General features: G+C 53.4%; 48 protein-coding genes and 1 tRNA gene. 27 read left to right on the forward strand and 22 right to left on the reverse strand.

Annotation, left to right across the window (positions count from 1 at the left end; all coding sequences use genetic code 11):
- The first annotated feature begins 224 nt into the window (after positions 1–224).
- A complete protein-coding gene (mrdA, locus tag RT340_RS03770; protein WP_313374193.1) occupies positions 225–2102 on the forward strand; it encodes a penicillin-binding protein 2 in 1878 nt (625 codons plus the stop codon).
- Positions 2103–2203: 101 nt separating this feature from the next.
- On the opposite strand, the gene RT340_RS03775 is transcribed toward mrdA, so the two are convergent.
- The 5 genes from RT340_RS03775 to RT340_RS03795 form a co-directional block, all read right to left on the reverse strand.
- Entirely contained in the window at positions 2204–2914 is a 711-nt protein-coding gene (locus RT340_RS03775) for a GGDEF domain-containing protein (protein WP_080748190.1), read from the reverse strand.
- Entirely contained in the window at positions 2911–3297 is a 387-nt protein-coding gene (locus RT340_RS03780) for a DUF1987 domain-containing protein (protein ID WP_160833659.1), read from the reverse strand. The genes RT340_RS03775 and RT340_RS03780 overlap by 4 nt, the downstream gene beginning before the upstream one ends.
- Positions 3298–3304: 7 nt before the next feature.
- Entirely contained in the window at positions 3305–3856 is a 552-nt protein-coding gene (locus tag RT340_RS03785; RefSeq protein WP_097118104.1) for a SiaB family protein kinase, read from the reverse strand.
- Between the two features lie 10 nt (positions 3857–3866).
- Entirely contained in the window at positions 3867–5090 is a 1224-nt protein-coding gene (locus tag RT340_RS03790) for a SpoIIE family protein phosphatase (protein WP_313374201.1), read from the reverse strand.
- A 102-nt stretch (positions 5091–5192) separates the two neighbouring features.
- Positions 5193–6515, reverse strand: a complete 1323-nt coding sequence (locus tag RT340_RS03795) for a methyl-accepting chemotaxis protein (RefSeq protein ID WP_211728575.1) — start codon at positions 6513–6515, stop codon at positions 5193–5195.
- Positions 6516–6709: 194 nt separating this feature from the next.
- Here RT340_RS03795 and RT340_RS03800 point away from each other — a divergent pair.
- The 4 genes from RT340_RS03800 to RT340_RS03815 all read left to right on the forward strand — a co-directional run bounded on the left by RT340_RS03800 (position 6710) and on the right by RT340_RS03815 (position 8190).
- Positions 6710–6785, forward strand: a tRNA-Phe gene (locus RT340_RS03800).
- 512 nt (positions 6786–7297) lie between these two features.
- Positions 7298–7465, forward strand: a complete 168-nt coding sequence (locus RT340_RS03805) for a YhfL family protein (RefSeq protein ID WP_071845640.1) — start codon at positions 7298–7300, stop codon at positions 7463–7465.
- Between the two features lie 358 nt (positions 7466–7823).
- Entirely contained in the window at positions 7824–8036 is a 213-nt protein-coding gene (locus RT340_RS03810) for a cold-shock protein (protein ID WP_097118187.1), read from the forward strand.
- A 22-nt stretch (positions 8037–8058) separates the two neighbouring features.
- On the forward strand, positions 8059–8190 hold the full coding sequence (locus RT340_RS03815) for a hypothetical protein (protein ID WP_370523022.1): 132 nt from the start codon (positions 8059–8061) through the stop codon (positions 8188–8190).
- Positions 8191–8252: 62 nt separating this feature from the next.
- On the opposite strand, the gene RT340_RS03820 is transcribed toward RT340_RS03815, so the two are convergent.
- The 10 genes from RT340_RS03820 to RT340_RS03865 all read right to left on the reverse strand — a co-directional run bounded on the left by RT340_RS03820 (position 8253) and on the right by RT340_RS03865 (position 19762).
- Positions 8253–10295 carry a pyridoxamine 5'-phosphate oxidase family protein gene (locus RT340_RS03820; protein WP_313374207.1) on the reverse strand — a complete coding sequence of 681 codons (2043 nt, stop codon included), beginning with the start codon at positions 10293–10295 and terminating at the stop codon, positions 8253–8255.
- A 10-nt stretch (positions 10296–10305) separates the two neighbouring features.
- The gene (locus RT340_RS03825) at positions 10306–10923 is read right to left on the reverse strand and encodes a glutathione S-transferase family protein (RefSeq protein WP_160833122.1); all 618 of its coding nucleotides are present in this window, start codon (positions 10921–10923) and stop codon (positions 10306–10308) included.
- A gap of 342 nt (positions 10924–11265) precedes the next feature.
- Positions 11266–11766 carry a fimbrial protein gene (locus RT340_RS03830; protein ID WP_211728577.1) on the reverse strand — a complete coding sequence of 167 codons (501 nt, stop codon included), beginning with the start codon at positions 11764–11766 and terminating at the stop codon, positions 11266–11268.
- On the reverse strand, positions 11759–12358 hold the full coding sequence (locus RT340_RS03835) for a fimbrial protein (protein ID WP_313374210.1): 600 nt from the start codon (positions 12356–12358) through the stop codon (positions 11759–11761). The genes RT340_RS03830 and RT340_RS03835 overlap by 8 nt, the downstream gene beginning before the upstream one ends.
- Before the next feature lie 33 nt (positions 12359–12391).
- Positions 12392–13162 carry a fimbria/pilus periplasmic chaperone gene (locus RT340_RS03840; protein WP_313374212.1) on the reverse strand — a complete coding sequence of 257 codons (771 nt, stop codon included), beginning with the start codon at positions 13160–13162 and terminating at the stop codon, positions 12392–12394.
- Between the two features lie 51 nt (positions 13163–13213).
- Positions 13214–15727: an outer membrane usher protein gene (locus RT340_RS03845; RefSeq protein WP_313374214.1), complete on the reverse strand. Its 2514-nt coding sequence runs from the start codon at positions 15725–15727 to the stop codon at positions 13214–13216.
- A 14-nt stretch (positions 15728–15741) separates the two neighbouring features.
- Positions 15742–16290 (reverse strand): fimbrial protein, encoded by a 549-nt coding sequence (locus RT340_RS03850; RefSeq protein WP_141399012.1) that lies wholly within the window; start codon positions 16288–16290, stop codon positions 15742–15744.
- Positions 16291–16366: 76 nt separating this feature from the next.
- Positions 16367–16906 (reverse strand): fimbrial protein, encoded by a 540-nt coding sequence (locus RT340_RS03855; protein ID WP_034823335.1) that lies wholly within the window; start codon positions 16904–16906, stop codon positions 16367–16369.
- Positions 16907–17440: 534 nt separating this feature from the next.
- The gene (locus tag RT340_RS03860) at positions 17441–18835 is read right to left on the reverse strand and encodes an MFS transporter (protein ID WP_313374219.1); all 1395 of its coding nucleotides are present in this window, start codon (positions 18833–18835) and stop codon (positions 17441–17443) included.
- Between the two features lie 153 nt (positions 18836–18988).
- Positions 18989–19762, reverse strand: a complete 774-nt coding sequence (locus RT340_RS03865) for a hypothetical protein (RefSeq protein ID WP_211728580.1) — start codon at positions 19760–19762, stop codon at positions 18989–18991.
- Between the two features lie 430 nt (positions 19763–20192).
- On the opposite strand from RT340_RS03865, the gene RT340_RS03870 reads away from it, so the two are divergent.
- The 12 genes from RT340_RS03870 (at position 20193) to fabF (ending at position 31770) form a co-directional block, all read left to right on the forward strand.
- Positions 20193–21155, forward strand: a complete 963-nt coding sequence (locus tag RT340_RS03870; protein ID WP_313374222.1) for a LysR family transcriptional regulator — start codon at positions 20193–20195, stop codon at positions 21153–21155.
- Positions 21156–21567: 412 nt separating this feature from the next.
- Positions 21568–23022 carry an NAD(P)/FAD-dependent oxidoreductase gene (locus tag RT340_RS03875; protein WP_313374224.1) on the forward strand — a complete coding sequence of 485 codons (1455 nt, stop codon included), beginning with the start codon at positions 21568–21570 and terminating at the stop codon, positions 23020–23022.
- A complete protein-coding gene (locus RT340_RS03880) occupies positions 23019–23501 on the forward strand; it encodes a CMD domain-containing protein (RefSeq protein ID WP_097118093.1) in 483 nt (160 codons plus the stop codon). Before RT340_RS03875 ends, RT340_RS03880 begins: the two co-directional genes overlap by 4 nt.
- Positions 23498–24064 carry a peroxidase-related enzyme gene (locus RT340_RS03885; protein WP_045814738.1) on the forward strand — a complete coding sequence of 189 codons (567 nt, stop codon included), beginning with the start codon at positions 23498–23500 and terminating at the stop codon, positions 24062–24064. Before RT340_RS03880 ends, RT340_RS03885 begins: the two co-directional genes overlap by 4 nt.
- A 12-nt stretch (positions 24065–24076) precedes the next feature.
- On the forward strand, positions 24077–24814 hold the full coding sequence (locus RT340_RS03890; protein WP_097118092.1) for an amino acid ABC transporter ATP-binding protein: 738 nt from the start codon (positions 24077–24079) through the stop codon (positions 24812–24814).
- A gap of 20 nt (positions 24815–24834) precedes the next feature.
- Positions 24835–25650: a transporter substrate-binding domain-containing protein gene (locus RT340_RS03895; RefSeq protein ID WP_097118091.1), complete on the forward strand. Its 816-nt coding sequence runs from the start codon at positions 24835–24837 to the stop codon at positions 25648–25650.
- 79 nt (positions 25651–25729) lie between these two features.
- The gene (locus RT340_RS03900) at positions 25730–26419 is read left to right on the forward strand and encodes an amino acid ABC transporter permease (protein WP_313374271.1); all 690 of its coding nucleotides are present in this window, start codon (positions 25730–25732) and stop codon (positions 26417–26419) included.
- A 16-nt stretch (positions 26420–26435) separates the two neighbouring features.
- Positions 26436–27128, forward strand: coding sequence for an amino acid ABC transporter permease (locus tag RT340_RS03905; protein ID WP_034823323.1), 693 nt, complete (start codon positions 26436–26438; stop codon positions 27126–27128).
- 224 nt (positions 27129–27352) lie between these two features.
- Positions 27353–27895 carry a winged helix-turn-helix transcriptional regulator gene (locus RT340_RS03910; protein ID WP_034823322.1) on the forward strand — a complete coding sequence of 181 codons (543 nt, stop codon included), beginning with the start codon at positions 27353–27355 and terminating at the stop codon, positions 27893–27895.
- A complete protein-coding gene (locus tag RT340_RS03915) occupies positions 27892–28932 on the forward strand; it encodes an HlyD family secretion protein (RefSeq protein ID WP_211728584.1) in 1041 nt (346 codons plus the stop codon). The genes RT340_RS03910 and RT340_RS03915 overlap by 4 nt, the downstream gene beginning before the upstream one ends.
- The gene (locus tag RT340_RS03920; RefSeq protein WP_313374243.1) at positions 28929–30485 is read left to right on the forward strand and encodes a DHA2 family efflux MFS transporter permease subunit; all 1557 of its coding nucleotides are present in this window, start codon (positions 28929–28931) and stop codon (positions 30483–30485) included. Before RT340_RS03915 ends, RT340_RS03920 begins: the two co-directional genes overlap by 4 nt.
- Positions 30486–30495: 10 nt before the next feature.
- Entirely contained in the window at positions 30496–31770 is a 1275-nt protein-coding gene (gene fabF, locus RT340_RS03925) for a beta-ketoacyl-ACP synthase II (RefSeq protein ID WP_313374245.1), read from the forward strand.
- A gap of 66 nt (positions 31771–31836) precedes the next feature.
- Here fabF and uxuA read toward each other — a convergent pair whose 3' ends face one another.
- A complete protein-coding gene (uxuA, locus tag RT340_RS03930; RefSeq protein ID WP_034823371.1) occupies positions 31837–32901 on the reverse strand; it encodes a mannonate dehydratase in 1065 nt (354 codons plus the stop codon).
- A gap of 394 nt (positions 32902–33295) precedes the next feature.
- Here uxuA and RT340_RS03935 point away from each other — a divergent pair, with 394 nt between their 5' ends.
- Positions 33296–34243, forward strand: a complete 948-nt coding sequence (locus RT340_RS03935) for a sensor domain-containing diguanylate cyclase (protein WP_313374247.1) — start codon at positions 33296–33298, stop codon at positions 34241–34243.
- A gap of 102 nt (positions 34244–34345) precedes the next feature.
- Here RT340_RS03935 and RT340_RS03940 read toward each other — a convergent pair whose 3' ends face one another.
- Entirely contained in the window at positions 34346–36214 is a 1869-nt protein-coding gene (locus RT340_RS03940; RefSeq protein ID WP_409566100.1) for an amidohydrolase, read from the reverse strand.
- A gap of 19 nt (positions 36215–36233) precedes the next feature.
- Positions 36234–36794 (reverse strand): antibiotic biosynthesis monooxygenase, encoded by a 561-nt coding sequence (locus RT340_RS03945; protein WP_313374254.1) that lies wholly within the window; start codon positions 36792–36794, stop codon positions 36234–36236.
- A 129-nt stretch (positions 36795–36923) separates the two neighbouring features.
- On the opposite strand from RT340_RS03945, the gene RT340_RS03950 reads away from it, so the two are divergent.
- Entirely contained in the window at positions 36924–37832 is a 909-nt protein-coding gene (locus RT340_RS03950) for a LysR family transcriptional regulator (RefSeq protein ID WP_058959305.1), read from the forward strand.
- A 6-nt stretch (positions 37833–37838) separates the two neighbouring features.
- On the opposite strand, the gene RT340_RS03955 is transcribed toward RT340_RS03950, so the two are convergent.
- Positions 37839–39428, reverse strand: coding sequence for an MFS transporter (locus RT340_RS03955; protein WP_097118085.1), 1590 nt, complete (start codon positions 39426–39428; stop codon positions 37839–37841).
- 217 nt (positions 39429–39645) lie between these two features.
- Between RT340_RS03955 and RT340_RS03960 the strand changes: the two genes are divergently transcribed.
- Complete coding sequence (locus tag RT340_RS03960) at positions 39646–40470, forward strand: alpha/beta fold hydrolase (RefSeq protein WP_160833023.1); 825 nt, start codon at positions 39646–39648, stop codon at positions 40468–40470.
- Positions 40471–40596: 126 nt separating this feature from the next.
- On the opposite strand, the gene treF is transcribed toward RT340_RS03960, so the two are convergent.
- The gene (treF, locus tag RT340_RS03965; protein WP_097118083.1) at positions 40597–42252 is read right to left on the reverse strand and encodes an alpha,alpha-trehalase TreF; all 1656 of its coding nucleotides are present in this window, start codon (positions 42250–42252) and stop codon (positions 40597–40599) included.
- 317 nt (positions 42253–42569) lie between these two features.
- Positions 42570–43424, reverse strand: coding sequence for an SDR family oxidoreductase (locus RT340_RS03970; protein WP_313374259.1), 855 nt, complete (start codon positions 43422–43424; stop codon positions 42570–42572).
- Between the two features lie 101 nt (positions 43425–43525).
- Between RT340_RS03970 and RT340_RS03975 the strand changes: the two genes are divergently transcribed.
- Positions 43526–43891, forward strand: a complete 366-nt coding sequence (locus RT340_RS03975) for a winged helix-turn-helix transcriptional regulator (protein ID WP_097118081.1) — start codon at positions 43526–43528, stop codon at positions 43889–43891.
- A gap of 90 nt (positions 43892–43981) precedes the next feature.
- On the opposite strand, the gene yghX is transcribed toward RT340_RS03975, so the two are convergent.
- Positions 43982–44872, reverse strand: coding sequence for a YghX family hydrolase (gene yghX / locus RT340_RS03980; protein ID WP_313374261.1), 891 nt, complete (start codon positions 44870–44872; stop codon positions 43982–43984).
- A gap of 569 nt (positions 44873–45441) precedes the next feature.
- Here yghX and RT340_RS03985 point away from each other — a divergent pair.
- The 6 genes from RT340_RS03985 to RT340_RS04010 all read left to right on the forward strand — a co-directional run bounded on the left by RT340_RS03985 (position 45442) and on the right by RT340_RS04010 (position 50725).
- Complete coding sequence (locus RT340_RS03985) at positions 45442–46857, forward strand: cytochrome ubiquinol oxidase subunit I (RefSeq protein ID WP_313374263.1); 1416 nt, start codon at positions 45442–45444, stop codon at positions 46855–46857.
- A gap of 2 nt (positions 46858–46859) precedes the next feature.
- A complete protein-coding gene (gene cydB / locus RT340_RS03990; RefSeq protein ID WP_058959314.1) occupies positions 46860–47864 on the forward strand; it encodes a cytochrome d ubiquinol oxidase subunit II in 1005 nt (334 codons plus the stop codon).
- Between the two features lies 1 nt (position 47865).
- Positions 47866–48030: a DUF2474 domain-containing protein gene (locus RT340_RS03995; RefSeq protein ID WP_313374279.1), complete on the forward strand. Its 165-nt coding sequence runs from the start codon at positions 47866–47868 to the stop codon at positions 48028–48030.
- A 256-nt stretch (positions 48031–48286) separates the two neighbouring features.
- Entirely contained in the window at positions 48287–49153 is an 867-nt protein-coding gene (locus RT340_RS04000; RefSeq protein WP_097118076.1) for a helix-turn-helix domain-containing protein, read from the forward strand.
- A gap of 184 nt (positions 49154–49337) precedes the next feature.
- Entirely contained in the window at positions 49338–49547 is a 210-nt protein-coding gene (locus RT340_RS04005) for a hypothetical protein (protein ID WP_313374267.1), read from the forward strand.
- Between the two features lie 395 nt (positions 49548–49942).
- The gene (locus RT340_RS04010; protein WP_255253265.1) at positions 49943–50725 is read left to right on the forward strand and encodes a siderophore-interacting protein; all 783 of its coding nucleotides are present in this window, start codon (positions 49943–49945) and stop codon (positions 50723–50725) included.
- Positions 50726–50910 lie beyond the last annotated feature (185 nt).

A 50910-nucleotide genomic window follows, 5' to 3' on the forward strand; every position in this document is an offset into this window, starting at 1 on the left:
TCGTCATGGGTGGCGACCTTGTTCTTCTTCGCGCGAAATGAACCCTGCCATTTATCACCACCTCGTTACTCACCGCTCGGAATCATCGATACCACTCAGGGCGACCTGAACCTCTCCTCGTAAACATCTGACACACTTTTACCCAGGCTTGTGCATCTTCGTGCTGGCTCTAAAGCCATCTCTGCTTATCATTAGCGTGATAACAAAGAGACTAAGCCCCCCTGATGAATTTCCGTAATTTCGAAGCTGAAGAAAAACTGTTTGTCCGCCGTGCGCTTGCCGCTTTTGCTCTGGTCGTCATCTGTTTCATTATCCTTGGCGTTAACCTGTATCGTCTGCAGGTGGATCAGCACAGCTATTACCAGACGCGGTCCAACGAAAACGACATCAAAATGATCCCCATCGCGCCGACGCGAGGGTTGATCTACGATCGCAACGGTATTCCGCTGGTGCGTAACGTCACCTGGTACGACATCCTCGTGACGCCTTACAAAATCGACAATATGCAGGAAACGCTGAAGCAGCTGACGCCCATTGTCGACCTGACGCCGGAAGAAATTGAAACCTTCGAGCACGAACTCAAACAGAACAGCCGCTATAAGCCGGTCGAGCTAAAAGCAGAACTCACCGATGAGCAGGTGGCGCGCTTCTCCGTCAATCAGTTCCGTTTCACCGGCGTGGCCATCGACACCTATGAGGACCGCGAGTATCCCTATGGCGCCGATTTAGCTCATGTGGTGGGCTATGTTTCCAAAATCAACGATAACGATTTCAAACGCTTGAATGCCGAAGGCGTCGGCGAAAACTATGCTGCTGACCACAACATCGGTAAGCAGGGCATTGAAGGCTATTACGAGTCCATTTTGCACGGCAAAACCGGTTATCAGAAAGTGGAAGTGGATAACCACGGTCGCATTGTGCGCGTGCTGAAAGAAGTGCCGCCGGTTGCCGGCCAGAACGTCTATCTGACGCTGGATTTACATCTGCAGCAGTACGTTGAGAGCCAGCTCGCCGGCCAGCGTGCGGCGGCGCTGATTGAAGATCCGCGCGATGGCAGCGTGCTGGCGATGGTATCTGCGCCGAGCTATGACCCGAATCCGTTTGTAAAAGGCATCAGCTACAAAGCCTACAAAACGTTGCTGCAGGACAAAAATCTGCCGCTGATCAACCGTGTCACGCAAGGCCTGTATCCACCGGCCTCGACAGTTAAACCCTATATGGCGATGTCCGCGCTGCTGACCAAGGTGATCACCCCAAGCTTTACTATTTATGGCGCGCCGACCTGGACCCTGCCAGGCACCGATCGTAAATATCGTGACTGGAAAAAGTCGGGGCATGGCACGCTGGATGTCACCAAGGCGATTGAGGAGTCGGCGGACAGCTTCTTCTATCAGGTGGCGTTTATGATGGGCATCGATCGTATTCACACCATGCTGAGCCAGTTTGGCTACGGTAAACCCACCGGCATCGATCTTAATGAAGAGTATTCAGGATTGCTGCCTAGTCGTGAGTGGAAGCAGAAAGTGCATAAACACGCATGGTATCAGGGCGATACGGTGTCGGTGGGAATTGGGCAGGGTTACTGGATTGCGACGCCGATTCAGATGGTGAAAGCGCTGGTGGCACTGCTCAACAATGGCCGGGTGATTAATCCGCACCTGCTGGAGAAATCGCAGCGCGGCACCGAGCAGCAGTTGTATCAGCCGAAAGACCCGCAGCCGCAGATTGGCGATCCAAAATCACCGTATTGGTCGCTGGTGCGTCACGCGATGTTCGGCATGGCCAATGCACCGAATGGCACCGGTTATAAATATTTCCACACCGCGCCTTACGGCATTGCGGCGAAGTCGGGGACGTCTCAGGTGTTCAGTCTGAAGCAGAACCAGGTCTACAACGCGAAAATGATCCCGACGCGCCTGCGTGACCACATCTTCTATACCGCGTTCGCACCGTTTAATGATCCGAAAGTCGCAGTGGCGTTGATTCTGGAAAACGGGGGAAGTGAAGGGGTGACGGCAGCACCGTTGATGCGCAATATTCTCGATCACATCTTCCTGCCGCCACCGTCTGAGCCGCCGGTAGAAACGGCGCAGAAAAATTAATTTGCGCGAGATCGCACCCAACGTCGCGGTGCGATTTATCGCGCGATCCTGAGCGGTAATGCTGATCTCTGCGCTATAAATGCTGTCGCGACAAGGCTCTTCTAGCGGAAGAAAACCCGGTTGCGACCGTGGTTTTTCGCATCATATAGCGCGGCATCAGCATTGTTATACAGGGTTTCGAAATCAGAACCCGGTTTGCCGTAGCTCACGCCGAGGCTGGCCGTCACTAACTGACCCGGCAGCACCGCCAGTGGCGAGGCGTTCAGGGAGGCGTGAATCGCGCCCGCGACAATCACCGCGTCCGATAAACGGTAGTGCGGCAGCAGCACGGTAAACTCTTCACCGCCAATACGGCCAATGCTGGCATCTTCCGGACAGTGCGTCTGAATACGCGACACCAGGCCGCAAATCACCTTATCGCCCATCGGATGTCCGAACTCATCGTTGATCTTCTTGAAGTGGTCGATATCGAGAATGATCAGCGCCGCCGGGCCATTGCTCAACGTATTCGTAATACGCTGAATGATGGCACCGCGGTTCCAGACAGCGGTGAGGGGGTCGTGGCTGGCTTTGTATTCCAGCTCCTGAGCCAGTTGATGCAGCTGCTCATTGACGCGGTTCAGCTCGCGTTCAGCACGGTCACTGCGCGAGATCATGCGATAGGTCTCGCGCATCAGGCGCTGATAGTGGCGATTAACGTTCAGCAACGCATTACGATAATCATCTGCACTGAGCGAGGTCTGAGCCGCAACATCCTGAGCGCGCGTTAGCACCTCGCTCTCTTCGCGAAACAGCTCATTCAGGTCCATCATGAGGCCATTTCCGCTCGCAGATTCACCTGCAGATCGGTAAAGTCCAGCGCCAGTTCCTGGCCGAACTCTTCAGACACATCATCTTCTTCATCAAAGAACCAGTTGAGTTCAACCTTCTGGCCTTTCTGCGCCAGCTGATTGAACAGATCAAACAGGCTGAACAGCATTTTGGTGCTGGAGCTGTTGAAATAGCGCAGGGCGATACTGGCTTCGATCTGGCCGCTTTGTGCGGGCTGCCAGCTTTCCAGCGCATCCAGCAACGGACGGTAGAAGGCGGCGGCGTTTTCCGGCCAGGATTCTCCGCGCAGGGAAAACTGACCGCTTTCGAAGTCAAAATTGACCTCGGGCGTGCTTTCTGTGGCAGCAATAACAAGGTTTTGCATAAACAATTCAATCCTGGTGAATGGTGGCTTTGAGCCAAAACGTGGCGTAACCACTGGACTCCAGCGGACGCAGTTCATACTCCAGCGGTTCACTGACATCACGGGCAAGTGTCAGTAATCCTATGTTGGCCCCTTTGCTTGTGGCAGGGCTCTCAGCTCGCAGACCTACGCGGTATGCTTGTTTGATCTCTTCATTGCTCATGGTACGCAGCAAATCCAGCCAGTAACGCAGCTGCTCACAGGCGACTTCATCAACCTGATTGCTGCTTTCCAGCACGTAGGTGTCGCCATCTACGCGCAGCGTAACGGTGCCGAAGCGAAAATCCTGCTCGGCGTGGTTCATGACGCGGCTATCCTGCGAATAACGCAGGATATTCTGTACGATTTCAACAAAGCTGGAGAACAAGCGGCGGCGCACTTTCACCGGCGCCTGCTGATTCTCCAGAAAGACCTTAATCACCTCGCCCATGGCGGTGATGTTCTGCGGCGAGAAGAAGCCAGTATAGTGCAGTGCAACGCTTTCTGGCGGTACGCGGCTAAGGGTTGAACCTGAGTTCATAAGGTGCTCATTAATAACGGAAGCCAAACCAGGTGACGTCATCGCGTCGCGGCTGGTTGCCTTGCCAGTTGAGAAATTCCCGCTCAAAGGTCGCTGACAACTCGTCCATCGGCAGGGTTTGATATTGTGTTACCAGCGTCTGAATGCGCTTTTTGCCAAACATAATATGGCGTTCACCGCCGGGCTGATCGGTCACGCCATCGGTCATCACCAACAACATATCGCCGGGATGCAGCGTGCGTTGATGTTCCGGCCAGATGTAATCCTGCGGCGTATCGGTGTAACCCACACCGACGCGATCGGCCTTGAGCGATTCCGCTTCGCCAGCGGCCGGATGTAACAGCGCATGCATGCGTGCGCTGGCCCAGCTGAGTTGATGTTGGCGAGTATCAAGGCGTAGCGCGATAGCATCACAGCCGTCATTGGAGAGCGACGTTTGCTGCGTGGCATTGAGCTGCCCAAGGGTTTGTTTAATATGACGATTCAGTGATTGCAGCAGATCGGACGGTGCCCGACGGTTTTTCTGCAGCGCGTTTTCCAGCGCGGATTGCAGGATCACCGTCATAAAGGCACCCGGAATGCCATGGCCGGTGCAGTCGGCAATCAATGCCAGCCAGCCGTGTTCATCCTGATGGAATGCATAATAGTCGCCGCCCACGCCATCGCGCGGCTGCCAGTGCAGGCACCAGTCATTGAGCTGCTGGGCCATTTGCTGTTTTGAGCGATCAAGCATCGCGTCCTGAATCACGCGCGCATAATCGATACTCTGCAAAATTTGTTGGTGCTGCTGCGCCTGCAAATCGGAGACGGTGCGGATCAAATCGATCCCCAAGCCGATGCCGATATAGCGGCCCTGTTCGGTCAAAATAAATCCGTCGGTGACCGATTTATCCCCGGTTGCCACCACCTGATGCGCCACCTGATCCAACTCGGTATCGGCATCAATCACCAGCGGCTCTTTGTCCATAAAAGCGATGCAGCTTTTGCGGTCATAGAGTTCGCGGAAGAACGGGCGCGTCATCTGTGACAGGAAGATATGGCGGTTGATCATGCCAAACGGCGTGCCGTTCTCGATCACTGGCAAACCGATCAAATCTTTGTGTTCAGTAAACAGAGCCATGACCGCTGTGTTGTCCATGGCTGGACTGACAAACGGCACCTCAATGCACAGCGAACGCGCACGGGAACGGCTCGACAGGGAGTTTAATCCTGCGCGTAAATCAGGCAGCTGCATAAGAATTATTCTGGCATTGATTAGGATTTATCCTAGATTACTGCACTGCCATGACAGTTTTATGTCACAGCAGTGCAATAGAAGAAGAGAAAGCAGGAAAAATTACTCTTCTTTCAAGGCCTCAGCCACATGACTGATGGCGCGCACCAATTCGCTGGAGCTGCCGCGAATCTCAGAGATCACGCCACCCGCTTCTTTGGCTAACACGACGCCATGATCGGCACGTTTCAGGTTCGATTCGATGCCTTTTAACGCTTTTTCGGCGAGAGTGTGGTTATGTTGCACCATATTCTCGATCTCGGTGGTGGCGCGGTTGATGTTTGCCGCCAGCGTGCGCACCTCGTTAGCCACCACAGCAAAGCTGCGACCGTGCTGGCCAGCACGTGCGGCTTCCACTGCTGCATTGAGTGCCAGCAGATTGGTCTGATCGGCGATGCGGCGAATGCTCTCGACAATCGCACCAATGCGGTCTGAGGATTCGCTGAGGTTACTGATATCGCCGGAAATACCGTGCAGTTCGCCCGCCAGCTCATTGATGGTTTGCACACTGTTTTCAATTACCGTGGCACCGAGGCGCGTGCTTTCGCTGGTTTGCAGCGCCGTTTGATACGCCTGTTGTGCCGCCTCGCGCTCCAGATGGTTCTTCTCCACCTGTGCAGTCACATCGGTGGCGAATTTCACCACTTTGTACAGTTCGCCGGCTTCGTTAAACACCGGGTTATAGGTGGCACGTAGCCACACGGTGCGACCCAGCTTGTTCACGCGCTCAAACTGACCGGAGATAAATTCACCCTGATTCAGCTTGTGCCAGAAGCGGCGATACTCGTCACTGTTGCGCATCTGCGGCGGGCAGAACTGACTGTGATGGACGCCAATCACCTCATCGCTGCGATAACCCATGGTTTTGAGGAAATTGTCATTGGTCATCAGCACTTCGCCTTTGAGGTTAAAAGCGATGACCGCCATCGAACGTTCAATGGCGGTGGTCATGGCGCGCTGCTCTTGCGCATCAATAATCCGTGCGGTGATGTCGCTCGCCAGCTTAACGATTTTAATCACCCGGCCGCTGCGATCCTGCACCGGCACATAGTTAGCCTCCAGCCAGATGGGACGGCTGTGCTTGGCAACGCGCAGGAATTTATCGCTGAAGCCTTCGCCCCGGTTCAGGCGGCGCCAGAAATCGCGATACTGCGGGGATTGGACTAAATCAGCCGTACAGAACATGCTGTGATGCTGGCCGGCAATCTCCTTCAGCGTGTATCCCATGCGCTCCAGAAACAGTTCATTGGCGGCGAGAATGTGGCCTTCCGGCGTAAACTCAACCATTGCAATCGCCTCCTGCAACGAGCTGAGCGTGGCGCTGCTGCGAGCGCGCTTCTGCCACGCCAGGCGTGACATTATTCCCGATGTAATAGTGCTAAACATGGTGGACCTTATAATTGGAATTTGTCGTCACATCGGTTATCGGCGGGTGCGGTTAAAAATTCACCACTAAAGTTGGTAGTTGCAGAAATTTTTTACCGGATGGTCTGAAGGTTGCTGTAAAAGCCAGCAGTCAGCGGATTTTTGCTGAAAAGCGTTTGACGGTGCGGCCTGAGTAGGGTTTAATGCGCCCCGTTGCCCGGATAGCTCAGTCGGTAGAGCAGGGGATTGAAAATCCCCGTGTCCGTGGTTCGATTCCGCGTCCGGGCACCAACATTCTGAAAACCCAGCCTTTATGGCTGGGTTTTTGCTATTGTGGGGTGGTGAAATCGTTAGCTCCACTTCACATCATGCTCGTGCTCTAAAAAACTGATAGCCACGTCATCAGCATTGTTTAAGGTAAGACTTCCCTGTATCACCACTCTTTATCCTGTATTCATATAAAAATGACCAAGTTCTAATCGACGTGATAACCCTATGATCGATCCATTGTTAATATGGATGAGTTAGGTGTTTAGTCTATATCAGGCGTATTATTTTAAGGCATATCTGACGCTTTTATTATTGTCAGGTTTTGACTACAAATTTTTCAGATAATGTGTCCATTGAAAAGGGATTATGAATATTGTGTTTGATAGTGGGATTAATCGATAATTTCCGGCTTAGGAGCCTTGAGCTCTTAACTTCACACTCTAATGATTATTAAAGGTTTTATTAATTCCTGTTAATACTCACGAGATGAAATTAATCAGTTAAAAACACTTTTAACAAATGGACGCGTTATTATGAATAAGCTCATTAAGTTTTCAATTGCCGCTGCGGTAGTGACTCTGCTGTCTGGGTGTACTGGAAGCGTGTACAACAAAGAAAAGAACTGTGATTACGATTATCTGCTTCATCCGGCTGTTTCTATCTCGAAAATTATTGGCGGTTGTGGGCCAGTAGATAAATAGTCTGCATGATGATCAGCGGCCAGTTATGCCAGTTAACTGGCCGCAACACCTTTAAATCCCTGAAAAATCTGAAAGAAAAAAATATCATGTTGTTTTAAAAGGGGTTTATTTTATTTTAAGAGTATTAATCATAAGGATGGAAAGTTTATTTTTCTTTTGTCTTGCAATGTTGCATTAGACATGCGTAAATGAACTTCAGTCTGATATGCAGACAGTTTCAAAGTTAGTTCACAGTTTATCTCTCATCTACGTCAGTGCCGAAAACAAGCCCTTTCTCTTTGAGTTTTATCTCAGTCCTGATTTTTCTCTGCGATTCAGTTTACTCAGCCTCACGGCAAAAAAAGAAAAGGTATTAATTATGTCTAATAAAATTCTCGGTACTGTAAAATGGTTCAATTCTGAAAAAGGTTTCGGTTTTATTACCCCTGAAAATGGCGGCAAAGATGTCTTCGTACATTTCTCTGCTATCACCGGTAGTGATTTCCGCTCCCTTGAAGAGGGGCAGCATGTTGAATTCTCCGTACAAGATGGACCGAAAGGCCCTTCAGCAATCAATGTTACAGGTCTCTAATATTAATTTGTTCACCTATTTTATGAGATGTCCTCAGTGTCAGGGCTCTCAATACCGTAAGTCAGTATTTGATGTCAGCCCCAAAAATCCTCACGGTGCGACCTGCATTTTCTGCAAGTCCTCGATGATTGAGCTTAAAAATATTGCTGCATAAACGCAGGTTTGCACTACTTTTCGTGTAACGTCCTCACGCTGTATCTGAACGACAATCCCGCGTTATAACTCGAGCTGAATCGGCTCGATATCGCCATTCTGCTGTGCCGGCTGCGCGCAGCAGATTAATATCTCCCCCTCTGCCACGCTGGCACTCGGCGCAGTCGGGTAGGTTACCGCTCCCTTTAGAATCCGCGTTTTGCACGATCCGCAATGTCCTTCACGACAGCTGTACTCCGGGCTAAGACCGCATGCTTCGGCCAGTTCCAGCAGCGATCCGCTATTCGGCATCCAGCGCGCCTCTTTGGCTGAGTTCATAAACATCACGGGTATGGATTGCGTCGAAATCGGAAGTAAGGTTTGTTCTGTTTGCTGCGCATCCATGCGGCGCTGCAGCGAGGACGGGTCAAAGGCTTCGGCGTGTATACGGCTATCCGCGATATTGTAGCTGCGCAGCCCGTCATATAACGCCTGCGTAAATTGCGGCGGGCCGCACAGGTAAAAGTCGTAGTCGTTAAAGGGCAGCACCTGTGAAAGCAGCGCCATATCGATGCGCCCAGCGACATCGTAATCGAATCCTGATTCTGCCTCCTCTGGCTGGCTCAACACGCGCACCATTTTGCATGCGCCCTGTGAGGCCGCCAGCAACGCATCCAGTTCACGGACAAAAGGGCGTTCCGCTTTGTTGCGCGCGGACTGGATAAAGTAAGTGGGGCGCATGCGCTGTTTGCTGCGTCCTTCATAAACCAGATGGCGCAGCATCGCCAGCATCGGGGTGATGCCGACGCCCGCCGCAATTAAAACCGCTGGGCGTGTCTCTTGCGCATTGATAGTGAAATCACCGGCTGGCGCTCGCGTTTCAAGACTGTCGCCAACCTGTAGATGATCGTGCAGATAGCGCGAGACCACACCATCGCGCTTGACGCTGATGCGGTAAAAACCGTCCGACGGCGCAACCGACAGGGTGTAGTGACGAATCAGCGGTTTGTCTGTACCGGGCAACTGCACGCGAATCGGCAGGTGTTGTCCTGCCTGATGTGGCAGCAAACCGGCGCCATCATCCGGCATCAGATGAAACGAGCGAATCGACGCGCTCTCATCCACAATCTTCGTCACCCTAAACGGCCGCCAGCGTCGCGCCAGTTCGCTGGCACGCAGGCGTTCGGCAGCCGATTGCCAGTCACCCGTCATTTCTGACACCGGTGAGATACCGCCTGCTTTCGTTTCCCAGCGCAAGGCGAGGGCGGCATGACGACGCACGATGCGGCGCGGGCGGAATGTCCACAACCGTTCGGCGCCCTGGAATGCAGCGATCTCCGGCGAGTCGAGGATCACGCTGGCATCGCCGGTCATCTGCAGCGTATCGCCGCTGCGGTAATCCATAAACAGCAGCCCGGCTTTGCCGTTTTGCTGGATGTTGCCGAGCGTGGAGAAAAACAGGTTGCCGTTAAAATCGGGAATGGTCAGCAGGCCATCTTCATCGACTCTAACAAAGCCGGGTTTGCCGCCGCGATGCGAGGCATCAACCTGATGCTCGGCATAAGTCGCAACGTAAAACGTATCGGCGGTGGCGATGGTGTTGCGGGCCGCCTCATCGAGCGTGCTGAGCACTTCAACCTCACCTATAGCAGGCTCATTAGGCGAACGAGCAAAGCGGAAATCGCGCAGCTGAATATAGCGCGGACAGTTGCCGAAACTCTGCTCCACCTGTACCCGAAAGCCACCGCCAATCGCGCTCAACACGCCGTTCATGCGGTTACGGCGACGGGTGTGCAACTCAATGCCGAGCAGGCCAACCGGAGCGCCATCAGTGAACCCGGCAGCAGCCGGATCGCGGGCATCCGGCTGGGCGGCAATATCCAGCGTGGTGGCATTGGGCGAGAAAATAAAACCGGGCTGGCCTTCCAGCAGCGTAACCCAGGCATCGCCTCGCGGGTCCACGCTGCCTACCACGATAAACGGCAATTGCGCGTAGAAGTCGCGGTGCTGGTCGGGCATATAATCGCGAATCACACGCTGACCGACCTCCGCCATGCGTTCGGCCACGCCCGCTTGCTGCTGCAGGGCTATTTCACCTGCATGCCATACCGGAAGTTTCTCGCCCATGATAGTTAACTCACGCGATGCTGCGCAGACCGGCAGCGGTTTGCGGGAAGGGAACAAAGCCCGGCAACGCTTCAATACGGCGTAACAGCGCATTGACCGCTGGATAGCCAGAGAGATCCACATTGCCTTCCGGCGCGCCGATCAGGTAGCTGTACTGTGCGATATCCGCGATGGTTGGGCGATCGCCGACCAGCCATTCACGCCCGGTAAGATGTTGATCCATCAGCGCCAAAATGGTGTGCGCACGGGCGATCACTTCGTCAGGGTTGAACGGGCGGCCAAAAACGGTAATCAAGCGTGCCGCACAAGGGCCATAAGCCAGTTCGCCTGCCGCCACCGATAACCAGCGCTGTACCTGCGCCGCGCCCAGCGCATCTTCGGGCAGCCACTCACTGCGGCCTGATTTTTTCGCCAGATAAACCAGAATGGCGTTGGAGTCGGAGATATACACGCCGTCATCTTCCAGCACCGGCACCTGGCCGAATGGGTTGATGGCGAGAAACGCCGGGGATTTGTGTTCACCGTTAGCGAGATCAACATCAATCACCTCGTGTGGCAGGTCGAGCAGGGACAGGAACAGACGTGCACGGTGCGCATGACCAGAAAGCGGGAAGTGGTAGAGTTTCATCATCAGTGTCCTTTAGTGGTGGCCGGGATGATCCCGAACCCTGTCTAAAGGTTGGCACAGCCTGTGGCGCGGCAGAATAGCCGGGTTTGCGAAGTCATTATTGCGAAAAATGGAAGAATGGCGGGCAGTGTTGATGCTGCTTTGAAATTGACTGGTGTTTGCCATTGCTAATCCATGTGACGGCATCGCGTGCAATAGGCTTGCGAAGCTTCACTGCTAAGCCGTTTACGGAATGCGATGCCTTCACACGGAAACTTAATTACATTTATGGCCATTCCTCTGGATATTTTTCAATGAAATTGAAAAGATTAAAAAACTTCATTAACCATACACATGTACCATCTACTGATATTCAACCGTCAGCATTGCTGTCGCAGAGAATGATCCCAGGCTAATCCCACCCGTACTGTTTCTCACTAAGACAGCCGTTAAATTAGGCTGATCAGGATAGGTAAAGTTGAACCAATCGTTGACTGGCACCTTAACGCCATCATATTTAAGCTCAATGGCCAGGTTATTTTTGTTAGTACTCAATAGGGTTGAGTTAAACGCAGCTCCCGTGCCTGAAAACTGCATTTTTAGCAGTTTTGATACCGTAGCAGGGCATTCAAGTGTGTACGATAGCGTTCTTTCATAATTTTTCCCGTTAATCGTCGAAGCGAGAATACCTTTACCAAAATCGACAGCAATGTCGTTTCCTTTGTTGAGATCACAGGGCGGCGCGAGGACTTTAACTTTAACGCTGGCTCCTACAGAAAAAGCATATCCAGACTTAGTCGGAGCCAGGCTCATTAAGCATATGGCAGCACAAGTGTATGCAAGTGGAGAGACCAGACTATTCATAGCTCAACCTGAAATTTATGTTGGCAGAGTAGTTTCCTGCTCTTAATTCGCCTCGAGTGCGTTCCGCAGTAATGTAATAAACGACCTGACTATCATCAGGTTGCAATAACACTGGTTTGCCTCGTTGGCCAATAATAATATTATTGAATGATGCGTCCTTTAAACGTAATCCGATGCCCTTAACCCCCTGGGCCTGAAAAAGCTGTGGATTAGCCGCATCCTCTACGCCAGTGAAAGAAAACGACACAGCCGGTTGATGCGCGCTCCAGGCAACATTATCTCTCTCCCGTTGAGGGTCTGATGCATTACGTAAACAATCATGTAATTTTAGCGACACAGGAATTAATGGGCCCTGGTCACCGACATTATGGAAGTTTGCTGTCGTAATGTTACCTAAATCAATCGACTGGTCGGCTGAATGCATATCCAGATAGCATGCACTTTCAGTTAACGTCCCATAAACGCGCAATACACCAAAGTGGCTCTCAATTGTGCCATTTTTAAACACTGCTAATGCCAGCGGTGAAAATAATAATGCCATGATGGAAACGCATATGTGCAATGCCATGCATTTTTGAGTGGATTTCTTCATAAACGGATTTATTCTCATATTCATTGTGCCAAATTATCCATTGTGTTGCGGATCCACATGACATTCGTTTCCCTTACAACTGAATATCAGCGATGGCTGGCCACCGTAATCATTCACGTAAACTAAAACCGGGCTCTTACCCAAAGATGATGCACTTCCCCCCAGTGGAGCCTGACTGAAAGGAGGGATCATAATGGATTCAAAACCTTTAATAACGTTGCCTTCTTTCTTGGCGCTTGCACCAATCAGGGTAATGTAATAAGGAGTGGGATTTTTAACTGTATATTGGTCACCCGATTTTATTAATGTCATTTTTTCCTGAAAAGGCGTTGCATGCTGAGCCGCAGCGGCTTCGGCTAAATCTGCCGGACGATAGAAAAACTTGATCCGTGTTTGTAATGCAATCTGCAGGACATTAGGTTTGTCACTTTTAGGTGGGATCTCTCTTAAATTAAAGTAAAAGAGCGATTCACGATCGTTAGGAAGTTTTTTAAATGCCTCAGATGAGGTTAAAGCCTGAACTTTGACCTGGCTTTCTTCTTTCGGTTCGATACGTTGAATCGGAGGAACGACGATAAAAGGACTGTTATTTTCAAGTTTTTCGTCTTTATCATTCTCAAGCCAGCCCTGGGCGAGATAAGGCAGTGATTCATTTTTGTTACTGACCGTTAAACTGACTGATTTTTCTGAACCCGGATAGATGACTCGCGTTCGGTCAAGAGAGACAGCTGCCACGGCAGATTGTACGCCAGTATTGAGTGTTAATGTGATAATGACTGCTTTTTTCAATGTTATTTTTTTCATGAGAATTCATCTCTTAATTATTAAATGTAATATTTATAAGTGATTTCTTGATTAAACTTTAATGCAAGGAAGCAGTAAGTTTGTGGTTATTTCATTGGTTAGATTCAGTGGAGGCGTTATGGTGCACTGATCGGCATTGTTCCAGCGCACCGTCATCGCTTCGCCAGGCTGAATACCGCTCAAATAGACATTGCCATCATCGTTGATAATGCCGGTTTCCTGATTTTTCAGATTAAATACGCTTGCACCAAAAGGCGGTGCTGAACCATCTTCAAGACGGACCGTGGCAATGGCTTTTCCACCATGAGTAACATTGAACCTGCGGTAGCCAATAGCACCTTCAGTTAAAGTACCTTGGGAAACGGATTTCATTACCTCAATGTCATCAGCTAATTTATCGAGGTTGATTCGGATACTATTACGATAATAACTATTGATATCCGTAATAACGGCTTTACCAAAATAGTTGGTGTTGATCGAGTGACCGAAGCCGGAAACAGGCACACCTGCAACGCCATCGGTATCAACTAACATACGTGTTCTACCCGCAACGCTGCTACTGTGAAATGCGCCACCATTTGGAGTGAGGGTTGCACCGCCTTGCAGTGACATACCTAATGCTTGATATTGACTCTCACGGTAACTCACTGACGTGTTTAATTGGGCGAGGCTGCCTTTGTGCGTGTAGTAACCTCCGATATCAGCATCACTGTTAGCCACGCCAGCACTAATCTGATAGGAATCAGCATCACCCATGCGGTCATAATAACTCACGCTATTGAGGTTATTACCTTTTGAGTAAGAGTTATTGTAACTGGCGGTGCCAGATTGCCCCCAAGGAAGTGATAATGACATATATACGCCTTTGTCATTGTTTTGACCCAATGCGCTTCGATATGCAGTTAATGACAGGCTAACATTTTTAAACTTCATCAAATCCATGTTTTTTGACAATGAGAAGTCATAGCGGTCATTTGACTGCTGATTCCAATACGTCTGATGGTTGTAATTGAGATAAGTGGCAAGGTTTAGCGATTCAAATTGCTGGTTCAAAGAAACCGTATACATTTCTTTGCTGCGCCCGTTATCGACATTACCTTTTAAACCATTGAGGTAATCTCCCATCGAACGAAAACCATCGTCCGAAAAACGATAGCCAGCGAATGATACCTGGCTACCTGTATCCTCGAATCGTTTGGCATAACTTGCGCGCCAGGCATTGCCTCTCTGCGTGTCACGGTTTTGGTCTTTTAAATTTGAGACAGTGACATCTGTGGAAATTGCGCCCAGTGCAAGTAAGTCCCGGCCGACGCCAAGAGACAGGGCATGGTAGTCACCACCGCCCATTCCACCGGTGTACAGGGACCAACCATTACTGATTCCCCATGAAAGTTCGCCCGTCGCGAAGAGTGGCCCTTCAGTGTGATGTGCGAAATTTGAAGGTCTGCCTATTGAGGACTTGTATCTAATCTGTCCTGGGCGGGTCAGGTAAGGGATAGTCGCTGTATTGACCTGAAATTGTTCAATATTGCCATCCTGTTCTTCAATGCGAACATCCAGATTGCCGGAAACGGCGCTATCAAGGTCCTGAATGCGGTACGGTCCTGCCGCTACTTGCACCTCTTTAATGACGCGACCCTGCTGGCTGATGATGACTTTGGCGTTACTTTTCGCCACACCACTGATCTCAGGAGCATAGCCGCGGAGGTTCGGGGGCAGCATGTTGTCATCTGTCGCCAGACTTAAACCCGTGAAACGAAAGCCATCGAAAATCGATGAGTTCAGATAGTCTTCGCCCAGCGTTAATTTGGCACCCAGTCTTTTTATTGCCCTAAACGCATAAAACCGATTCCAGTCCCAGTTCTGCGGAGTTTGTGCGCCGCCACCTGCAGATTGATGGTCATATCGACCCTGCCAATCCGCACGTACGCGCCAGGCACCCAGATTGGCACCGGTCGTGCCATTACCCGATAAATTTGTATGACTTTTACTGCCTACCGCATTTTGCTTAATGGTCTGAAAATTGAGGTTATAGTCAAACAGCGCACCCGCTATGCCTTCTTCCCATCGTGCGGGGGGATCCCATGAAGAACTGCTATATTCCAAAAAAGCTTGAGGAATGTTGATCAGTAACGTTGATTTACCTAAATCAGCTCGCGTTGACATCCCTGCAACACTGTTCAGATTTAAGCATTCCCCGTGATGCCACCATTGAAGCTGCGAGGAGAACTTATCCTTCAAACCCAGAAGAGGAATGAGTTCCTGAGTGATACAGGCTAAGGTTTCATTTTCGTTTTCTTCAGAGGCATAGAAATTGACCACGCGTTCTGGCAGCGTGATTGAATTGATGTTTATTGCGAGAGTATATGCACCAGGTAAAATAAATCCCTTACGTGCAAACTGGCTAATGTCGATATTGCTACGATCTTTAAGATCCAGCACATCAGTATTGAACTGAATGTCTGAGCCAGCGAGCGTGCTTCTCGCTCCCAGGATGCAGGAAAAAAATACTAATATGCTTATTAATGAAATGGCAAATGCATGCCAAAAAAAACGCATCAGCATAATAGTTTCCCTTTTTAATTGTAATCTATTCTAAATCGAAGTGTTAAATGTAGGTCGCCTGAGCGAATGACGTCCTTGTTACCAATCAGGTTTAGTCGGTAGTTAAATTGCATATCACTGTTTAATTTGCTCTGACTCAGATGTTTTCCGGGAAAGGCTAGATTTCCATGGTGATCGCTAATCATCATTGCTATGCCGTTTGCAGAACCTGATACTTTAAAATGCCCCCCATCTTCCTCACCATCGAACATGAGTTTAATCGTGGTTATTTCAGCTTGCTGTGTGTCGTTTTCAAACAACATGCAACCTAACAAAGCGATTGAGAAGAAGTGGTTTGGCCCACGACCTACTTTTATTATTTCGCTAACGGGATGGTTTCCGATATTTATCGTCTGGTCGGGCGAACCTAAACTAATACTGCAAGCGGCTCCAACAATGGACCCAGTAATGTGCACTTGTGAGATACTTTCACCCGCGGCAAAGGCACCTTTCGCCAGCATCGATATATGTATGATGGTCAGTAGAATCACGGGTTTAAAACTACCTGAAATCATACGCTTCAAAGATTCGTTCCCAGTTTATCCAGTTGAAAAAACCTGCGACAAAATCGCCGCAGGTTAAGGGGAGAGAAATGGCCGATTAGTTGTAGCTCAGCACAAAGTTCGCAGGCACCTGGAATGTGCCGGGAACGATGGTTGCAGTAGATCCACCACCCTTAACATTGGCGGTGAAGGTCAGGGTATTGCTGCCGTTGAATACTTGCTGGGCGGCAGTTGGGGTATTAATTTTCACTTTCTCACCGTCATTGGTGAACATCTGGATTGATGCACCTCGTGCGGTACCGCCGGTCAACGCAAGGCTTTCTGGATCATAGGAAGAGGTTGCACCGGTGAAGCGTGCAGTCACTTTGTCATTCGTACCGGCAGTGGCGATAACACAATCTTCCAGTTCGATTTTAAAAATCTGAGGGGTTGAGCTACCCGTGTTGCCACTGTCTGCCAGCAGCACGTTAGAAATAGCACCCAGCGATACAGTTTGATCTAATGATCCTGGAGCAATAGAACACGGAGAATCAATAATTGAACCGGTGAAAGTCACTTTACCTGTGTTTCCTGCAGCGTAGACAGAGGAAGCAGTAAACAGGCTTAATACGGACAGGGCGATAATACACTTTTTCATTTAATATCTTCCATTTTGTTTGCCGATGTTTTTATATTTAAAACATGGTGTTCACTGATGCTTCATCAGAGGTGTAAGCGATGTATTACGCCTTTATATTGACGAAGTGTCAGTATTTGCACACTGCTATCAGGTGCTCCTTGAATATGCAGGTTAGAAACTGCACGATTCATTTTCGCTCAGCCTTATGATTCTTTTTATTGGCGTCGTTGGAAGGTATTATGAATAGCGATCAATCTGATGAAAATAAGATTTATTTTCTGATGATGTAGTGAGTGAATGGGCTATTTGTCAGGGATGTATTACAAATGAAGTGATAAAAGGATAGAGGAAACAGGATGTCGATATTTTAATCTGAATAACCTATCGATCCAATTGCTGAAAACTATAACATCGCAAGATAGCGTTTAATGTGAGCAGCGTCGGAAATATTACGAGAACAGTTAATGATACTTATTAATAAGCCATGATTCTCCTGATGAGCTAGCCATGAATAAAGCCGCCCACGCATTATCCGCGCAGGCAGTTTTATTGTTAACGACTCAGCACCTGTGCTCCGGCATTTTTCTCCAGCCGCCAGACATCAAACAAGGACACCAGCACCAGCAAAGCTACACCCGCGAAAGCGATATGAATGTCATTCTGCTTAATGGTTGCATGTTCGTGCCACAGCATGGCTCCGCGTAAGAACAGGGCGGCAAGTGCAATGCCGGCGCTCATGCTGAACTGGAAGAAGATACTAAACACCACAGAGGCGTCACTCATTTTGGCCTGGGGTACATCGGCAAACCCTAAGCTGTTGTAACAACTGAACTGCAGCGAGCGCGACAACCCGCCGATAAACAGAATGGCAGCAATCGCGAAATAGCCAAGTGAAGGGCTGAGCAGCAGGCAACCCAACATTGCGACCAGGCTGATTAAGCCGTTCACCATTAGCACCTGACGAAAGCCAAATCGCTTCATTAGCCAGGTGGTGGCCGGTTTCATCGCCAGATTACCGGCAAATACCCACAGCACCATGGCGCCTGCCTGCGCAGCACTCCAGCCAAAGCCAAGCTGGAATAGCAGAGGAAGCAGAAACGGCACGGCGTTTATCGAAGCACGAAAAAGTGAACCGCCCACAACGGCATTTCGGAAAGTATCAATAGTCATGGCACTGAACGGCAACAGCGGTTGCGGATGGCTGAAGCTGTGGCGATAGGCCAGCACACTGCACAACACGCCAAGTAACAGCAATGGAATGCCAAGGCTGAGATGCATTTGTCCTAGCGCTTCCAGGGAGATAATCAGCGCCGTGCAGGCGGTAGCGGTCAGCACAAATCCGCGCACATCAAACGGACGCGGTTGTTCTGCTTTAAACTGGGGCACCAGATAAACGGTGGCAACAATGGCGATAATGCCGAGCGGGATATTGAGCCAGAAGATCCACGGCCAATGTCCGTAAGTCACTATCAAGCCACCGAGCGGTGGACCGAGCACCGGGGCAATCAATCCCGGCCAGGTAATAAAGGCGATGGTTTTCACCATGTCTTTTTTTTCGGTCACACGGAGCACTACCATACGACCGACTGGCACCATCATCGCGCCACCAATGCCCTGCAAAACGCGGCTTAACGTGAACATTGGCAGGGTATCGCTGAGCCCACACAGTATCGACGCAACAGTAAATACCAGAATCGCACAGGCAAACACCGTGCGTGCTCCGTAGCGTTCCGCTAACCAGCCGCTCATCGGAATACCCACCGCCACAGCCAGTAAATATGCACTCACACCCACGTTAAGCGCTACCGGGCTGGCAGCGAAATCGCGCGCCATTTGGGGAATAGCGGTGGTGATGACGGTGGCGTCGAGGTTTTCCATAAAGAAGGTGACTGCGACCAGCAGCGCGAGCAACAGGGGGCGGTTAGCTGGGATGCCATTCTGCGTCATAACGCCATTCCTTTCTCTTCCATGCGATTCAGGATTAGGGAGAGAATAGTTTCGGGCGCAATCGTTTTCTATGCAAGTTTAGCGATAAAAAACCCGGCAATTGCCGGGCCGTGAGGACAGGAGCTGATTAGATGCGGTCTCTTTACTGACGGCTCAGGGTAGGTTGATCACAATGGTGCCGCTGCCGCTCTTATCACCGGGCGTGGGATTTGTTGCCCTTAATGTTGAGGATACTGTATGGGTAGAGTTGCCGCTGGACAGATAAATAGAACCTGAGCTGCGCCCATCAAAAGTGAGTGTTGAAGTCACTCCGCCACCCAGGTTTATGGTACCGCCCAGGCTGCCGATAGTGGCTGAGGTGGCGCGATTACAGTATACATTGATAGAAACGCTATCCTGCTTTCCGTTCACTTTGTCAGCCTGCAGTGAGCCATGATTGATGTTAGGAGATCCAGAGAATGAGCAACTGGTAGGAACCGGGGGGAGAGAAACTGTGCGGCATGAAGTGCCAGGTTGGTTTCGATAATTAGCGCCTAAAGCATTTGTTCCGCCACCCACACAAATCGAATAGGGTGGGGAACCTAAAGGTAAAATTGCGGTAAAAGAGGCGCTAGCGGGGTAATTGCGTAAAAAAGTAATGTTGGCATTTGACCAGGTATCTGTAGCGGGCATTCCGCCGCTGCCACTATGTAGCGCATAGCGTGTTGTTGCAGTTGCTCCCGAGCTGTTCACTACCCAAATGCCGAATCCACAATACCTAACGCCACATCCAATGTGTGAAGTGGCATTTCCACCGGAAGCGCTGTAGCTTATTTCAATTCTGGAGGAACCCGCAGGAATTTCAGCGCGAGTAATACTGATCACTGCCTTCGCACTTAGAGAAATGAGTGAAAGAAATAACAAAATGAATACATATGAGACTTTCATATTATTCCTGGTGGTTAAGGTAAGTCAGGAGAAATTGAAACTAAAAAATGTGCAAACTTGTTATTTCACTGGAGCAATAACGAGTAGTTGAATCTGTAATGACTTTTTGATTGTATTTTTTATTGTATTTTAAATATGTCAGTGGATGAGATTGTATATGTCATTATCACCCGCTATTTATGTAATGTATGCCCTACAGCTTGTTAATCCACTGCTTGCTAAACTCCGACTCCAATAGGCTGTGCTAAAATTGTGATTACTCGTAAAGACATTGCATATACTTCTCATTCGACACCTTGGCCTCACTCATTTTTAATGGGCATCGTTGGCAGTATTCATTGAGTGGCTAATTCGCGTAACTCTCTCTATGATGGATTTTTTCCCGGATGATTGTCGGGAACGATCAATGACTTAGGGAAGTAACCACGCGATGACTCCATTAAACGACCTCGATCTGCGTCAGCTGGAAGCCTTCTCGGCGGTAATTTCAGCCGGCAGCGTGACGGCGGCCGCCAAAGCACTAAACCGCTCGCAGCCCGCCGTTTCCCGCCTGATTCAGGAGCTGGAGCAGTCGCTGGGTTATCCGCTGTTTATCCGCAACGGCCCGCGTATTCACCCCTCGGAAGAAGCACTGCAGCTGCATCAGTATGTGCAGAAAGCGCTGCTGTCGCTGCAACAGATCCGCTTGCACGCACAAGAGATCGCGCATCAGCAGCATCGCCCACTCAGTATTGCTGCCACGCCCGCACTGGCCGCCGGGTTATTGCCGCAGGCACTGGCCGCACTCAATTTACAGAACAAAGTGCAAATCATCAGTGAGTCTGCCGTACAGACGGCACATGCGGTGATTACCGCTGAAGCAGACATCGGTTTGTGCAGCTTGCCGCTGGAGCATCATGCGGTGGAGTTGCACTGGATTGGGCAATCACAGTGCGTAATTGCGCTACCGGAAGAGGATGAACTGGCGGCACACAGTGCGCTTTCGCTGAGCCAGCTTGCTGGCCGCCGTTTGATTGCACCGTGGAGTCCGCAACGCCTGCGTAGTCGTTACGAAAAAGCGCTGAAGAAAGTCAAAGCGCCGCTGCTGGAAACAATCGAAACCAACTCATCGGCAAATATTCTGGGCTGCGTGCGTGCCGGATTGGGCGTGGCGATCCTCGAACCGGTCACCGGCTGGGGCATGCCGCTGGCCGGAGTGGCGATCCGTCCGATTCAGGAAGACATCCCTTACTTCTTTGGCGTGATCACGCCGCAAGGCCGGCAGATTTCCAGCGCCGCCCAGGCACTGGTGGAAGCGCTGGCAGACGCCGCTACTCAGCTGCTGCCAGGGTTTGAACGTCTGCCTGCCAGTGAACATCCGCGCATCATGCGAGTGATAAACCAGGAGTCATAGCGGGGCAATTGAGTTCATCCAACTGCATTAGCGCTTCAATTATAGATGAAGCACATCGCTACGCATCTGAACCGAATGCATTAGGCACGCAATAGCCCTATTACACTACAGCGGCAGGATAAAGTTCCGCGGCTTCATGACTTATCAGGCGCGATGAATCCCTTCATTTTCAACGCTTATAACTTTTTCGGCATAAGATATAAGAAATCCATTGGTCAAATCCTGAGCGAAAATCTTGACTCACATTTAGGGCAAGAGGATTATGCGAAAACTTAGCTCCTATTATGCGTATTGATGATTGTTAGCTACCTATTATGCGTTTTATAGATAATTAAAAAGGTAGGATCATCGGCGTGTTTTCATCGTTTTCGCTCGCTCTCAACGCGATCGCTGACACCAGGGAAATCTCTCTATGACGTATGCCGCCAAAGGTCTTGCTGCATTAGAAGCTCAGCTTCAGCAGGATCTGGAATTTCTGGAACTGCCCGCCAAATCCTGGGTACCGGAACGCACCTTTCAGAGTGCGCCGGTACGCGATGTAGTGGTGATTGGAGCGGGCATGTGCGGTCTGGCGGCACTCGCCAAATTACAGTTCACCGGCATCAGCAATGTGGTGGCTTATGACGCCGCACCCGCTGGGCTGGAGGGGCCGTGGATCACTTTTGCGCGTATGGAAACCCTGCGCTCACCAAAAACGCTGCACGGCCCGGCTCTCGGCCTCGCGCAACTGACCTTCCGCGCCTGGTTCACGGCGCAGTGGGGCAAGGAGGCGTGGCAGGAGCTGGACAAAATCCCTAAAGCGCAGTGGATGGATTACCTGATTTGGTATCGCAAAGTGCTAAATCTGCCGGTGCACAACAACGTGCGTGTCACCAGCATTGCACAGGCCGGGGATTTGATTGCGCTGGATCTGGAGGGTGCCGAAACCGAGCGTGTTTACACGCGCCGTTTGGTGCTGGCCACCGGACGTTCAGGCCTCGGTGGCTTCGCTGTGCCGGATTTCCTGCGGGGCATTGATCGCCAGTTCTGGGCACACTCCGCTGATGACATCGATTTCACGGCCTTAAAAGGCAAGCGCATTGCGGTGATTGGTGCAGGCGCCTCGTCGATGGATAACGCGGCCACCGCGCTGGAACAGGGCGCTGCTGCCGTCGATCTGCTGATTCGCCGCAAAGAAATGCCGCGCATCAACAAGATGACCGGCATTGGCAGTCAGGGCGTGGTGCACGGCATGCATCAGTTGCCGGATGCGTGGAAATGGAAATTTGTCGATTACACCGCCGCGACGCAAACGCCACCGCCGCGCTCTTCCACTCTGCGCGTGTCCCGTCATGACAATGCACGCTTCTTCCTCGATTGCGGCATTAACGCCGTTAAACAGGAAGAAAACGGCCTGCTGATTGAAACCACCCAGGGCGCACTGCACTACGACTTTTTGATCGCCGCCACCGGCTTCACCAACGATTTCCACGGCCGCCCGGAGTTTGCCGCCATTGCGCCGCATATTCGCAGCTGGTCTGACGGTCGCTATCAACCTGAGATGGGCAATCCGCGCCACAGCCTGCTGGAAGCGCCGGATCTCGGCCCTTCATTCGAGTTCCGCGAACTGACGCCTGATGCCTGCCCGATGCTGGCACACATCTACTGCTTCAACGATGCCGCCATGCTGACGCACGGCAAAGTCTCCGGCGACATTCCTGCGGTAAGCGCCGGTGCCGATCGCCTGGTGCGCGGTATTACCGCCTCGCTGTTTGCCGAGGACGTCGAGCAGCACTACGCCAACTTACAAGCTTTTGACACCCCTGAATTACAGGGCGATGAATGGGTGGATTCAACCCCGTTACTAAAACAGGAGAACGCGTTGTGAGCGACGCTATTGATCAAGCAGCCGGATTAACACCAGAAGAGGCGTTGTATCAGACGCGCCGCCTGCGTCCCGAATTTGTTGAGGGCGCGGAAGCGTGCCGTGTGTCAGTACTCGCGCCGGAAGAGGATCAGGGTTTACCTGCGGATCTGCGTCTGGCACTGGCGCAGCGTATGGCGGTGTTGAACTACGATGCGCCGCTGCAACGTGATTACCAGGCGCAGCTGGCGGCGTTAAATCCGTCTGAAGCCTTGCTGGCGCTGGCCTCGGGTTGTGCTGTGTCGGAAGAACCACTGGCCACGATTGCGCGCCATGCTGACATGGTGACGCAGCAGCCCATTCAGGCTACCGAACAGCATATTCGCTTGCTGGAGCAGGCCGGTTTGAGCAACCCGCAAATTGTTGCGCTCTCTGAGCTGATCGCCTTTGTTAACTTCCAGACGCGCGTGGCGGCTGGCTTACGTTTGATGAGGTCCGCATGATTCCGTCGGTAAATCTCAAGCCGCTGCACTGGCATCCGTATATCACGCCAGTGGATGTTGAACAGGCGACACCGGCGCAGCTCGATGCGATGAAAGTCACGCCGTCCAACAAGAAGATCTCAGAATACGTGCGCACGCTGGTGCACGATCCCGAGAGCTACACCGCACGTACCGGGCTGTTCAACGCCATTATGTATGTCGAAGGTGGCCTCGATCGTGCGGATCGTGAGCTGGGCGCATTAGGTGCTTCGATCGTCAACGGTTGCCGCTACTGTGCGGTAGTGCACGCGCGGCGTCATGCGCAGCTGGCCGACAGTGACGCCGTGGTCAGTGCCATCTATTTTGATAGAGCGGATGTATTAGGTGAACGCGATGCGGCGATCTACCGCTTTGCCCGCCGTTTATCGGTTACGCCTTCTGAGGCCACGCCGGAAGATGTGGCGGCACTGCGTGCCGTCGGCATGAACGATCAGGAGATTATCGATCTGATCCACGCCATCGCCATTTTCGGCTGGGCCAACCGTCTGATGCATGTGCTCGGCCATGCTGACCTGAACAAATAAGGGCTGCACCGGATGTTAGAACTCAACAATATTACGCTCGCTTACGGCAGCAATCCGATCCTGAAAGGGGTTGATCTGTCGGTAAAACGCGGCGATGTGGTGTCGATCATCGGGCCAAGCGGCACCGGTAAAACCACGCTGCTGCGCTGCATTAACTATCTGGCGAAGCCGTCAGCCGGGACCATTCAACTGGATCAGATCCGCATGGATTATCAGTCACCGGATAAAGCGGCGATCCAGGCGATCCGTCTGCGCACCGCCATGGTGTTCCAGCAATTTAACGTGTTCAAAAACATGACGGTGCTGGAAAACGTGATGGATCCGCTGATCGTCATCCAGCGTAAAACCAAACAGCAAGCGCGCGACATCGCCGTGCAGGAGCTGGAGCGTGTGGGTCTGGGTGCCAAGCTCGATCACTATCCGTCGCAGCTGTCTGGCGGCCAGTTACAGCGTACCGGTATCGCCCGTGCTTTGGCGGTGCGTCCTGATGTGATGCTGTTTGATGAACCGACCTCATCGCTCGATCCTGAGCTGGTGGGTGAAGTGCTGAAAGTGATTAAAGACGTGGCGTCATCCGGCATTACCTCGCTGCTGGTGACGCATGAGATGCAGTTCGCGAAAAGCATTTCGAATCGCATCGTGTTTATGGATCAGGGTGTCGTGGCCGCGCAGGGCAGTCCGACAGAGATGTTTGATAACCCAACCCTGCCGCGCCTTGCACAGTTCCTCAGTTCAGAACGAGCATTCTAATAATTTAAGGAATCAAAGACATGCCTGCAATCAAAACCACATTACGTCGCCTGGCCGCGCCTGGTATCATCGCCCTGGCTCTGATCAGCAGTAACAGCTTTGCTGACGCGGTACGCACCATCAAAATCGCCACCGCTGCGGAATCCAAACCGCTGTCATGGGGCGCGATCGGTCACGAGCCTGAGGGTTACGAGCCGGACGTGCTGAAAGCCATCAACGCCAAACTGCCACAGTACAAATTCGTGATGGAAGGCGCGGCGGATATCGCGCAGGAAACCGGCCTGGTGACCGGCAAATACGACATGGCGACTGGCGGTTACTACAAAGCGCCAGCGCGCAGCAAACAGTTCCTGATCCCGGATGCACCGATCGGTGCCAGCCTGATGAAGATTTACAGCCGCAGCGATAGCAATATCAACGGCATGAAAGATCTGGTCGGCAAGAACATCGTGCCAGTGACCGCAGGCGGCGGCGTGTATAAGTTCGTCACCCAGTGGCAGCAGGACAACCCGAACGACAAAATCACCATCAAAGCGTCCAGCGCCGGTGTGCCTTACCCGGATCGCCTGAAAGAAGTGCAGAACGGTAAATACGATGCGCTGATCCTGCCTTCAAACCTCGGTGAGCAGACGGTGATCGACAACCAGAAACTGGCGATCAAAGCCAGTGAGCCAGTGGTGATCAACAATACCTATGTGCTGATCCACCGCTCTGCCGAAAACCAGGCCCTGAACGATGACGTGAACAAAGCGCTGAAAGAACTGAAAGACGACGGCACGCTGGATAAGCTGGCGCAGAAGTGGTTTGGCGAAGAAGTCACTAAGTACATGAAGTAAGAGATTCACTGCGCCCGGTGCTGAGCCGGGCGCATGCTGTCCTTTTTAGCAGGAGTGTTTCACCGTGAATCTATCCTCCATGATTCCAGAACTGCTGTCGGCGCTGCCACTGACGCTCGGCATCATGTTTGTCGCGATGATTGCCGGGTTCTTTCTGGCGCTGATCGCCACCGTTTTTCGCGTGCGCCGTATTCCCGTGATCAGCCAGCTGGCCGATCTCTATGTTTCCTATGCGCGCAGCGTGCCCGTAGTGCTGCAGCTGTTTGTGGCCTTCTACGGCATGCCGCTGATCACCGATAATTTCGGCTTTGGTGACTTCTTTACCGCCAATGTGGCGGCGATGATCGGCCTGAGCCTGTATCACGGCGGTTATCTGTCGGAAGTGATGCGCCCGGCATACCTTGCGGTGGAACGGGGTCAGCACGATGCCACCGACAGCCTTGGCTACAGCTTCCGCCAGAAAATGCTGCGGGTGATTGGCCCGCAGGCGGTGCACTTTGCGCTGCCGGGTTACGGCAATGCGATTATCTATCTGATTCACAACGTGGCGCTGGTGATGTACATCGGTGCGGCAGATGTGATGGCGACCGCGCACCTGATTATGGAACGCGATTACAACCAGTATCAGTTCGGCACCTATCTGGTGTTGGCCGTACTCTATTCACTGCTGTGCGGTGTGGCGTGGCTGGTTATCCGCTTCTTTGAACAACGTCATGCGAAGTACAGCTCGAAGTCTGCAACGCGCGTGAAGTTCACCACCAGCGTCTGAGTCGGGGAGACAAACCATGTTTGATGCTGAGGTTTTGCTGCCGGACTTCTGGAGCATTCTCGATGCGGTACCGGTGACGCTGCTGATGGCGGTCACGGTATTTATCTGTTCGACGCTGTTGGGCGGGTTATTTGCCTTTATCGAACATCGCCGCATTCCCGTGCTGCGCCAGCTGGTGATCACCTACAAAATCGCCTTCAAAGGCGTGCCGATGGTGGTGGTGATTTTCCTCGCCTATTACGGCTTGCCACCGGCGCTGCACTTTGTTGCCACGCTGTTTGGCGTCGAGGTGAATGCCCATTCACTGCCGAACTGGGTGATCATCATTGTGGCACTGAGTGCCTGTGTCGCGGCATTCCAGGCCGAAGTGTGGAAAGGCGCGCTGAACTCGTTCGACAGTGGACAATCCGATGCAGCCTTATCACTCGGCTACAGCGGTGGGCAGCTGTTCCGTCGGGTGATGTTCCCGCAGATTATCGTGGCGGCGATCCCCGATCTGGCGAATGCGTTTATGGTGATCATGAAAGCCCTGTCGCTGGCGTTTGCGATTGAAGTGGTGGATATCTTTGCCCAGGCGCAGTTGACGGCGGCGCTGAATTTCTACTACCTCGAAGCCTTCCTGATTGCGGTGGTGTTCTACATGGTGATTGCTTATGTGGTCACTAAGATCGCCGACAAGATTGAGGCGGCGCTGCGCGTGCGCACCTAGAGATGGCTAAGTTGTGATGAAACGGCAGCCCAGTGTGGCTGCCGTTTTTTTTGGCAAATTTGCGCGATAAATCGTGCTGCTACAGGGCCTGCACGGGTTGGGTAGCGGCGCAATTCATTGCGTTTCACAATGAACACTCCTTGCTTTCATTATGCAAGTCACTTGCAAAATGATAGTCACTCTGCAACAGTATGTCGCATAAGATCCTTTGCGGAATACCCACCATGAAAAACGAACCGCTCTATCAAATGGCCTGCCCGATTGCGCGCAGCCTTGGCCGTGTCGGCGATGGCTGGAGCATGCTAATCATGCGCGATGCGCTGGCCGGTTTTACCCGTTTTGACGAATTCCAGAAAAACAGCGGCGTGGCGCCGAATATCCTGTCGCGCCGCCTGAAAGAGCTGGTGGAAGACGGTTTGCTGGAAAAGGTGTGTTACAGCACCACGCCGATGCGCTTCGAATATCACCTTACGCCCGCCGGACGTGATTTGCGTGGCGTTATCCTGGCGCTGGCCGAGTGGGGTAGCACCCACTTCTCGCCGGAAGGAAGGCAGATGCAGCTGGTGGAAACTGCCACCCAGCGTCCAGTGAAACCGCAGCTGGTCGATAGCGAAAACGGCCAACCGCTCACCAGCGATAAATACCAAATGGTGCCCGGCCCTGCAGCGGCACCGATCATGCACTATCGCCATGATTATTTGCAGAAAAAACGCGCGGGTGACAGCACGCTGAAATTCTCTCCGCCTGTTACAGAGAAACAGCCATGACCCGCACGCGTAAAAAATCCGCTCTGCTGCTGGCAGTGGCAATCGGCGGTTTAGCGGCGGCAGGTTACGGCTACTATTGGTGGCACACCGCGCGCTTTATGCCTTCGACCGATGATGCCTATGTCGGGGCAGATATCAGCGCCATCTCCGCCAAAGTCTCCGGTTACATTCACACGCTGGCGGTGCAGGACAACGCACAGGTGAAAAAAGGCGATCTGCTGGTGCAGTTGGATAACCGTGATTATCTGGCGGCGGTGGATCAGGCAACGGGTGAAGTGGCAGCACAGCAAGCCGCGTTAAGCGATATCGCCGCCACGCGCCAGCTGCAACTTGCCACTATTGCGGGCACGCACGCCTCTCTGCTGGCAGCGCAGGCGGTAACACTGAAAACCACCTCCGATCAGCGCCGCTACAGTGCGCTGGCCAGTAGCTCCGCGGTCTCACAGCAGATCCGCGATCATGCTCAGGCCGATTACCATCAGGCGATGGCGGAAGAGAGCAAAACCCGCGCCGACAAAACCGTTGCCGAGCGCCAGTTGCAGGTGCTGGATGCCCGTGAGCAGCAGGCCAAAGCCGCCTTAACTCAGGCTCAAGCGGGGCTGGCGATGGCGAAGCTCAATCTTGAATACACTGAAATCCGCGCCCCCTTTGATGGTGTGGTGGGCAATCGTCGCGCCTGGTCAGGTTCTTATGTCAGCAGCGGCACGCAGCTACTGTCGCTGGTGCCTGTTCAAGGGCTGTGGATCGATGCCAACTTCAAAGAGAGCCAGCTAGCCAATATGAAGCCGGGGCAGGTGGCTCGCATCGTCGCGGACGTGTTACCCGGTCGCACCTTTAATGGCCATGTTGGCAGCCTGTCGCCAGCCACCGGTTCACGCTTCAGCATTCTTCCGGCAGAAAACGCCACTGGCAACTTCACCAAAATCGTCCAGCGCGTGCCGGTGCGCATTGTGCTGGACGGCGACGCGGCGGTGCTGGGTCTGTTACGCCCTGGTCTTTCCGTCACGGTGACGGTGGATGAGAGAAGCGCGCGATGAGCAGCGTGGCTGCACCGCTGATGGCACCGGCGGAGATGCCGGTCAGCAAGAAGGTGTTCGCCTTTGCCACCATGTGCATCGGCATGTTTATCGCCTTGCTGGATATCCAGATTGTCTCCGCCTCATTGCGGGATATCGGCGGGGGGCTCTCGGCGGGTGACGACGAAACCGTGTGGGTGCAAACCAGCTACCTGATCGCGGAAATCATCATCATCCCGCTTTCCGGTTGGCTGGCGAGCGTGATGTCCACACGCTGGCTGTTTGCCGTCTCCGCCTGCGGATTTACGGTAATGAGTTTGCTGTGTGGCTGGGCGTGGAATATTCAGAGCATGATCGCCTTTCGCGCCTTGCAGGGATTGGCGGGCGGCTCGATGATTCCGCTGGTGTTCACTACCGCCTTTGCCTTTTTCCAGGGTAAGCAGCGGGTGATTGCGGCCGCCACCGTGGGTGCGCTGGCTTCATTAGCGCCTACGCTAGGGCCCACGGTAGGCGGTTGGATCACCGATAACTTCAGCTGGCACTGGCTGTTTTACATCAACATCCTTCCCGGTATTTACATCGCCATCGCGGTGCCGCTGCTGGTCAGGATCGACTCGCCGAATCCCGAGTTACTGCGCGGTGCGGATTACTTCAGCATTGCCTTGCTGGCGCTATCACTGGGCTGTCTGGAGTACACCCTGGAAGAGGGGCCGCGCTGGGGTTGGTTTGACGATAGCACCATCACCACCACAGGCTGGATCGCATTGCTGTGTGGCGTGCTGTTTATCTTCCGCACGCTAAACCACGCCAAGCCGATCATGGATCTGCGCGCGTTAAAAGATCCAGGCTTTAGCCTCGGCTGTTATTTCTCGTTTATGGCTGGCGTGGGGATCTTCGCCACCATCTATCTCACGCCACTGTTTCTCAGCCAGGTGCGCGGCTTTAGTGCGCTGGAGATCGGGCTAGCGATCTTCTCCACCGGCATTTTTCAGATCCTTTCGATCCCGCTTTATGCCTGGCTGGCGAACCGCGTCGATCTGCGCATTTTGCTGGCGTTTGGCCTGATGAGTTTTGGTGTATCGATGTTTTTCTTTGTGCCGATTACCCATGACTGGGGCGCAAAAGAGCTGCTGTTTCCGCAGGCGTTTCGCGGCATGGCGCAGCAGTTTGCGGTGGCGCCCACCGTGACGCTGACGCTCGGCAGCTTGCCACCCGCGCGACTAAAATTAGCCTCAGGACTGTTTAATCTGATGCGTAATCTCGGTGGCGCTATCGGCATTGCGCTGTGCGGCACCGTGCTGAATGACCGCACCAATCTGCACTTCAGCCGCCTGGCCGATCACCTCAACAGCGCCAGTTTGTCGCTCGGCGACTATCTGCAATCGCGCACCGCAGCCCTGATGTTTAACGGACTCAGCCTGGATGCGGCGCACACGGCGGCGCTGCAATCGCTGGCTTCACTCACCCTGCGCGAGGCGCGCACGCAGGCTTTTTCGGACGCATTCTGGCTGATCATGGTCGGATTTTGTATCGCTGCGCTGCTGGTGCCTTTGATGAAAAAGCCCGCAGCTTAAGGAGTTATCGATGAAACGTATTGTGATTACTGGTATGGGGATGGTTTCCCCGCTCGGCTGCGGTACAGAAGCGGTGTGGCAATCACTGCTGGCAGGGAAATCCGGCATCAGCGCCTTACCGGACGAGATGGTGCAGGACATCAGCTGCAAAGTGGCGGGTCAAGTGCCCACGCTGGAACAAGATCCACAGCATGGCTTCGATCCCGAGCGCGTGATCGCGCCAAAAGATCGCAAGAAAATGGATCGCTTTATTGAGTTTGCGCTGGTGGCGGCGCATGAAGCGCTGACGCAAGCTAGCTGGTTCCCACAGGATGAGGCGGATCGCCAGCGCACCGCGACGGTGATCGCCACTGGCATTGGTGGTTTCAACGAGATTGCCAACGCGGTTGAAACCACCGCCAATCGTGGCCCGCGCCGCTTATCGCCGTTTACCATTCCCTCCTTCCTTGCCAATCTGGCGGCGGGACATGTGTCGATTGCCCACGGTTTTCGCGGCCCGATTGGCGCCCCTGTCACGGCGTGCGCGGCGGGTGCGCAGGCGATTGGCGATGCGGCACGATTGATCCGCAGCGGCGAGGCAGACATCGCGCTGTGCGGCGGCACCGAGGCGGCGATCCATCGCGTCAGTCTGGCGGGCTTTGCGGCTGCGAAAGCGATGTCAGGCGGATTTAACGATCATCCTGAACAGGCATCTCGTCCGTTTGATCGTGACCGCGATGGCTTTGTAATGGGTGAGGGCGCAGGTCTGCTGGTGATTGAATCACTGGAACATGCACAGGCACGCGGTGCGACACCGCTGGCGGAGCTGGTCGGCTATGGCACCAGTGCCGATGCCTACCATCTCACCGCCGGACCGGAAACCGGTGAGGGCGCTCGCCGTGTGATGGAGACTGCGCTGGCGCAGGCGGGCATCACCCCAGCCGAGGTGCAGCATATCAACGCTCATGCCACCTCCACGCCGGTGGGCGATAAAGGCGAGCTGGCGGCCATTCGCACGCTGTTTGCGGACAGCAATGTGGCAATCACCTCGACGAAATCCGCCACCGGGCATCTGCTGGGTGCCGCGGGCGGCGTGGAGGCGATCTTCTCGATCCTGGCACTGCGCGATCAAATCGCACCGCCCACGCTCAATCTGCTAAATCCCGATGAAGCCGCTGCCGGGCTGAATCTGGTGGCATTGAAACCTCTGCCGATGGTGATGCAGCATGTGCTGTCGAACGGCTTTGGCTTCGGCGGCGTGAATGCCAGCTTGCTGTTTAAGGGTTGGGATGAGGTTTCTCGTTAACGTGCTGGGAAGACTGACGGCAATAAAAAAGGCCGCTGTTATCAGCGGCCTGGAGGGCAGGGTGAATTAGCGCTTTTCCAGCGCTTCCCACAGACCCATCAGGTAAGTGGTGCCCAGCGCACGATCATACAAGCCGTAGCCCGGACGTCCGGTTTCGCCCCAGATAAAGCGGCCATGATCGGAACGAATGTAGCCATCGAAGCCGTTGTCGTGCATTGATTGCAGCACCTTGTACATATCCAGCGAGCCATACTCAGTAGGATGTGCGCACTCGTAGAAATCTTTGTCCTGAATAATCTTGATGTTACGTACGTGCGCAAATGGAATACGTTTGCGGCGTGAGAACTCGGCCAGAATACCGTACACATCATTCTGCGGATCTTCCGCAATCGATCCGGTACACAGCGTGATGCCGTTAGCCTCCGAATCCACCACGTTACAGATCCAGTCGAGGTCTTCGCGATTCTTCACAATGCGTGGCAGACCGAAGATCGAGTACGGTGGATCGTCAGGATGGATCGCCATCTTCACGCCCACTTCTTCACATACCGGGATCACCGCTTTCAGGAAGTAAGCGAGGTTTTCACGCAGCTTGTTGTCGTCAACGTCTTTGTATTGCGCAAACAGATCCTGCACTTTCGCCAGACGCTCTGGCTCCCAGCCTGGCAACGCGAAACCGTTTGAGTTGCCCAACACTTCCTGCACCACTTCGTCGAGGCTCTTATCGATGCCTTTCTTCTCGAACGCCATGGTGAGTGAGCCGTCTGGCAGCACGTAGTTCATGTCGGTCTTCATCCAGTCAAATACCGGCATGAAGTTGTAGCAGATCACTTTCACGCCGACTTCAGCGAGGTGACGAATGCTCTGCTTGTAGTTCTCAATATATTGATCGCGGCTCGGCAGGCCGATCTTGATGTCGTCATGAATGTTGACGCTCTCGATCACTTCCACCGTCAGACCGGCGGCATGTACCTGATCAACCAGTGCTTTAATCTTATCTTTCGGCCAGGTTTCCCCGACCGGCACGTCATACAGCGCGCCGACTACGCCACGCACACCCGGCACCTGGCGTATATATTCCAGCGAAACTTTATCTTCTTTGGGACCAAACCAACGCATTGTCAGTTGCATAATCTCATCCACCGTCATCGTGTTGCTGCGATAACTGTTAAACTACCATTCTAGTAAACATGATCACAGCATCGACTAACGAATATCTCTTGATCCGCGTCACAGAACACAATTTCTTCGGAAAAGCAGGCGGTGTGGCGGATTTACGCGGCCTAAATTTAGTTCGGGTGCTAACGCAACGAGAACGGAAAGAAGAGGTACGCCTTTTCCCAGGCGCGTTTTCTACTGCCTTGCAGGAATAAAGAAAGTTTTGTTAGCTGAAATAACCTCAATGCTTCGCCGTTCCCTCTGAGCTTGATGCAATTTTCCGCTACTGATCGGCTTTTCATTTGTTTTATTTATCAGAAACTTCCTGGCAGGCAGAATAACCCTTATTTCCTCTCCGTCAGCCATCATGTCCGAAGAAGCGCTGCGTCAGCAGATTCAGAACCTGAAAAAGCATAATGCGCGCTTAAAGCGCATAGCGCATGACGCGCGAAACAAGCTGAGTGCGGCGCTGGACGGAACCGGTTTATGTTTGTGGCAGCTGGATATTCCCAGCGGCAAGCTGGTGATTTTCAATCGACGCTGGGGTTCGATGCTGGGTTTCCAGCCGAAAGAGACCAAAGCGCAGTTTGAAGTCTGGCGCGAACGCCTGCACCCCGAGGACGCCGATGAAGTGCTCAGGGCGTTTTACGATCATATCGAAGGGCGTGCGCCTTATTATGAGGCGCTGCATCGCATGCTGGGTAAGAACGATAAAATTACCTGGGTGCTGGATCGTGGGCGTGTGACCGAGTGGGACGAAGAAGGCAATCCGCTTAAAGTCACCGGCACGCACATCGATATGACCAAAGAGAAGCAGTATGAAGCGCAGCTCTCTTCATTGGCGCATCACGATCCGCTAACCGGTCTGACCAACCGCCACGCGCTGCAAACGCATTTCTCTAAAATGAAAGAGCAGGGGCCGCTGTGCGTGGCATTTATCGATCTCGATAACTTTAAGCATGTTAACGACACGCTCGGCCATCGCAGTGGCGATGAAGTGTTGATTCAGCTCAGCCAGCGCATTCTTGACCAGGTGCCGCCAAACGTGGTGGTGGGCCGTTTAGGTGGTGATGAGTTTGTGCTGCTGATGCCGTTCCTGATCGATTTCCCCAAAGTGCGCATTATGATGCAGGCGGTGCTGGATGCCGCATTGACGCCGTTCGATGTCGATAACGGCCATGCGCAGATTGGTGCTTCGATTGGTGTGGCGACGGTGCAGCCGCACTTTAGTTTTGATGAGGCGCTGACGCTTGCCGATGAAGCGATGTACCAGATTAAGAAGAACGGCAAGCAAGGGTTTGGCCTGGCGGGGTAATCCTTTGCGGTTGCGTAAAAAGACCCGCGCCACCGCCAAAGTCTGTGTCCCCATTTGTAGCAAAGCCCTCTCACCAGGAGAGGGCCATAAACCGCCTTTAACTCAAAACGCGAAGCACGAACAGCCCAGCGCACCCCAGAAGGCATGGTTATCCGACACCGGCACCGAAGACTGGCGTGCCACATCGTGTGAGTGGCTGTGTACCCCACAAGGGCCGCTACACTGGTGCACTTTCGGCATCATCGCCGCACGACCACTGGCTTGCGGTGGCGCGCTACGGTAGTGGCCCGGCACGGTGACCACTGGAGACCACTCTGGCAACACTGGCACCGGTGGCGGTGACAGCGGCGTGAAGCCGCCTGCGGCATACACCACTTCGCCATCGACCAGCGTTAATACCGATTCAATTCCTTTAATCTCCTCTTCCGGCACGCTAAAGAAATCTTTCGACAGCAGCACCAGATCCGCTAACTGACCCACTTTGATTTCCCCTTTGGCGTTTTGCTCGCTGGAGAACCAGGCGCTGCCTTTGGTCCACAGCATCAGCGCGGTTTCGCGGTCAATACGCGCATTGTCATCGTACAACTGCATGCCGCCGACGGTGCGGCCAGAAACCAGCCAGTAGAGCGCGGTCCATGGGTTGTAGCTGGCGACGCGCGTGGCATCGGTGCCCAAACCAACCGGCACGCCCGCATCCAGCATGCGCGCCACCGGCGGCGTCTGTTTGGCGGCTTCTTTACCGTAGCGATCGACGAAGTACTCACCCTGGAACGCCATACGATGCTGCACGGCCAGCCCGCCACCCAGCGCTTTAACGCGCTCAATGTTGGCTTCGGTGATGGTCTCGGCGTGGTCAAAGAACCAGTGCAGGCCGTTAAACGGAATATCGCGGTTTACTTTTTCAAACACGTCCAGCATGCGGCTGATCGATTCGTTGTAGGTGGCATGCAGACGGAACGGCCAGCGATGCTCAACCAGATGGCGCACCACGCGCTCCAGCTCATCTTCCATGCCGGGGGCCAGGTCGGGGCGCGGTTCGAGGAAGTCTTCGAAATCGGCCGCCGAGAACACCAGCATCTCGCCCGCTCCATTATGACGCAGGAAATTGGTGCCCTGGCCCGGCTTCAGCATGTCGGTCCACTTCTCGAAATCTTCCAGTTCATGGCCGGGGCGCTGGGTAAACAGGTTGTAGGCAATGCGCACCGTCAGCTGCTTTTTGGCGTGCAGTTCCGAAATCACATCGTAATCATCAGGATAGTTCTGGAAGCCGCCACCCGCATCAATGGCGCTGGTCAGGCCGAGGCGGTTCAGCTCACGCATAAACTGACGTGTGGAGTTAACCTGCTGTTCCAGCGGCAGCTTCGGTCCTTTCGCCAGCGTGGCGTACAGCAGCATGGCGTTAGGGCGCGCAATCAGCATGCCGGTCGGGTTACCGTTGCTGTCACGCTGGATTTCACCGCCCGGTGGGTTCGGCGTGTCTTTGGTGTAACCGACCACGCGCAGCGCAGCGCGGTTCAGCAGGGCACGGTCATACAGGTGCAGGATGAACACTGGCGTATCCGGCGCGGCGGCGTTGATCTCATCCAGCGTCGGCATGCGGCGTTCAGCAAACTGGAATTCACTCCAGCCGCCGACGACGCGCACCCACTGCGGTGAAGGGGTGCGCAGCGCCTGTTCACGCAGCATACGCAGCGCATCGGCCAGTGACGGCACGCCTTCCCAGCGCAGTTCAAGGTTGTAGTTGAGGCCACCGCGAATCAGGTGCAGGTGTGAGTCGTTAAGGCCAGGAATACCGGTGTGGCCTTTGGCATCAATAATCTGCGTGTCGCTGCCAGCAAAGCGCATCACTTCCGCTTCGCTGCCTACCGCGAGAAACTTGCCGTCTTTGATCGCCACCGCAGTGGCGAGCGGGTTGGCGCGATCCACGGTATGGAATTTGCCGTTGGTAAAAATCAGTGAGGCCGTTGTCATCATCTCTTCTCCAGTTAGATTACGCGTTGCGGCCAATAAGCCACTGTTTTAAAACACGGGTAACGATCGGCATCCACAAGAACACCACCAGTGCCACCACGCTGGCATCATTCAGTAAGTGGCCCCACAGCGTGCCGTGCGCGGCGGGCAACACCTGATTCCAGAACCACGGCACCAGGTTGGTAGAGGGAAAAATCACCCCCAGCGTCAGTAAGTATTGTTTCCATTTCGCCGGTTTGACCTGGCCTTTTTGCGTCGGGGTAAACCAGAACGCGGCGCCGGGGCGCACTTCAATGTGTTCCGGCAGTGCCAGCATCGCTGGCATGTTCTGGATTAACGTTTTGCGCTGATCCGATTTCAGCCAGGCGTACAGCTCATCCAATCCGGTAAAACGAATCAGCACGGTGTAAGCATTGTCGCCGTGCACCGGGCGCAGCACGTTGACGCCAAGATGGCCAGGAAAGCTCGCAGCCTGCGGCATGATGGTGTCGAGCCACTGCTCATAATGGGCCTGCTGTTCTGGCAGGATGCTGTGGGTAATCACCAGCGTCACATGGTTGGCTTGTTGTGAGTAATTCATCGTAAGTTCCTGAGTTTCCGCTGGTGAAAGTGCTTGCGTCGTTGAGTAAAAAAATACGAAATGAGAGCGTTTATTGATAACGGATAGATTTTGGGTTGTTGTTCAACAATTTTTGGGGAGGCATGGGGTATGCGTTTAAACCTTGAGGCGCTGCTGATTTTGGACGCGTTGGATCGCCACGGCACCTTTGCCGCTGCGGCTGCGCGCTTGTTTAAAACCGCGTCGGCGTTGAGCTACACCGTGCAGAAGATGGAGAGCGATCTCAAGATCACGCTGTTGGATCGCTCTGGCCATCGCGCCACCTTCACCCCGACCGGGCGTTTGATGCTGGAAAAAGGACGCACCCTGCTGCGCGCGGTGAATGAGTTAGAGCAACAGGCGCGCTACGTCGAAAGCGGCTGGGAAAGCCAGTTGGTGATCAGCGTCGATGCCTCACTGCCGTTTCGCATTCTCACGCCGCTGATTGATCAGTTTTATCAGGAGCACCCGCATACTCAGCTGCAATTCCGTCAGGACGTGCTGGCTGGCTGCTGGGAAGCGCTCAACTATGGCGAAGCGGACATTGTCTTTGGCGCGGTGCAGGAACCCGCCACGCGCAAAGAGATTGTCTGCCAGCCGCTCGGCTGGCTGGATTATGTGTTTGCTGTCGCACCGGAGCATCCTCTCGCTTCCGCACCTGAACCACTGCTGCGCGAGCAGATTCGTCAGTACCGCGCGGTGACAGTGCACGACTCGTCTCGTCACGGTGCAGGTATTGATTTACGCGTGCTGGATGAGCAGAAGACGCTGAGCGTGCATGACTTCCCGGCGAAACTGCAGGCGCAGCTGGATGGTTTGGGCTGTGGTTATCTGCCGCTGTATCTGGCAAGACCGCATCTGGAGAGTGGCGCGCTGGTGGCGCGTCAGCTGGATAGCGAATGCCGCCGCGATATGGCGTATCTGGCGTGGAATGAAACCGCGACCGGCAATGCGGCAACCTGGTGGCGTGAGCACCTGCTCACGCTGCCAGGATTGCAGGAGATTTATTCTCCCGCGTAAAGGCTGTTATATCGCAATGTGATGGCTGACCTGCGGGGCTTCTTCACCCTGATGATATTGCAGAACGGCCTGCTGAAGTTCGGCATCGGCGTGCGACACACGCTGGTGCTGACGCATATGCTCCTGCCAGGACTCCACCATAAACCACTCCAGCAATGCTGTCGGATCGTCGGTTTGCTCCATGAGTCCCCATGAATAGGCGCCATCACGGCGGCGAGACTGTGCCAATTTGTGAATCGCCTTTTTGAACGCGGCGCGATCTTCCTGCGGCACGCGGTAGCGAATCTGAATCAACACCGGACCATGACGCACATCGACATCATCGTGCACCACCGGCATGGCCCAATGCTCAGCGGGTTGCAGATCGGCTTCACCCGCAGGCAGTGCCAGACGTTTCAGCAGTACGCCAGTGATCACCAGACCGGCCCCGGCAATCAGCAAAGTGGCGGCCAGCCCCAGTTGCTGCGCGATTAGACCCCAGGCCAGACTGCCACCGGCCAATGTGCCGTTAAACACCATCAGATACACCGCCAGACCGCGACCGCGCACCCAATCCGGCAGCACCGCCTGCGCCACGCCGTTCAAGGTGGTCAGTGCAATAATCCAGCCGATGCCGAGCACCAGCATCAACAGCAGCGCCAGCCACTGCGGCGGGCTCATCGCCAGGGCCAGCATCACCAGCGCACTGAGCACCGCTGAGAGCAACATCAAACCATCGTTACTCAGCTTGCTACGCAGACGCGGTAACAGCAGCGCACCGGCAATCGCGCCGCCGCCCACTGCGCCCAGCAGCAAACCATAAAAACCGGCGGTACCGTGCAGCATGGTGCGCGCTACCAGCGGCAGCAGCGCCCAGATGGCACTGGCAAAGGCGAAATACATCGCGGCACGGAACAGCACGCGGTGCAGTTCACGGCTAGCTTTGACATAGCGCAGGCCCGCGCGGAAGGCCCCAAAGAAGTGCTCATTCAGTTCGGTTTTGGCTTTCGCCGGACGTTTCCAGTACAGCAGGGCAGCAATAACGAAAAAATAACTCGCCACATCGGCACCGTAGGCCGCCATGGCGCCTAAACTTGCCAGCAGTAAACCGCCAGTGGCAGGCCCGATGGCGCGGGCAATATTGATGCCCAGCGAGTTAAGCGCTACGGCGTTTTTTAGCTCATGACGCGGCACCAGTTCAGGGACAATCGCCTGCCAGGCCGGGCCAAACAGCGCAGCACCAATGCCACCGACAAAGGTCAGGCCGATTAGCCATTCCACGGTGAGCCAGTGATTGTGCGACAGCACCAGCAGAGTGCCGCTGACGCTGGCCATCAGAATCTGCACCACGATCAGCAGACGGCGGCGATCGACGATATCAGAGAGCACGCCCGCGGGCAGTGCCAACAGGAACACCGGCAGGGTGGCGGCGGTTTGCATCAACGCCACGGCGGTCGGATTATCGGATAAGCCGGTGACTAACCAGGCGCTGGCGACGTCGCGAATAAAGCTGCCGGTATTACCGAGTACCGAGGCGGTCCAGATCAGGGCGAACAGCCCGTAGGCGAAGGGAGAAAAAGCACCGCCGCGTGGCGTCGTTGGGTTTTGCTGGCTCATCATCGTGTTCCTGTAAATGTGCGATGTATGCACCTTACGAATCCCGCCAGACGCTTGATAGCGGAAAAAATCGGCCAACTTGTTCAGGCTTTTTTGACAGCTTTGCAGGGCAAAAATCTTTGAACAAGTTGTCAAAATCTCTGCTTTAGGTTTTTACAGCAACCGAATGTAGTTTGATTGGCAGACACAACATCACTCACTAAACGGAGCAAAAAACATGAGCACATTCAAAGCAAAAGACGGCGTTAACCTGTATTACAAAGATTGGGGCAAAGGACAGCCCGTGCTGTTCAGCCACGGCTGGCCGCTGGATGCGGATATGTGGGATAGCCAACTGAATTTCCTCGCCGAACGCGGCTATCGTGCGATTGCGTTTGACCGTCGCGGTTTTGGTCGCTCTGAGCAGCCGTGGGAAGGCTACGATTACGATACTTTCGCCGATGATATTCATGCGCTGATTGAGCATCTGCAACTGGATGACATCACGCTGGTGGGCTTCTCAATGGGCGGTGGTGATGTCTCACGTTATATCGGTCGCTACGGTACGGCGAAAGTGAAAGGGCTGGTACTACTGGGCGCGGTGACGCCAATCTTCGGCAAAACCGATGACCATCCGGAAGGTGTTGAAAAAGCAGTATTTGATGGTATCAAAGACGGCTTGCGTAAAGATCGTGCGCAGTTTATCAAAGACTTCGCCACGCCGTTTTATGGGGCCAACGCGGGCCAGACTATTTCAGATGGCGTAATGACGCAGACGCTGAATATCGCGCTGCTGGCCTCACTGAAAGGAACGATCGATTGTGTCACGGCTTTTGCCGAGACCGATTTCCGCGCCGATATCGCCAAAGTGGATGTGCCGACGCTGGTGATCCACGGCAGCAACGACCAGATTGTACCCTTTGAAGCCACCGGTAAGCTGGTACACGAGATGATCGAGGGCTCGGAGCTGAAAGTGTATGAAAACGGCCCGCACGGTTTTGCGGTGACGCATCAGGATCAGTTGAACGACGACTTACTGGCGTTCTTGCAGGGAAATAAATAAGCGCAGGTTGCGTAGCGGCGCAATTTATCGCGCGAATCCAGGGCTGCATCGCCGCTTACAGATGCGCAATAAGCCGCTGCGATAATGACCACCAAAAAGAAAGGGCGCTGATGCGCCCTTTCTGTTTTAATCCGCCAGCAGATGCCCGTACATCGACATTAGCCTGCGGGTCACACCGTTGGTCCAGCCAAATCCATCCTGCAGTGGATATTCACCGCCGCCACCCGGACGGGCACGATCGCCGCTGATGTCATACTTCTCCACCAGTTTGTGATGCAGCGAATAGAAGTTCTTCACCGTGGTCAGCCAGTTAACGGCAATCTCTGTCGCCAGCGTCTCTTCGCCGTAATGATTCAGACCCACTACCGCCATCCATTGTAATGGTGCCCAGCCGTTGGGTTTATCCCACTGTTCACCGCTCTCTACCATCGATGTCACCAGACCGCCCTGCGTCAGCAGCAACTGGCGCAGCGCCACCGCCTGCAGATGCGCTTGCTCCGGCGTGGCCAGGCCGAGGAACAGCGGCACCACAGCCGCTGCCGTGAAGGCACCAAAGCGTTCGTCGCGCCAGTTGTAATCACGGTACACGCCTGCGGTGTCATCCCACAGGTAACGATGAATCGCCTGCTTACGCGTGTCGGCTTTCTTCTGCCACGCCAGCGCCGTCAGCTCTTCGCCTTTAGCATGCGACAACGTGGAGATCATCAGCTCCAGCTTGTAGAGAAACGCATTCAGGTCCACAGGGATAAACTGCGTAGTGCGAATGCTGGCCAGACGTTGCGGATCGCGCAACCAGCGTGAGGAGTAATCCCATCCGGATGCGGCACCGGCACGCAAATCACGATACACCTCATTAGCCGGTCGGCTCGATTTGCTGGCAGTTTCCACGTCTTCCATCCACGACTCATCACGCGGGGTGTCGCGGTCATCCCAGTAGCGGTTGAGCAGCGAGCCATCCGGCATGCGCACCACGTGGCGATAAGCCTGATGTGGCATCAGCTCGCCCGCGCCATCCATCCAGAACTGATACTCTTTCATCAGCTGGTCGAGATAACGCTTGGCACCGCGAATCCCATCCTCTTCAAACAGCTCAACCATCAGGGCAAACACCGGTGGCTGTGAGCGGCTGAGATAATAAGTCCGGTTGCCGTTTGGCACGTGGCCGTAGTTATCGATTAGCCATGCGAAGTTATCTGCCATGTCGCGCAGCAAATCGTCACGCCCGGCATCGGCAAGGCCGAGCATGCTGAAATAGGAGTCCCAGTAATAGGTCTCACCAAAGCGTCCGCCGGGCACCACATAGGGTTTTGGCAGCGGCAGCAGCGATGAGTGCGGTAAATGCTGTTGCGGCATTTTGGTTAACACCGGCCACAACTCGTCAATATGTTCCGTCAGCGATTTATCAGGATTGGAAACATAAAAGCTTTCATTCACCTGAGGTAAATAAAATTGGTCGTGCACGAATTTTTCGAGATCGAATTCGGCCGAGCGACGAGTTCGACGATAGCGGATTAATATATCCAGCGGATCATATTTTGGCGCGCAGTCCGGGAAGGTTTTTCCATCCGGAAATATGCGCGACATCTGCACGTGCTCGAACAGTTCAAGGTAGCGATCGGCAGGGGTGAGCGCATCTGGCGCGGGCAGACCCTGGATCAGCTCCGGTTCCGGCTCGGAATCCTCCATGCCTTCGCGGATAAATTCGTGAGGATCGTATTGATACCCCAGATCAGCATGGGCTTCGTGTTCCCCGAAAGCTTGATGTTGCTGGTTAGTATTAATAGCGGCCTCCTGAAATTGCCTGGTTGCTCAAAGGACAAATTATAGAGCTTTGAATAGCCGAGACAACAATGCGAAATATCTATGAACGTAATAAATCTTGTCGATTGATCCGGCTTTTTAGTGAATTTTCAGCGATTACAACAAGCTATATTTCAGGAAATGAAAGCAGTGTTTTAAATGCTGGTTCAAATCAGTGCACAGAATTATCTGTAAATAAGAAAATCGCCATTATTTGACTTAAATACCGCGTTTGGCTTTGATCATTTGATGGCATACGAGACGGGAATCAGGCCAGCTCGGGCTGGCCTGAACAGGCATTATTTTGCCAGTGTGGCTTTAATCACCTCGGCATAAGGCGTGGTCGGGCGACCAATCAGTTTGCTCAGCGCTCGGCTGTCATCAAACAGCCCGCCTTGTGCGGCACCGGCATCGGAGTCCGCCAGCAGTTCTGCCAACGCATCCGGCAAACCGGCGCCTTTCAATGCTGCCTCAAACTCAGCAGGCGGCAGGTTGATGTAATCCACTTGCTCGCCAGACTGTTTAGCAATCTCGGCGCTGAACTCGGCCAGCGTATAGCTCTCATCGCCAGCGAGCTCATACACTTTACCTGCCTGATCGTCACGGCTAATCACTTCGGCGGCGGCGGCGGCATAGTCAACGCGAGCGGCCGATGAGATACGGCCTTCACCCACCGCGCCAGTAAAGGCGTGATGCGCCAGCGCCGGGGCAATGCTGGCGGCATAGTTTTCGGTGTACCAGCCGTTTCGCAGCAGGGCATAGGGCACGCCTGAGGCCTTTAACATCGCTTCGGTAGCACGGTGCTCAACGCCCAGACCCAGCGTGGTGGTGTCCGCATGCAGCAGGCTGGTGTAAGCGATAAACTTCACGCCCGCCGCTTTTGCCGTATCAATCACCGCCTGGTGTTGCGCTTCACGCTGCCCCACTTCGCTGGAAGAGATCAGCAGGAGCTTATCGACGCCGCTGAACGCGCTTTTCAGCGTGTCTGGCTTGCTGTAATCCGCCGCGCGCAACGTCACGCCCAGCGCTTTCAAATCGCCTGCTTTCTCAGGTGAACGCACTGCCGCAATCACTTCACTGGCAGGCACTTTTTTCAGTAACTCGTTAATCACCAAACGGCCCAGTTGGCCTGTGGCACCGGTAATCGCAATCATGATGTTCTCCTTCAGTTTGAGCTGGAATGAAATCAGCCTAAGGGATAAACTAACTTTTAGTAAGTACTTACAGATTTGTTAGTTTGGAAGAGGCAGCATAAATGTCTGAAAAATTGAGTAATAAATTTATCCGCGGCGAGCTGCTTAACGTCAATTGCCCTTCACGTGACGTGCTCAAGCGCATTACCAGCCGCTGGAGCGTATTGGTATTATTAGCGCTGCGCGAAGAAACGCTGCGTTTTAGTGAATTGCGCCGCAAGATTGGTGGCGTCAGTGAACGCATGCTGGCGCAAACGCTGCGCTATATGGAAGAAGATGGGTTTATCGAGCGCATCGCCTATGAAGTGGTGCCACCGCATGTGGAGTATCGACTGACGCCGCTCGGACGTGAAGTTGAAGGGCATGTGATTGGCCTGGCCGACTGGCTGGAAAGCAATGTGCATCGCATTGTGAAGGATAACGCGTAGGCGTAGCGGCCTCATGCATCGCGCATCTCCTTGATGTGTCAGCACCTGGGAACACCCGATAAATCAGTCCGCTACGCAAGTTCGGCACTGTCAGACGTGCAAATATTTCTCAAACCACCCCAATGTCCGGCTCCACGCTAACTCTGCTGCCGCTTTGTCATAACGTGGGGTCGAGTCGTTGTGGAAGCCATGATTTACGCCGGGATAGATATAGGCTTCATAGCTTTTATGGTTAGCTTTCAGCGCCTCTTCGTAGGCTGGCCAGCCTTCGTTGATGCCTTTGTCTAACGCGGCATAGTGCAGCAGCAGCGGGGCGTTGATGCGCGGCACGTCTTCCGCTTTGGGCTGGCGACCATAAAATGGCACCGCACAAGCCAGTTCCGGGAAGGCCACTGCAGCAGCATTCGCCACGCCGCCGCCGTAACAGAAGCCAGTGATCCCCACCTTGCCAGTGCCTTCCTCGTGGTGCATCAGGAAATCGACGGCAGCAAAAAAGTCGTTCATCAACTTAGTGGGATCGACTTTGGCCTGCATTGCACGACCCTCTTCATCATTGCCCGGATAACCGCCCATTGAGCTCAGGCCATCCGGTGCCAGCGCGATATATCCGGCTTTGGCTACGCGACGTGCGACATCTTCAATGTATGGATTCAGTCCGCGATTCTCATGCACCACCACCACCGCGCCCACTTTGCCGGTTGCCTTGGCTGGACGCACCAGATAGCCGCGCACCTCGCCATGGCCTTGCGGAGAGGGATAGTGGATGTATTCGGGTTTGATCTCGGGGTCGGTGAATTCAACTTGCTGCGCCAGTGCATAGTTGGGGCTCATGGCGGTAAGCAGGGTGGCACCGGTCATGCCAGCGATGGTGAATTTGGCGGCCAGGGTGATGAACTCACGTTTACTGATCCTGCCGTGCGCGTAATAGTCATATAACTCAAGCAGTTCCTGGGGAAAATCCTGTGCGGTAAGACGGGTCATAACCTCTCCTTCGCTGATTAACCGATGGCTTTGCTGCTCTAAAAAAGCACAGCGGGTTAATGCTTGCAAACGCTATGCCGCAAAGCGTTAAGAGAGAGAGGAGCGCAATGTGTCTGGCCCAGGCCCGTAAAAAATATATCCTTTGGTTTTAAAAGAGGGCTATTTTAATTAACAATCGAGATAACATCATATTGTCTGGAATTATTGACACGCTATCTGGTTAAGGATTGAATTAACCTTCCTGTTATCCGCACTAAAAAATAATCAAATGAGAGAGTTAACGTTTAACGTTGAGATCTTAGCGTGAAGATTAATAACAATATCGCTACAATAATCGAGGGTTGTTAACCTTAGAATTGTGATATCAATCAATTAGTCTTTGATGAAGACAATGATCGTTATCAACAAACACTGTTATAGTTTTAAAGACTTCCTCTGTTTATTTTCGTTCTGACTGCTTCCTTTTACATTAGTGCGACCTTTCATCCGATAAGACGAAATAACTCCCCGCACGCTGTTGTTCATTATAAGTAAAAATTTTAGTGCACTTTGTGGCAATGAGGTAAGCAATGTTTGGATTAGATGCCTTTCACCTGGCAAGGATACAGTTCGCCTTTACTGTCTCCTTCCATATTATTTTTCCAGCCATCACCATCGGCCTCGCCAGTTTCCTGGCGGTGCTCGAAGGGATGTGGCTGAAAACCCGCAACGAGACCTATCGCGATCTCTATCATTTTTGGTCCAAAGCCTTTGCCGTTAACTTCGGTATGGGTGTGGTCTCCGGGCTGGTAATGGCCTATCTGTTCGGCACTAACTGGAGTGGTTTCTCGCAGTTTGCCGGCAGTATCACCGGGCCACTGCTCACCTATGAAGTGTTAACCGCCTTCTTCCTGGAAGCGGGTTTCCTCGGTGTGATGCTGTTTGGCTGGAATCGCGTCGGTCCTGGTCTGCACTTCTTCGCCACCTGCATGGTGGCGTTAGGCACCATCTTCTCGACCTTCTGGATTCTGGCCAGTAACAGCTGGATGCACACCCCACAGGGTTACATCATCGAAAACGGCGTTGTGGTGCCGGAGGACTGGCTCAAGATCATTTTTAACCCGTCATTCCCGTTCAGATTGCTACATATGTCCACCGCGGCTTTCCTCGCCAGTGCCTTCTTTGTCGGCGCTTCAGCGGCCTGGCATCTGCTGCGAGGCAATGACAACCCTGCCGTGCGCAAGATGTTTTCGATGGCGCTGTGGATGGCACTGATCGTCTCACCGATTCAGGCGTTTCTCGGCGATGCACATGGCCTGAACACGCTGGAGTATCAGCCAGCCAAAATCGCGGCGATAGAAGGGCACTGGGAAAACAAGCCGGGTGAAGCCACGCCACTGATTCTGTTCGGTGTGCCGGATATGGAGCAGGAGCGCACCAAATATGCGCTGGAGATTCCCTATCTCGGTAGCCTGATTCTGACGCACAGCCTTCAGAAGCAGATCCCGGCACTGAAAACTTTCCCGAAAGAGGATCGCCCAAACTCCACCGTGATTTTCTGGTCGTTCCGCGTGATGGTAGCGCTCGGTTTGTTGATGATCGGTATGGGTGTGATCAGCCTGTGGCTGCGGGTGAAGAAGCGCCTGTATCAGTCACGGCCGTTTTTGTGGTTCTGCTTGCTGATGGGGCCATCGGGACTGATCGCCATTCTGGCGGGATGGATCACCACCGAAATGGGTCGCCAGCCGTGGGTAGTGTATGGCGTGCAGCGCACCATTGATGCGGTCTCCGCCCATGGCAATCTGCACATGAGCATCAGCCTGATGGCGTTCATCGTGGTCTACTGCTCGGTGTTAGGTGTCGGCTATCACTACATGATGCGCCTGATTAAACAAGGTCCAGTGACCGGTGAAGGTAGAGAAGTGGCGCACGGTGGCCCGGGCGAGCAACACACTCCGGCTCGTCCGCTGTCAGCGGCCAATACCCATAAACGTGGGGAGCAATAATTATGATCGACTTTTCTATCATCTGGTTCGCCATCATCGTGTTTGGCACCCTGATGTATATCGTGATGGATGGCTTCGATTTGGGGATTGGGCTGTTGCTGCCATTCAACAAAGATCCGATCGAGCGCGACATGATGGTCAACACCGTGGCGCCAGTGTGGGATGGTAACGAAACCTGGCTGGTACTGGGGGGCGCAGCGCTGTATGGCGCTTTCCCGCTGGCCTATTCGGTGCTGCTGGATGCGCTATCGATCCCATTAACCGCGATGCTCATCGGTTTGATTTTTCGCGGCGTGGCGTTTGAGTTCCGCTTTAAAGCCACTGAAGAGCATCGTCCGTTTTGGGATAAATCGTTCATCGCCGGATCGCTGCTGGCGACCTTTAGTCAGGGCGTGGCCGTGGGCGCCATTCTTAATGGCTTCCCGGTATCAGGCCGTGAATATGTCGGTTCAGCAATGAGTTGGCTGGCGCCGTTCCCGCTGTTCTGCGGTATTGGCTTAGTGATTGCTTATGCACTGCTGGGCTGCACCTGGCTGATTATGAAAACTGAGCACGACCTGCACCGCAAAATGTCAGCGCTGGCCACACCGCTCACCCTGACGCTGCTGTTGGTGGTTGGCATTATCAGTGTCTGGACGCCGCTCACCCACGCGGATATCGCGCAACGCTGGTTCTCACGTCCCAACCTGTTCTGGTTCCTGCCGGTTCCGCTACTGGTGGTGCTGTGCTCGTGGGGGATTGTGCGCGCCATCAAGCGTGAGGCGCATTACTCACCGTTTCTTTTGACGCTGGCGCTGATTTTCCTCGGTTTCTCCGGTCTGGGTATCAGTATCTGGCCAAACATTGTACCGCCGTCGATCACTATCTGGCAGGCCGCATCTCCGGCCAGTAGCCAGGCGTTTATGTTGGTGGGCGCTTTACTGATTATTCCGGTGATTCTGGGTTACACCTTCTGGAGTTACTACGTGTTCCGCGGAAAAATCAAAGCCGATGAGGGGTACCATTGATATGCCAATCCAGGTCAGCAAGATGAAAGACAGGGTAACGCCGTCGCCATGGTGGAAGCGGGTGATGTGGCTGGTCATTATTTATGGCGCAAGCGTGCTGGCACTGGGTGTGGTGGCATCACTGTTTCGTTTGATGATGAACGCGGCAGGCATGCATACGCACTGAGTCTTCACAGAGACCGGTTTCGCAACAGTGTGCGCCCCGTTACAAAAATTGCGTGAAGGTCGCTGGTAATAGCGACCTTATTCACATTATCGCAGTGCAAAAATTGACCCTAAAACGTTAGTAACCTAAGCAATTAATGCTGTTCCCGCCTCGCTGCCTTTACTCTTCCTTACGTAAGTAATACGTTTTTGTTATATTTATGTGACTAATCGCGCAAATTCATTACCTTCACACTTATCACTCGATTGAAAAAATCATGCTCAGCCTGAATCTTAAAAAACAGTACATCAACGATCTGGTGGACTGGATAGAGGCGAATCTGACCGATGAGCTCAATATCGATCTGATTACCCTGAAATCTGGTTACTCCAAGTGGCACATGCAGCGCATGTTCAAAGAGATGACCGGCCAAACGCTGGCCTCGTATACGCGCAAGCGTCGCCTGACCATGTCAGCGATGGCGCTGCGTTTGACCAGCATGCCGCTCATCGATATTGCCGTGCGCTTTGGCTTCGATAACCAGCAGAATTTCACGAGGGTATTCAAAAGCCACTTCTCCATGACGCCCGGCGCCTATCGTCGTATCCCGGACATGCTGATGAAGGATTTCCACAGTCGTATTTCCACGCAGCGTTCGTGGGTCAACGCGCGTCTGGCCGAGAAGCCGGAGTTGCAGCTGTGTGGCGAAGTGATTGAGTGGGAGTGCCGCTTTGGCGAGTACATCGATCATCATAATCAGGTGGTCGCGCAGTATACCCGCGATTTTGTCCGTTTTGCCGGTAAGCATGTCAGTCGTGGCTGGCTGGGATTCCAGTTCAGTCCGGGAGTGAATTCAGCCGATCAGCAGCACATTAGCTTGTTCCAGGCACTGGAAAGTCAGTATGCCGATGTGCTGCCGCGCAACGTGCAGAACTGGACCGGCGAGAGTGGTTTATATGCGGAAATTGACTGGCACGGTACGCCGGAAGAGATCAACGCGTTTACCGCCGAGATTTACTACAACCACTTGCCTGCACTGGGTGTGGCGCGCCGGGCCGGTAAAGACCTGCTCAAGCTGGATCTGAAATACAGCACGCCCGATTTGCTGCAGGGCACTTTCTACATTCCGGTCTCCACCTGCTAATGCATAAATCGTGCGGTTATCTGTGACTAACCGCACGATTTTATAAAATATTCGCCGTAACTGGCGTAAAATCCTTCATTGAAACCTGATTGGCCGCGTAAAACACCAGCCGCCACACATCAGGCTGGATAATCACCTGCATTCCTGGTCCGCTCTGGACCGCTAAAGTGAAAAAGAAAAAATTATGCGCCTTTTACCGTTGTTGCTCATGACAGCGCTTGTGGCGTTTTCCTCGCTGGCAAGTGCACAGATGGCTGAGCCTTTCTCTCCGCCGGGCGGCCTGCATCCTCATCAGACTCACTGCCAGCAGCATGAAATTGTGGGTGATAACCCGCTGCCGCAGCACAGCCAGGATGACAATAGCTTCGTCAACTGCAGTAACCATCAGGCCTGATTTCACCTCCGTTTTACCGCGCTTTACTCCGTTAATATCGATGACACGCCGCACGTTTGTTGCGGCGCGATCGTTGCTTGCTGTTGTTCGCTAGTCGAACTCAATTCCCTTTGCGGGAGAACTCGCTGCGGTGCTCTCCTGAAACCCCTTCAGCGTTAATACCTGCCAAGCCACACCGAAAATTCTGCAACTTTTCCCAATAGCATTTTTCGGCATTGCATCGAAGATATATCATAGCTATTCTGCCTGACGTCAGATGAGAATGATTTTCGATAACGTTTGACGTGAACGACTCTCAAGTTACGGTATCGTCAGTTGAAGGGTCGGCAATCCTGCCACCCCGGATGGGTAACAGCAGGTTCGCATTTAGTAACGCCTTTGTCTGGAGAGATCTCTTGCAAAAAAACACTAACGATCGCGCACCGAAGCGCGTACGCAACGAATTACGTTTCCGTCATATCACCGTGGCGAGCAAAACCTTAATCGCCGGTGAATTCTGGCGCATCGAGTTTACCGGCAGCGATCTGGCGGGCTTCAATTCGCCATCGTTCGACGATCACATCAAAGTGTTCTTCCCGGACAACGCTGGCAGTGCTTTGGCCTTGCCGCAAATGACCGAAGAAGGGATCGTCTGGCCTGGTGGCGTACGTCCGGCTGCGCGTGACTACACGCCGCTGGCGTTTAACGGTACGGATTCCCTGACGCTCGATTTCTATATTCACGATGGCGGCGTGGCCAGCAGCTGGGCGAATGAGGCAAAGCCAGGCGATCAAATCGCCATGGGCGGCCCGCGTGGCTCCTGTGTGGTGCCCGTGGATTATGCCTGCCAGATTTACGTGTGCGATGAGACCGGTCTGCCAGCCTTTAAGCGTCGCTACGCTGAGATGCAGGCGCAGCAGATCCATCTGCTGGCCTACGCCGATGAAACCACCGGACGCGATTATCTCGGCGATCTGCCAAATGTGCAGGTGACCTGGCTCGGCAGTGGCAGCATGCAGGTAGATAACCTCGGCCCTCTGATTGCGCAGCTGGATCAGATCTCACTGCCCACAGAAGAGTATTTCATCTGGCTGACAGGTGAAGGTGAAGCGGTAAAACTGCTGAGCGACTATTTCACGCAACGCCGTGGTGCGCACACTGATTTCGTACGTGCAGTGGCCTACTGGCATCAGAAATAACTGACTTCGCCGCGCCCGCTGCCGGCTGTGTTGAATTTTGCCAGGCGGCAGACTACTATCAACCTCCCTTAATTGACCTCGGGGAAGGCAATGAAACAGCAGCGTGATTTTCCGTGGCAGTCCGATAATGCACAACGTGCAATCTGTGCAGGTGCGCGTAAAAAGCGCCGGGAAAGGATGCTGGA

It is taken from the genome of Pantoea sp. CTOTU50773, assembly GCF_032082325.1.
GTDB lineage: Bacteria > Pseudomonadota > Gammaproteobacteria > Enterobacterales > Enterobacteriaceae > Pantoea > Pantoea communis.

Coding starts and splice junctions, on each gene's coding strand:
- yghX (WP_313374261.1), bottom strand. CDS start 44,872: ATGACCCGTCTTACCGCACAGGATTTTCCCCAGGAACTGCTTGAGTTA.
- RT340_RS03795 (WP_211728575.1), bottom strand. CDS start 6,515: ATGTTTAGCACTATTACATCGGGAATAATGTCACGCCTGGCGTGGCAG.
- RT340_RS03920 (WP_313374243.1), top strand. CDS start 28,929: ATGAGCAGCGTGGCTGCACCGCTGATGGCACCGGCGGAGATGCCGGTC.
- RT340_RS03905 (WP_034823323.1), top strand. CDS start 26,436: ATGTTTGATGCTGAGGTTTTGCTGCCGGACTTCTGGAGCATTCTCGAT.
- RT340_RS03840 (WP_313374212.1), bottom strand. CDS start 13,162: ATGAAAAAAATAACATTGAAAAAAGCAGTCATTATCACATTAACACTC.
- RT340_RS03785 (WP_097118104.1), bottom strand. CDS start 3,856: ATGAACTCAGGTTCAACCCTTAGCCGCGTACCGCCAGAAAGCGTTGCA.
- RT340_RS03985 (WP_313374263.1), top strand. CDS start 45,442: ATGTTTGGATTAGATGCCTTTCACCTGGCAAGGATACAGTTCGCCTTT.
- RT340_RS03975 (WP_097118081.1), top strand. CDS start 43,526: ATGTCTGAAAAATTGAGTAATAAATTTATCCGCGGCGAGCTGCTTAAC.
- mrdA (WP_313374193.1), top strand. CDS start 225: ATGAATTTCCGTAATTTCGAAGCTGAAGAAAAACTGTTTGTCCGCCGT.
- RT340_RS03915 (WP_211728584.1), top strand. CDS start 27,892: ATGACCCGCACGCGTAAAAAATCCGCTCTGCTGCTGGCAGTGGCAATC.
- RT340_RS03865 (WP_211728580.1), bottom strand. CDS start 19,762: ATGAAAGTCTCATATGTATTCATTTTGTTATTTCTTTCACTCATTTCT.
- RT340_RS03845 (WP_313374214.1), bottom strand. CDS start 15,727: ATGCTGATGCGTTTTTTTTGGCATGCATTTGCCATTTCATTAATAAGC.
- RT340_RS03995 (WP_313374279.1), top strand. CDS start 47,866: ATGCCAATCCAGGTCAGCAAGATGAAAGACAGGGTAACGCCGTCGCCA.
- RT340_RS03815 (WP_370523022.1), top strand. CDS start 8,059: ATGAGATGTCCTCAGTGTCAGGGCTCTCAATACCGTAAGTCAGTATTT.
- RT340_RS03890 (WP_097118092.1), top strand. CDS start 24,077: ATGTTAGAACTCAACAATATTACGCTCGCTTACGGCAGCAATCCGATC.
- RT340_RS03790 (WP_313374201.1), bottom strand. CDS start 5,090: ATGCAGCTGCCTGATTTACGCGCAGGATTAAACTCCCTGTCGAGCCGT.
- cydB (WP_058959314.1), top strand. CDS start 46,860: ATGATCGACTTTTCTATCATCTGGTTCGCCATCATCGTGTTTGGCACC.
- RT340_RS03875 (WP_313374224.1), top strand. CDS start 21,568: ATGACGTATGCCGCCAAAGGTCTTGCTGCATTAGAAGCTCAGCTTCAG.
- fabF (WP_313374245.1), top strand. CDS start 30,496: ATGAAACGTATTGTGATTACTGGTATGGGGATGGTTTCCCCGCTCGGC.
- RT340_RS03940 (WP_409566100.1), bottom strand. CDS start 36,214: ATGACAACGGCCTCACTGATTTTTACCAACGGCAAATTCCATACCGTG.
- RT340_RS03960 (WP_160833023.1), top strand. CDS start 39,646: ATGAGCACATTCAAAGCAAAAGACGGCGTTAACCTGTATTACAAAGAT.
- RT340_RS03870 (WP_313374222.1), top strand. CDS start 20,193: ATGACTCCATTAAACGACCTCGATCTGCGTCAGCTGGAAGCCTTCTCG.
- RT340_RS03935 (WP_313374247.1), top strand. CDS start 33,296: ATGTCCGAAGAAGCGCTGCGTCAGCAGATTCAGAACCTGAAAAAGCAT.
- RT340_RS03970 (WP_313374259.1), bottom strand. CDS start 43,424: ATGATTGCGATTACCGGTGCCACAGGCCAACTGGGCCGTTTGGTGATT.
- RT340_RS03860 (WP_313374219.1), bottom strand. CDS start 18,835: ATGACGCAGAATGGCATCCCAGCTAACCGCCCCCTGTTGCTCGCGCTG.
- RT340_RS03780 (WP_160833659.1), bottom strand. CDS start 3,297: ATGCAAAACCTTGTTATTGCTGCCACAGAAAGCACGCCCGAGGTCAAT.
- RT340_RS03950 (WP_058959305.1), top strand. CDS start 36,924: ATGCGTTTAAACCTTGAGGCGCTGCTGATTTTGGACGCGTTGGATCGC.
- RT340_RS03855 (WP_034823335.1), bottom strand. CDS start 16,906: ATGAAAAAGTGTATTATCGCCCTGTCCGTATTAAGCCTGTTTACTGCT.
- RT340_RS03825 (WP_160833122.1), bottom strand. CDS start 10,923: ATGAAACTCTACCACTTCCCGCTTTCTGGTCATGCGCACCGTGCACGT.
- RT340_RS03810 (WP_097118187.1), top strand. CDS start 7,824: ATGTCTAATAAAATTCTCGGTACTGTAAAATGGTTCAATTCTGAAAAA.
- RT340_RS03955 (WP_097118085.1), bottom strand. CDS start 39,428: ATGAGCCAGCAAAACCCAACGACGCCACGCGGCGGTGCTTTTTCTCCC.
- RT340_RS03885 (WP_045814738.1), top strand. CDS start 23,498: ATGATTCCGTCGGTAAATCTCAAGCCGCTGCACTGGCATCCGTATATC.
- RT340_RS03895 (WP_097118091.1), top strand. CDS start 24,835: ATGCCTGCAATCAAAACCACATTACGTCGCCTGGCCGCGCCTGGTATC.
- RT340_RS03945 (WP_313374254.1), bottom strand. CDS start 36,794: ATGAATTACTCACAACAAGCCAACCATGTGACGCTGGTGATTACCCAC.
- RT340_RS03830 (WP_211728577.1), bottom strand. CDS start 11,766: ATGAATAGTCTGGTCTCTCCACTTGCATACACTTGTGCTGCCATATGC.
- RT340_RS03805 (WP_071845640.1), top strand. CDS start 7,298: ATGAATAAGCTCATTAAGTTTTCAATTGCCGCTGCGGTAGTGACTCTG.
- RT340_RS03775 (WP_080748190.1), bottom strand. CDS start 2,914: ATGATGGACCTGAATGAGCTGTTTCGCGAAGAGAGCGAGGTGCTAACG.
- RT340_RS03910 (WP_034823322.1), top strand. CDS start 27,353: ATGAAAAACGAACCGCTCTATCAAATGGCCTGCCCGATTGCGCGCAGC.
- RT340_RS04000 (WP_097118076.1), top strand. CDS start 48,287: ATGCTCAGCCTGAATCTTAAAAAACAGTACATCAACGATCTGGTGGAC.
- RT340_RS03835 (WP_313374210.1), bottom strand. CDS start 12,358: ATGAAGAAATCCACTCAAAAATGCATGGCATTGCACATATGCGTTTCC.
- RT340_RS03820 (WP_313374207.1), bottom strand. CDS start 10,295: ATGGGCGAGAAACTTCCGGTATGGCATGCAGGTGAAATAGCCCTGCAG.
- RT340_RS04005 (WP_313374267.1), top strand. CDS start 49,338: ATGCGCCTTTTACCGTTGTTGCTCATGACAGCGCTTGTGGCGTTTTCC.
- uxuA (WP_034823371.1), bottom strand. CDS start 32,901: ATGCAACTGACAATGCGTTGGTTTGGTCCCAAAGAAGATAAAGTTTCG.
- RT340_RS03900 (WP_313374271.1), top strand. CDS start 25,730: ATGATTCCAGAACTGCTGTCGGCGCTGCCACTGACGCTCGGCATCATG.